The sequence below is a fragment of the Accumulibacter sp. genome (genome assembly GCF_029255285.1).
GTDB lineage: Bacteria > Pseudomonadota > Gammaproteobacteria > Burkholderiales > Rhodocyclaceae > Accumulibacter.
This window is the reverse complement of the sequence record NZ_JAPUVI010000021.1, coordinates 1-57,671: the sequence shown is the minus strand read 5'-3', so window position 1 is coordinate 57,671 and position 57,671 is coordinate 1. Positions and strand designations below refer to the sequence as shown.

General features: G+C 65.3%; 46 protein-coding genes (1 of these 46 running past the window's edge). 34 read left to right on the top strand and 12 right to left on the bottom strand.

The features are described 5' to 3' along the window. The 5 genes in view from Q1M07_RS01370 to Q1M07_RS01350 are tightly spaced (at most 60 nt apart) and all read left to right on the top strand, a layout consistent with a single transcriptional unit that may run on beyond the window. On the top strand, positions 1-1,043 hold the 3' portion of the coding sequence (locus Q1M07_RS01370) for a TrpB-like pyridoxal phosphate-dependent enzyme (protein WP_300449571.1). 322 nt of this gene lie to the left of the window's left edge; the window shows 1,043 of its 1,365 coding nt (coding positions 323-1,365); its start codon lies off the left edge, out of view; it ends in the stop codon at positions 1,041-1,043. Beyond that, positions 1,040-1,744 carry an SPOR domain-containing protein gene (locus Q1M07_RS01365; RefSeq protein WP_300449569.1) on the top strand — a complete coding sequence of 235 codons (705 nt, stop codon included), beginning with the start codon at positions 1,040-1,042 and terminating at the stop codon, positions 1,742-1,744. Before Q1M07_RS01370 ends, Q1M07_RS01365 begins: the two co-directional genes overlap by 4 nt. Then, positions 1,741-2,361, top strand: coding sequence for a dephospho-CoA kinase (gene coaE / locus Q1M07_RS01360; RefSeq protein ID WP_300449566.1), 621 nt, complete (start codon positions 1,741-1,743; stop codon positions 2,359-2,361). Before Q1M07_RS01365 ends, coaE begins: the two co-directional genes overlap by 4 nt. A 60-nt stretch (positions 2,362-2,421) precedes the next feature. Next, positions 2,422-3,177: a cell division protein ZapD gene (gene zapD, locus Q1M07_RS01355; RefSeq protein ID WP_300449564.1), complete on the top strand. Its 756-nt coding sequence runs from the start codon at positions 2,422-2,424 to the stop codon at positions 3,175-3,177. A 46-nt stretch (positions 3,178-3,223) separates the two neighbouring features. Next, entirely contained in the window at positions 3,224-4,147 is a 924-nt protein-coding gene (locus Q1M07_RS01350; RefSeq protein WP_300449562.1) for a DUF3616 domain-containing protein, read from the top strand. Between the two features lie 309 nt (positions 4,148-4,456). On the opposite strand, the gene Q1M07_RS01345 is transcribed toward Q1M07_RS01350, so the two are convergent. Further along, entirely contained in the window at positions 4,457-4,717 is a 261-nt protein-coding gene (locus Q1M07_RS01345) for a hypothetical protein (protein ID WP_300449560.1), read from the bottom strand. A gap of 8 nt (positions 4,718-4,725) precedes the next feature. Continuing rightward, entirely contained in the window at positions 4,726-6,810 is a 2,085-nt protein-coding gene (gene metG, locus Q1M07_RS01340; RefSeq protein ID WP_300449557.1) for a methionine--tRNA ligase, read from the bottom strand. A 175-nt stretch (positions 6,811-6,985) separates the two neighbouring features. On the opposite strand from metG, the gene Q1M07_RS01335 reads away from it, so the two are divergent. From Q1M07_RS01335 to Q1M07_RS01325, 3 genes are all read left to right on the top strand, one after another. Continuing rightward, complete coding sequence (locus Q1M07_RS01335; protein ID WP_300449554.1) at positions 6,986-8,623, top strand: methyl-accepting chemotaxis protein; 1,638 nt, start codon at positions 6,986-6,988, stop codon at positions 8,621-8,623. Positions 8,624-8,939: 316 nt separating this feature from the next. Next, on the top strand, positions 8,940-9,503 hold the full coding sequence (locus Q1M07_RS01330) for an acetate uptake transporter (RefSeq protein ID WP_300449551.1): 564 nt from the start codon (positions 8,940-8,942) through the stop codon (positions 9,501-9,503). A gap of 89 nt (positions 9,504-9,592) precedes the next feature. Further along, the gene (locus Q1M07_RS01325; protein WP_300449548.1) at positions 9,593-10,144 is read left to right on the top strand and encodes a cache domain-containing protein; all 552 of its coding nucleotides are present in this window, start codon (positions 9,593-9,595) and stop codon (positions 10,142-10,144) included. A 46-nt stretch (positions 10,145-10,190) separates the two neighbouring features. Here the strand turns inward: Q1M07_RS01325 and tkt are convergent, their stop codons facing one another. Genes tkt through Q1M07_RS01310 form a run of 3 tightly spaced genes read right to left on the bottom strand, consistent with a single transcriptional unit; the run spans position 10,191 to position 14,345 of the window. Beyond that, a complete protein-coding gene (gene tkt, locus Q1M07_RS01320) occupies positions 10,191-12,281 on the bottom strand; it encodes a transketolase (RefSeq protein ID WP_300449545.1) in 2,091 nt (696 codons plus the stop codon). Positions 12,282-12,341: 60 nt separating this feature from the next. Beyond that, on the bottom strand, positions 12,342-13,217 hold the full coding sequence (locus Q1M07_RS01315) for a phosphoribulokinase (protein WP_300449542.1): 876 nt from the start codon (positions 13,215-13,217) through the stop codon (positions 12,342-12,344). A 51-nt stretch (positions 13,218-13,268) separates the two neighbouring features. After that, complete coding sequence (locus Q1M07_RS01310) at positions 13,269-14,345, bottom strand: class 1 fructose-bisphosphatase (protein WP_300449539.1); 1,077 nt, start codon at positions 14,343-14,345, stop codon at positions 13,269-13,271. A gap of 120 nt (positions 14,346-14,465) precedes the next feature. On the opposite strand from Q1M07_RS01310, the gene Q1M07_RS01305 reads away from it, so the two are divergent. The 14 genes from Q1M07_RS01305 (at position 14,466) to Q1M07_RS01240 (ending at position 35,810) form a co-directional block, all read left to right on the top strand. Beyond that, entirely contained in the window at positions 14,466-15,377 is a 912-nt protein-coding gene (locus Q1M07_RS01305; protein WP_300449536.1) for a LysR family transcriptional regulator, read from the top strand. A 194-nt stretch (positions 15,378-15,571) separates the two neighbouring features. Beyond that, positions 15,572-17,026, top strand: a complete 1,455-nt coding sequence (locus tag Q1M07_RS01300) for a hypothetical protein (RefSeq protein WP_300449533.1) — start codon at positions 15,572-15,574, stop codon at positions 17,024-17,026. A 499-nt stretch (positions 17,027-17,525) separates the two neighbouring features. Next, positions 17,526-18,935, top strand: a complete 1,410-nt coding sequence (locus Q1M07_RS01295; RefSeq protein WP_300449530.1) for a DEAD/DEAH box helicase — start codon at positions 17,526-17,528, stop codon at positions 18,933-18,935. Between the two features lie 52 nt (positions 18,936-18,987). Further along, positions 18,988-19,251, top strand: a complete 264-nt coding sequence (locus Q1M07_RS01290; RefSeq protein WP_300449527.1) for an RNA-binding protein — start codon at positions 18,988-18,990, stop codon at positions 19,249-19,251. 118 nt (positions 19,252-19,369) lie between these two features. Next, a complete protein-coding gene (locus Q1M07_RS01285) occupies positions 19,370-20,095 on the top strand; it encodes an FkbM family methyltransferase (RefSeq protein WP_300449524.1) in 726 nt (241 codons plus the stop codon). A gap of 127 nt (positions 20,096-20,222) precedes the next feature. Then, positions 20,223-22,178 (top strand): acyltransferase family protein, encoded by a 1,956-nt coding sequence (locus Q1M07_RS01280; protein ID WP_300449521.1) that lies wholly within the window; start codon positions 20,223-20,225, stop codon positions 22,176-22,178. Between the two features lie 99 nt (positions 22,179-22,277). After that, a complete protein-coding gene (locus tag Q1M07_RS01275) occupies positions 22,278-23,282 on the top strand; it encodes a cytochrome c peroxidase (protein ID WP_300449518.1) in 1,005 nt (334 codons plus the stop codon). An 89-nt stretch (positions 23,283-23,371) separates the two neighbouring features. Further along, positions 23,372-25,558: a UvrD-helicase domain-containing protein gene (locus tag Q1M07_RS01270; RefSeq protein WP_300449515.1), complete on the top strand. Its 2,187-nt coding sequence runs from the start codon at positions 23,372-23,374 to the stop codon at positions 25,556-25,558. 168 nt (positions 25,559-25,726) lie between these two features. Beyond that, entirely contained in the window at positions 25,727-26,701 is a 975-nt protein-coding gene (locus Q1M07_RS01265; protein WP_300449512.1) for a quinone oxidoreductase, read from the top strand. Then, positions 26,701-28,065 (top strand): TAXI family TRAP transporter solute-binding subunit, encoded by a 1,365-nt coding sequence (locus Q1M07_RS01260; RefSeq protein WP_300449509.1) that lies wholly within the window; start codon positions 26,701-26,703, stop codon positions 28,063-28,065. Before Q1M07_RS01265 ends, Q1M07_RS01260 begins: the two co-directional genes overlap by 1 nt. Then, positions 28,062-28,685: a ParA family protein gene (locus Q1M07_RS01255; RefSeq protein WP_300449506.1), complete on the top strand. Its 624-nt coding sequence runs from the start codon at positions 28,062-28,064 to the stop codon at positions 28,683-28,685. Before Q1M07_RS01260 ends, Q1M07_RS01255 begins: the two co-directional genes overlap by 4 nt. Before the next feature lie 4 nt (positions 28,686-28,689). Beyond that, positions 28,690-32,157 (top strand): DNA polymerase III subunit alpha, encoded by a 3,468-nt coding sequence (gene dnaE / locus Q1M07_RS01250; protein ID WP_300449503.1) that lies wholly within the window; start codon positions 28,690-28,692, stop codon positions 32,155-32,157. 285 nt (positions 32,158-32,442) lie between these two features. After that, positions 32,443-35,616, top strand: a complete 3,174-nt coding sequence (locus tag Q1M07_RS01245; RefSeq protein WP_300449500.1) for a BTAD domain-containing putative transcriptional regulator — start codon at positions 32,443-32,445, stop codon at positions 35,614-35,616. Between the two features lie 17 nt (positions 35,617-35,633). Continuing rightward, a complete protein-coding gene (locus tag Q1M07_RS01240) occupies positions 35,634-35,810 on the top strand; it encodes a hypothetical protein (protein WP_300449497.1) in 177 nt (58 codons plus the stop codon). Between the two features lie 55 nt (positions 35,811-35,865). On the opposite strand, the gene Q1M07_RS01235 is transcribed toward Q1M07_RS01240, so the two are convergent. Beyond that, positions 35,866-36,126 carry a hypothetical protein gene (locus Q1M07_RS01235; protein ID WP_300449494.1) on the bottom strand — a complete coding sequence of 87 codons (261 nt, stop codon included), beginning with the start codon at positions 36,124-36,126 and terminating at the stop codon, positions 35,866-35,868. Positions 36,127-37,096: 970 nt separating this feature from the next. Here Q1M07_RS01235 and Q1M07_RS01230 point away from each other — a divergent pair. Both Q1M07_RS01230 and Q1M07_RS01225 read left to right on the top strand, forming a co-directional pair. Continuing rightward, positions 37,097-38,122, top strand: a complete 1,026-nt coding sequence (locus tag Q1M07_RS01230) for a PEP-CTERM sorting domain-containing protein (RefSeq protein ID WP_300449491.1) — start codon at positions 37,097-37,099, stop codon at positions 38,120-38,122. 879 nt (positions 38,123-39,001) lie between these two features. After that, complete coding sequence (locus Q1M07_RS01225) at positions 39,002-40,642, top strand: electron transfer flavoprotein-ubiquinone oxidoreductase (RefSeq protein ID WP_300449488.1); 1,641 nt, start codon at positions 39,002-39,004, stop codon at positions 40,640-40,642. A 21-nt stretch (positions 40,643-40,663) separates the two neighbouring features. Here Q1M07_RS01225 and queG read toward each other — a convergent pair whose 3' ends face one another. Beyond that, positions 40,664-41,773: a tRNA epoxyqueuosine(34) reductase QueG gene (gene queG / locus Q1M07_RS01220; protein WP_300449485.1), complete on the bottom strand. Its 1,110-nt coding sequence runs from the start codon at positions 41,771-41,773 to the stop codon at positions 40,664-40,666. Between the two features lie 108 nt (positions 41,774-41,881). Here queG and tsaE point away from each other — a divergent pair, with 108 nt between their 5' ends. Beyond that, complete coding sequence (tsaE, locus tag Q1M07_RS01215) at positions 41,882-42,304, top strand: tRNA (adenosine(37)-N6)-threonylcarbamoyltransferase complex ATPase subunit type 1 TsaE (RefSeq protein ID WP_300449621.1); 423 nt, start codon at positions 41,882-41,884, stop codon at positions 42,302-42,304. After that, complete coding sequence (locus Q1M07_RS01210; protein ID WP_300449482.1) at positions 42,259-43,605, top strand: N-acetylmuramoyl-L-alanine amidase; 1,347 nt, start codon at positions 42,259-42,261, stop codon at positions 43,603-43,605. Before tsaE ends, Q1M07_RS01210 begins: the two co-directional genes overlap by 46 nt. Before the next feature lie 37 nt (positions 43,606-43,642). On the opposite strand, the gene Q1M07_RS01205 is transcribed toward Q1M07_RS01210, so the two are convergent. After that, positions 43,643-46,168: an EAL domain-containing protein gene (locus tag Q1M07_RS01205; RefSeq protein ID WP_300449479.1), complete on the bottom strand. Its 2,526-nt coding sequence runs from the start codon at positions 46,166-46,168 to the stop codon at positions 43,643-43,645. A 294-nt stretch (positions 46,169-46,462) separates the two neighbouring features. On the opposite strand from Q1M07_RS01205, the gene leuS reads away from it, so the two are divergent. From leuS to holA, 3 genes are read left to right on the top strand one after another with little or no spacing between them, the layout of a single operon-like run. Continuing rightward, positions 46,463-49,078 (top strand): leucine--tRNA ligase, encoded by a 2,616-nt coding sequence (leuS, locus tag Q1M07_RS01200; protein ID WP_300449618.1) that lies wholly within the window; start codon positions 46,463-46,465, stop codon positions 49,076-49,078. 20 nt (positions 49,079-49,098) lie between these two features. Continuing rightward, on the top strand, positions 49,099-49,620 hold the full coding sequence (gene lptE / locus Q1M07_RS01195; protein WP_300449476.1) for an LPS assembly lipoprotein LptE: 522 nt from the start codon (positions 49,099-49,101) through the stop codon (positions 49,618-49,620). Between the two features lie 11 nt (positions 49,621-49,631). Continuing rightward, positions 49,632-50,636 carry a DNA polymerase III subunit delta gene (gene holA / locus Q1M07_RS01190; protein WP_300449473.1) on the top strand — a complete coding sequence of 335 codons (1,005 nt, stop codon included), beginning with the start codon at positions 49,632-49,634 and terminating at the stop codon, positions 50,634-50,636. Between the two features lie 15 nt (positions 50,637-50,651). Here the strand turns inward: holA and Q1M07_RS01185 are convergent, their stop codons facing one another. Next, entirely contained in the window at positions 50,652-50,897 is a 246-nt protein-coding gene (locus Q1M07_RS01185) for a hypothetical protein (protein ID WP_300449470.1), read from the bottom strand. A gap of 121 nt (positions 50,898-51,018) precedes the next feature. Between Q1M07_RS01185 and Q1M07_RS01180 the strand changes: the two genes are divergently transcribed. The 4 genes from Q1M07_RS01180 to xerD all read left to right on the top strand — a co-directional run bounded on the left by Q1M07_RS01180 (position 51,019) and on the right by xerD (position 54,358). Next, a complete protein-coding gene (locus Q1M07_RS01180) occupies positions 51,019-52,275 on the top strand; it encodes a glutamate-5-semialdehyde dehydrogenase (protein WP_300449467.1) in 1,257 nt (418 codons plus the stop codon). A gap of 120 nt (positions 52,276-52,395) precedes the next feature. Beyond that, positions 52,396-52,968 carry a chalcone isomerase family protein gene (locus Q1M07_RS01175; protein ID WP_300449464.1) on the top strand — a complete coding sequence of 191 codons (573 nt, stop codon included), beginning with the start codon at positions 52,396-52,398 and terminating at the stop codon, positions 52,966-52,968. Positions 52,969-52,977: 9 nt separating this feature from the next. Then, complete coding sequence (locus Q1M07_RS01170) at positions 52,978-53,457, top strand: methylated-DNA--[protein]-cysteine S-methyltransferase (RefSeq protein ID WP_300449461.1); 480 nt, start codon at positions 52,978-52,980, stop codon at positions 53,455-53,457. Next, entirely contained in the window at positions 53,444-54,358 is a 915-nt protein-coding gene (gene xerD, locus Q1M07_RS01165; protein WP_300449458.1) for a site-specific tyrosine recombinase XerD, read from the top strand. The genes Q1M07_RS01170 and xerD overlap by 14 nt, the downstream gene beginning before the upstream one ends. A gap of 11 nt (positions 54,359-54,369) precedes the next feature. Here the strand turns inward: xerD and Q1M07_RS01160 are convergent, their stop codons facing one another. Further along, positions 54,370-54,915 (bottom strand): histidine phosphatase family protein, encoded by a 546-nt coding sequence (locus Q1M07_RS01160; RefSeq protein WP_300449456.1) that lies wholly within the window; start codon positions 54,913-54,915, stop codon positions 54,370-54,372. Then, positions 54,900-55,655: an adenosylcobinamide-GDP ribazoletransferase gene (locus Q1M07_RS01155; RefSeq protein ID WP_300449453.1), complete on the bottom strand. Its 756-nt coding sequence runs from the start codon at positions 55,653-55,655 to the stop codon at positions 54,900-54,902. The genes Q1M07_RS01160 and Q1M07_RS01155 overlap by 16 nt, the downstream gene beginning before the upstream one ends. Before the next feature lie 267 nt (positions 55,656-55,922). Between Q1M07_RS01155 and Q1M07_RS01150 the strand changes: the two genes are divergently transcribed. Next, positions 55,923-56,537 (top strand): MT-A70 family methyltransferase, encoded by a 615-nt coding sequence (locus Q1M07_RS01150; RefSeq protein WP_300449450.1) that lies wholly within the window; start codon positions 55,923-55,925, stop codon positions 56,535-56,537. A gap of 309 nt (positions 56,538-56,846) precedes the next feature. Here the strand turns inward: Q1M07_RS01150 and Q1M07_RS01145 are convergent, their stop codons facing one another. After that, positions 56,847-57,296 carry a hypothetical protein gene (locus Q1M07_RS01145; RefSeq protein WP_366983868.1) on the bottom strand — a complete coding sequence of 150 codons (450 nt, stop codon included), beginning with the start codon at positions 57,294-57,296 and terminating at the stop codon, positions 56,847-56,849. Positions 57,297-57,671: the final 375 nt, after the last annotated feature.

Genomic DNA, 57,671 nt, shown 5'->3' with positions numbered 1-57,671 from the left:
GTTCGCACAAGCCGAATACCGCGGTACCTCAGGCTTACTACAACCAGCAGGCCGGGATCAAGCGCATCACGACGGAAACCGGAGCCGGGCAGTGGGGCTGTTCGATGGCCTTTGCCGGTCAGATGTTCGGCCTCGAGGTTCGCGTCTACATGGTCAAGATCAGCTACCAGCAGAAACCCTTCCGGCGCTCGATGATGCAGACTTGGGGGGCGGAGGTGTTTGCCAGTCCGTCGAACGTGACGCAGTGCGGCCGTGAGCTTCTGGCCAAGGATCCGGACAACCAGGGGTCGCTGGGAATCGCCATTTCGGAGGCGGTCGAGGAGGCGGCGTCGCGGGCCGATACGAGTTATGCCCTTGGTTCCGTGCTCAATCACGTCGCGTTGCATCAGACGATCATCGGGCAGGAAGCGAAGAAGCAGTTCGAGAAGGCAGGCGACTGGCCGGACGTGGTCTTTGCTCCCTGCGGCGGTGGCTCGTCGTTTGCCGGCGTGGCTTTTCCTTTCGTCGCCGACAACGCGGCCGGTGGACGAAACGGCCGACCGACACGGCTGGTCGCCGTCGAACCGACGTCCTGCCCGACGCTGACCAAGGGTGCGTACGCCTATGACTTCGGCGACGCCTCGGGCTTCACGCCGCTGATGAAAATGTATACCCTCGGACATGATTTCATGCCGCCGGGCATTCATGCCGGCGGTCTGCGTTACCACGGCGATTCGCCGCTCGTCTCGCAGCTTTACCACGAGGGACTGATCGAGGCGGTGGCGGTCACTCAGCTGGCGACCTTCGAAGCCGGCGTGACGTTCGCCCGCGCCGAGGGAGTCATTCCTGCTCCCGAGTCCAACCACGCGATCCGCGCCGCGATCGACGAGGCGCTGCGTTGCCGGCAGAGCGGTGAGGCACGAACGATCTTCTTCAACCTGACCGGTCACGGGCACTTCGACATGGCGGCCTACGACCGGTATTTCGCCGGTGAACTCGAGGATTTCGAGTATCCGGCAGAAGCGATACGGGCTTCGCTGGAGCATCTGCCGAAGATCGGATGACTGCCTTGCTACGTCCTGCCGTCTATCTTCTGCTGTTTGCCAATCTGCTGCTTTTCGCCTGGGCGCAGGGTTACCTCGGCAAGCCGGCCGATCCAGATGCGCAGCGTATTGCGCAGCAGTTGCTACCCGAGCAGTTGCGGGTCGTCTCGCACGGCGAGTCGCCGCGTGCGATGAGCCGCAAGAACGAGGCCGACGCGGCGATCGAGAAGAGAAATGGCAATGGCAACGGCGAGATCTGCCTGTCGCTGACCGATCTGGCCAATGCCGACGCCGACCAGGTCGAGCGGCTCTTGGGCGAACAGTTTGCCGCTTTCAAGGCGACTCGTCGCTCGACCGCCGAGGTTACCGGCTATTGGGTATACGTGCCGCCGCTGGCGAGCAAGGATGAGGCGTCTCGAAAAGCGGCCGAACTTGAGCAGTTGGGTGTGCAGGAATTCTTCGTCGTCACCGGTGGCGCCAACCAACTGGCCATTTCGCTCGGCACCTACCGTAGCGAGGCGGCCGCCAATACGCGACTCGAGGCGCTGCGCGCCAAGGGAGTGAAGTCCGCCCGCGTCGGCGAGCGCAAGGGCAAGCCGGTCAACACCTTCGAAATCCGCGCTCCCGAAGCCGACGCCGAAGCGCTGCGCCAGGCGCTGGGCACGCTCTTGCCGAAGGCCAGCCCGACCGCCTGCAAAGTAAAAAACGAGCCCACGCCATGAACTTCATCGTTGGTCTGACCGGCGGCATCGGCAGTGGCAAGAGCACGGTCGCCGAGCTGTTTTCCCGGCGCGGTGCCGCACTGGTCGATACCGACGCGATTGCCCACGAGCTCACTGCGCCGCAAGGTGTCGCCATGCCCCCGATCGTGGCGGCGTTTGGCGATGCCGTCCGGCGGGCCGACGGCGGCCTGGATCGGATCGCCATGCGCCGTCTTGTTTTTGCCGATCCATCGGCGAAGGCGGTCCTGGAGGCCATCCTCCATCCGCTCATAAGGCAGCAGAGCGCGGCCCGGTGTGCGGCGGCCGTCGCGCCCTACGTGCTGTTGGTCGTCCCCTTGCTGATCGAATCGACTGGCTATCGTCGGCGTACCGATCGGGTGCTGGTCGTCGATTGCGACGAGGATGTACAAATCGCCCGCGTCATGGCGCGCAGTCAACTTGCCGCCGAGGAGGTGCGGGCGATCATGGCGACGCAGGCGTCACGGGCGGAGCGGCGGGCAGCGGCCGACGACCTTGTGTTAAACGACGGCGAATTGGCCGCGCTGACGCCACAGGTCGATCACCTGCACCGGAAGTATCTCGAACTGGCGAGTAGCCAACTTCATGCTGGCCGTTGAGGTTTTACTGCAAATGATTCAGAATTATCGAAAACCCCCGTTCCTCACGCTGGCGGCCGTGTGATCACCTACGAATATCCTTTCAACGAACGCATTCGCACGCTGTTGCGTCTCGAGGATCTATTCCAGAAGGCCGGCGGTTTCATGGAGCGGGACGGATCGCAGGAGCATCATGTGGTGCTTCTGACCTTGTTCGAGATCCTCGACGTGGCGGGGCGGGCCGATCTGAAAATGGATCTGATCCAGGAACTCGAACGTCAGCGCCAAAGCTTGTTGGTTTTCCGCAACAATCCGGACATCTCCGAAGAAGCTCTTTCCGGCGCTCTGTACGAGATCGAACACGCTTCCGCCGCTTTGCTTGGCATGACCGGCAAGATCGGCCAGCATCTGCGTGACAACGATTGGCTGATGAGCATAAAGAGCCGCGCCGGCATTCCCGGTGGGGTTTGCGAGTTCGATTTGCCGTCCTACCACTACTGGCGACATCAGTCTCCCGAACTGCGGCGCGACGCGCTGCTCGGCTGGCTGCAGCCCCTCCTTCCACTGCGCGACGCGTTGACCATCGTACTTCGCCTGTTGCGTGCCAGCGGGCGTCCGGAACACCACGTGGCGAGCGGTGGCGCCTTCCAGTTGATGCTGGGCGCCAGCAGTTCGCAGATGGTACGCATTTCGCTGAAGCTGCACGACCCGTACATCCCCGAAATCAGCGCCAACAAGTACGCACTGAATATCCGCTTCACCCGTCCCGACAGCGATCACCGGCCGCGTCATTGTGACAACGATGTCGAGTTCGACATGCTGTTCTGCAACCTGTAGGCACTTAGACGTTGCTGAACGTCGTCATGTATCGGAGAACGCCGACGTGGTGCAACCTGGGACTACTGGTTTTCGGCCGCTGACCGGCGTATGCGAGCCGTCGGGCATACACCAGCTCGCCGACGGCCGCTTCATCGTGGTCGAAGACGAAGTACAGCACGCGCTGAGTTTGCTGCGCATCACGGCGGGCGGGGTCAGTCGCCGGGAGCTCCAAGCTCCGTTCTGGTCATGGGGCGACGACGGCTTCTGGAAACTCGATGACCTCGAAGGCGTCACCGGTGACCAGGCCGGCCACATTTACGCCATCACCTCGCATTCACGCGACAGCGACGGCGAGGAGCACAAATCGAGGGAGCGACTGGTACGCTTTCGCATCAAAGGCGACAGCGTTCACCAGCCGAAGGTCGTCGGCAGTCTGAAGCGCGCCTTGACCGCCGCGCATCCGCTGCTGGCGATTGCCGCCGAGAAGCGCCAAGTCAAGAAGGACGGCGGTTTGAACATTGAGGGGCTGGCCATGAGCGCTGACCAGCGCCGCCTGCTGATCGGCTTGCGCAGCCCCTTGCTCGGCGGCCAGGCGATCGTCGCCAGCCTCGACAATCCGTGCGCTGTGTTCGACGACGATGCCGAGCCCCGCATCGCCAGCGAGTTGGTGGCGCTCGATCTCGGTGGCAACGGTATTCGTGGCATGTCCTACGTGCCCTTCCTCGCCGGCTACCTGCTGATCGGTGGCCCAGTGGCGCGCCAGCCACGGCCCTTCGAACTGTGGTTCTGGAATGGCGACCCGGAGTGGCGCCCGCGTCGCGTCAGCGTCGCCGGTCTGGCCGGTTTCGGACGCGCCGAGGGGATCACTGCGGCGCTCATCGAGGGCCGACAACGCATTGTGATGGTCAGCGACGACGGCAGTCGAGCAGAAGGTCGGGACGCACACTACCTGATCTTGCGGCCGGATGAACTGCTGATCGAGGACTGACGGAATCACGTCAGGCCAGGACTTGCCGAATGACCCTCGCCATTATCGCCAACATCGTCCGCTGTTGGCCGACGTGCTGATGTCGCTCGTCGCTGTGTTTCGCTGTGCGGCGCGGCTTGGATGCTCCTGCGTTGCCGGCGTCCGGGTCTATGGCTGCAGACGCGATTCGACTACCTGCGTTTCGCCATGCTTGGCCTGTACGCACCGGGCAATGCCGGGGCGCGATAACTCTACGCCGCGATGGAACTGCGGTGACTACGGGAAGCCGGGCGGGAACGTCGCCCGCCGACCTGCGGTCAGGCGGCCGCTTCAGGGATGCTCGGTGTCGGCGTTCGCCGGGCGCTGGATCAACTCGCGCAGAATGCCGGCTACCGCCCAAACCATCAGCGCGATTCCGGCGACGACGGTGAGCACGGCGCTCGCCGCGCCGGTCGGGAAGCCGGGAATGAAGAGCGTTTTTCCGCGCGCCAGCCACATCGCGCCGCTGGCCAGGATGAGCATGCCGGCGACGTCGCACAGCGCATAGAACATCACGCGCGGCGTAACGCGTGGACGCGAGCGTTGACCCATGTCGTCCCTTACTTGACACGCATTCCTGGCTGGGCGCCGGTATCGGGCGCGAGCAGGAAGATCCCCGGCACCTCGCCGTCGGCATCCGATGCCGCCAGCACCATGCCCTCGGACAGGCCGAACTTCATCTTGCGCGGCGCGAGGTTGGCGACCAGCACCGTGAGCCGGCCGACCAACGTTGCCGGATCGTAGGCTGCCTTGAGGCCGGCAAAAACCTGCCGGCTGCCCAAGGGACCGACATCGAGCGACAGGCGAAGCAGCTTGTCGGCACCATCGACCGGAGCCGCGTCGCTGATACGGGCGATCCGCAGATCGACCGTCATGAAGTCCTGAAGGCTGACCTGCGGCCCGCTGGCGGTTCCCGCTGCCGCTGTCTCCGGCGGCTCGGCGGTCGTCTTCTGCGGCCCTGCCTGCGGGACGGCGGCCAGCGACTCGCGGTTAGCCTCGATCAGGGCCGTCACCAGCTTGCGGTCGACGCGCGTCATCAAGTGCTGGTAGGTGTTGATCGCGTGTCCGGCTGCGAGAACCGTCGCCGAGTCGTCCCAGACCAGCGGCGCGACGTTGAGGAAGGCTTCTGCCCGTGCGCTGAGCGCCGGCAGGACGGGTTTGAGCAGAATGGCAAACAGTCGGAACAGGTTGAGCGCGTTGGTGCATGCCACTTGCAAATCGCCGGTGCGCTCCGGCTGCCGCGCCAGGTCCCAGGGCTTGACGCTGTCGACGTACTGGTTTGCGAGATCGGTCAGCGCCATGATCTCGCGTATCGCCTTGCCGAAGTCGCGTGCTTCGTAATGTTCGGCGATCAGCCCGCGCCGCTCGCGAATGGCCTGGATGGCGGGCAACGAGTCGTCGCAGGTACAAAGCTGACCGGCGAAACGCTGATGGATGAAGCCCGCCGAACGACTGGCGATGTTCACGAACTTGCCGACCATGTCCGAATTGACTCGCGCGATGAAGTCCTCGAGATTGAGGTCGATGTCTTCCATCGAGCTCGACAGCTTGGCGGCGTAGTAATAGCGCAGCCATTCGGGGTCGAGACCCTGTGCAAGGTAGCTTTCGGCAGTGATGAAAGTGCCGCGCGACTTGGACATCTTGGCGCCGTCGACGGTCAGGAATCCATGGGCAAATATCTTGCTCGGCGTGCGATAACCGGCATGTTCGAGTTCCGCCGGCCAGAACAGGGCGTGAAAGTAGAGTATGTCCTTGCCGATGAAGTGGTAGAGCTCGGTCGCCGAGTTCGGCCGCCAGTACTCGTCGAAATCCAGTCCCTTCCTGAGACACAGGTTGCGGAAGGCGCCCATGTAGCCGATTGGCGCGTCCAGCCAGACGTAGAAGTACTTGCCGGGAGCCCCCGGAATTTCGAAGCCGAAGTACGGTGCGTCACGCGAAATATCCCAGTCGGTCAGGCGATTCTCGCCCTCGCCGCCGAGCCACTCTTGAAGCTTGTTGGCGGCTTCGGTTTGCAGGCGGCCTTCGGCCTGCGTCCAGTCACGCAGAAAACTCTGGCACCGCGGATCCGAGAGCCGAAAGAAATAGTGTTCGGATTGACGCAGCTCCGGTCGGGCGCCGGAAACCGCCGAATAGGGGTTCTTCAGTTCGTTCGCCGTGTAGGCCGAGCCGCAGTTTTCACAATTGTCGCCATACTGGTCGGCGGCACTGCACTTCGGACACTCCCCCTTGATGAAGCGATCGGGCAGGAACATCTGCTTCACCGGGTCGTAATACTGCTCGATGACCCGCGTCTCGATCAGCCCGGCGGCCTGTAGCCGGGAATAAATCTCGTTGGCACAATCGCGAGTCTCGTCGGAATGGGTGGTGTAGTAATTGTCGAACCCGACGTGGAAACCGGCGAAGTCGCGCGCGTGCTCACGATGAACCCGTTCGATCAGCACCTCCGGGGAAATACCTTCCTTTTCGGCACGCAACATGACGGGCGTGCCGTGGGTGTCGTCGGCGCAGACGTACCAGCAGGTATGGCCACGCATCTTCTGGAAACGCACCCAGATGTCCGTCTGAATGTACTCGACCAGGTGACCGAGATGGATTGCACCGTTGGCATACGGCAGGGCAGAGGTGACCAGGATCTTGCGTGTCATTGGGCGTGGCGCTACCGGGGCAAAGGCGCATTCTACCAAAGCAGGGGTGGGCTGAGCCAGGAATGGGGCGCTACCTGCTTCTCGCATTTCGCCCGGCAGGGTACGGAAAGGTCGCCTAAGAAGCACCGATTGGCTATGATTGGCGCCGTCATCATTCCACGCCGAGGACAAGATCATGCGCCAGAACCTTCCGGTGAACCAGGTCGAAACCGTTCTGCCGGACAACGAGTTCATCTATTCGCGAACCGACCTCAAAGGAATCATCGTCGAGGCCAACGAGGCTTTCGCCAAGGTCAGTGGGTTTACACGCGAGGAAATGATTGGCCAGCCGCACAATCTGGTGCGGCATCCGGACATGCCGGAAGAAGCGTTTGCCGACCTCTGGCGCGACCTGAAAGCGGGTCGCCCGTGGTGCGGCGTCGTCAAGAACCGACGCCAGGACGGCGGCTTCTACTGGGTTCTCGCCAATGTCTCACCGGTACGTGAGCGCGGTCAGGTGGTCGGCTACCAATCGGTGCGCAGCCGGCCGAGCCGCGAAGAGATCGAGGCCGCCGCCGCCGCTTACAAGAGGATCCGTAGTGGTGACAAGAGCCTGGGCATCGATCATGGCCGAATCGCCGATCGTCGTGCCGTGGCGATGATCGACCGGCTGTTCGCACTCCCCGTCCAGCTTACCGGCATCGGCGTCGCGGCACTTGCCGGTGCCGCCCTGCGTCTGGCGGTCAGCCCCTTTGCGGGTGGTGGATTCGAGATGGCGCTCGACATCCTGGCCATCGTCATCGTCCTCTACGGCCTGTTTTTCGTCCTTTACTACGCGCCGCGCGTCAATCGTGACCTGGGTGCTTTCGCCAGCTGGGTTGATGGCCTCCTAACGACGGGCAATCTCAAGCAGCGCATCCAGTCGCCGCGTGGCGACATCGTCGGCGGGGTGATCCGTAAAACCGACAGCTTCGTCTCTTCCGTCCGGGCGACGGTGCAGGGGATGGCCGATATCGCGACGCAGGTCGGTAGTTCGACGCTGCAGGTCGGCGACGGTGTCCGGCAGGTGCACCAGGCGGCGCGCAAGCAAAGCGAGGCGACCGCTTCGGCTGCGGCGGCGGTCGAACAGGTTACGGCGTCGATCGGCGAAGTTGCCGAGAACGCGCGCTCGACGCGCGAAGTCGCGCGTCAGACCGGCAAGGTCTCGCGCGAGGGCTTCGAACGCTCCGAGCAGGCTTGCGAAGCGATCCTGTCGCTTTCGGAGACGGTCAAGGTATCGGCGGAACAGGTCGAGACGCTTGGCCAACGCTCCGCCGAGATCAGCCAGATCGCGGCGGTCATCAAGGAGATCGCCGACCAGACCAACCTGCTGGCGCTCAACGCCGCCATCGAGGCGGCGCGCGCGGGCGAACAGGGACGCGGATTTGCGGTGGTGGCCGATGAGGTGCGCAAGCTGGCAGAACGTACCGGGAAAGCTACCCAGGAGATCAGCAGCATGATCGGCATCATTCAGAACGAAACGAAACTCGCCGTCGGCGGCATGCGGGCCGGCGCCGCCCAGGTCGGCGAAGGTGTGGACCTGGTCCATTCCTCGCAGGAAGCGTTGCAAAGAATCCGGAACGAAATGGACGACACCATTCAGCGCGTCGATGAGATCTCGCACGCCTCGATGGAGCAGCAGGCAGCGATGACGCAACTTGCGCAGAACGTCGAGCAGGTGGCAGCAATGACCGAACAAAACGTTTCGGTGGTCGCCGAAACCGACGTCCTGGTCGATCGCTTGCGTGCGATTGTCGAGCGCATGGAAAAATCGGTCAATCAGTTCGCCGTCTGACGAGGTGGCTCCCGCCCTCTCCGGAAGGTTCCCGACGGAATTGCTGAAAGTTGATGCGAATGACAAGTTAAGTATATTTGTGTATTTTTCAATATATTGTATAAAAAGATGATTTCTTGGTATTGATGATTTATTGATGGACAATCTCCAGGCAGTGGTTTTGCTCGTCGGCCAGGGCAATGGTATAATGGCTGACCAAAGCGCGTCGTGACAAAGCGCGTCGTGACAAAGCGCGTCGTGACGTTGACAGACGGAGAAGTTTTTTCCGCGGATGGGCTTGCCTCCCACCCGCTCATATAGTCCATAGGGGGTAATGATGGCGGAGCAAAAGCTGGGTAACCCGGCGGTTGTCGGTCTGGCCGGTTTTGGCCTGACGACGATGGTCTTGCAGTTTCATAACGTCGGGTGGATGGGAATGGGACCGGTAATCTGGCTGGGGCTGATTTTTGGCGGTTTGGCCCAGATGATCGCCGGATTGCAGGAAATGAAAACGGGGAACAACTTCGGATATTGCGCCTTCACTGCCTACGGTTGCTTTTGGATCGCCTTGGCCCTGCTCCTGATTGGCAACCATTACAACCTCTACACGTCGAGCAAGACGGACGTCGGCTGGTTCCTGGTTGCCTGGACCCTATTCACGGTCATCCTCTGGATCGGCTCGTTGCGCGTCCACGGTGCTTTGGCGCTGACTTTCACCTTGCTCCTGATCGGCTTCGTCTTGCTTGATCTGGCGCATTTCGGCTATCCGGATCTGACCGTCGTCGCCGGCTACGAGCTGATGCTTACCGCAGCGATGGCCTGGTACATCATGGCACATATCATATATGCGGACGTTTTCGGTCGGGACATTCTGCCAGTCGGCAAACCCTGGATCGCCTAGCGTCCGTCCCACCCGGCATGCCAACAAGTCTGACCGGCAGCGCGGCGGGGGCGTACATCTGTCAGCAAGTTCTGAAGGAGTATGATTCCATGAAACAACGGAAAGCGAGTGCATTGATCGCGACACTGGCCGTTTGCGGCCTGATCGGCCCGGCAGTGGCGGCGGAAGAGGCGGCGAATGCCGAAGAGGCGGTCAATAATGTGCGTGCTGCGGCCAGGTTTCTGCACGAAAAAGGGTCGGCCGGCTATGCCGAATTCAACAACAAAGATGGCAAGTGGGTGTGGAAGGATAGCTACGTATTCGTTTACGACTGCCGCCGGAACCGGATGATGGCCCACCCCTTGCGCCCCGATCTGGTCGGTCAGCCGATCATGCAGATCACCGACAACTCGGGAAAGTACATCTTCAGGGAACTCTGCAAGGTCGGCAATGAAGCGGGCGGTGGCTGGGTGGAATACATGTGGCAGAAACCGGGGGCAGGAAAGCTGTCGCGTAAGCTTTCGTACGCCCTGGCGGCCGACATTTCCTTTACCACCGGTATTCAGGTCAGTGCCGGCATTTACGATGAGAAGTTGACCATCCCGGAACTCGCCAAAGCACTCGAGAAACTGTCCGACCCGGCCAAACTGCCAGCTCTGTAGAGCGCCCGCGGCGTGCCGGCTGGCCGGTCGAAAAACGGTTCGGCATTCATGGCCGGGGAGCCGACACGGCACTGGCCACCGGCGGCTGGTCCTTGGCGTGCGCCAGCCCGCCCGGTTCCGGCGGTGCCGAAGCCAACAGCCGCCGGGCCTGCGCCACGATGCTCGCCACATCGATAGCGAAGAATTCGTAGAGTGTGCTCGCCGGAGCGGATTCTCCGAAGCGGTCGATACCCACCACTGCCCCGCGGCTGCCGACATACTTCCACCAAAGGTCCGGATGTCCTGCTTCGATGGCGACGATCGGCAGTGCGGTCGGCAGGATCTGCTGTCGGTAAGCCGGTGGCTGCCGGTCGAAGCCGCAGGGGCAGGGCATCGACACCACCCGGGCGGCGATGCCCTGCTGCTGGAGAAGGGTTTGCGCGTCCAGTGCCAGGCTGACTTCCGATCCGGTGGCGAGCAGCACGACGTCCGGCGCCTTCCCCTCGGCTTCGCGCAGGACGTAGCCACCGAGCCGGACGCTGGCAATCTGTTCGCGCGTCCTGGCCAGCGCTGGCAGGTTCTGGCGCGACAGCAGGAAGCAGGAGGGGCCGTCCTGCCGTTCCAGCGCCGCTACCCAGGCGACGGCCGTCTCGAGCGCATCGGCCGGACGCCAAACGTCCAGACCGGGAATCAGGCGCAGCGACGCCGCGTGCTCGATCGGCTGGTGCGTCGGGCCATCTTCGCCAAGACCGATCGAGTCATGCGTATAGACCATCAATTGCCGCAGCTTCATCAGCGCAGCCATTCGAATGGCACTGCGCGCGTAGTCGGAGAAGACCAGAAAAGTTCCGCCATAGGGAATGAAACCGCCGTGCAAGGCAATTCCGTTGGCGATAGCCGTCATGCCGAATTCGCGTACCCCATAGTGAACGTAGTTGCCGCCCGGTTCGCGGTTGGCCGGTCGGCTGCCGCTCCAGTCGGTGAGATTCGACCCGGTGAGGTCGGCTGAGCCACCGAGCAGTTCGGGCAGTACAGGCGCCACCGCTTCGATGACATTCTGCGACGCCTTGCGTGTCGCTAGCGCGTTGCCTTGGGTCAGCACGTTTTCCAGCAGATCCGCCGCACGCGACGTCCAGTCGGTCGGTAGATCGCCACGCGTGCGGCGCTCGAATTCGGCCGCCAGTTCGGGGTAAGCGGCACGATAGGCGGCGAAACCGTTCGTCCAGGCTTCCTCGGCGGCAGCGCCGCGGGCTCTCGCGTCCCACGCGCCACGGACCTCGGCCGGGATCTCGAAAGCGGCGAACGGCCACTCGAGCTGGCGACGGGTGTTGGCGATCTCGCCGGCCCCGAGCGGCGCACCGTGGACCTCATGCGTCCCACCTTTGTTCGGCGAACCAAAGCCGATCATCGTTTTGCAGCAGATCAGCGTTGGCCGCCCGGTCGGCGTCCTGGCCAGGCGGATTGCCGCCTCGATCGAATCGGCGTCGTGACCGTCGCAGTGTGGCACGACACGCCAGCCGTAGGCCTCGAAGCGCTTCGCCGTGTTGTCAGCGAACCACGGTTGCACATGCCCGTCGATCGAGATGTCGTTGTCGTCGTAGAAGACGATCAGCTTGGACAGCGACAGGCGGCCGGCCAGCGAACAGGCCTCGTGCGAAATCCCTTCCATCAGGCAGCCATCGCCGACGAAGGCATAAGTGTAGTGGTCGACGATCCGGTGCCCGGGCCGGTTGAAGGTTTCGCCAAGCAGGCGTTCGGCAAGAGCCATTCCGACCGCATTGGCGAGACCCTGGCCGAGCGGACCGGTGGTCGTCTCGATGCCCGGCGTTACTCCCAGCTCGGGGTGCCCCGGTGTCTTCGAGTGAAGCTGGCGGAAACGTTTGAGTTCCTCGATCGGCAGATCGTAGCCGGAGAGGTTCAGCAGGGCGTAGATCAGCATCGACCCGTGGCCGTTGGAGAGCACAAATCGGTCTCGGTCAACCCAGCCGGGATTGGCCGGATTGTGCTTCAGATGATGGCGCCAGAGAACCTCGGCAATATCCGCCATGCCCATCGGCATTCCCGGGTGGCCGGAGCGAGCGGCTTCGACCGCGTCGATGGCGAGAAAACGCAGCGCGTTGGCGCAGCGGCGGCGGAATTTGCGGGACTCGGTTGGCACTTAGCTCTCCTTCGTGGTGTGGCGGAACGCTTCTCTGGCAGGCGAGGGCGACGGAGGTCTTCAGCGCGCGCGCCGTTTTCTGTCCATCAACTGCATGATCATCGGCGTGAAGATGATCTGCATGGCCAGACCCATCTTGCCGCCAGGACAGACGATAATGTTCGGTCGCGACATGAAAGAGTCGTGCAGCATGCTCAGCAAGTAAGGGAAGTCGATCCCGCGCGGGTTGGCGAAACGGATCACCAGCATGCTTTCGTCCTGCGACGGAATGTCGTCGGCGACGAATGGGTTGGAGGTGTCGACCGTCGGCACGCGCTGGAAATTGACATGCGTGCGGGAAAACTGCGGGCAGATGTAGTGGATGTAGTCGGGCATCCGACGCAGGATCGTGTCCATCACCGCTTCCGTCGAGTAGCCCCGTTGCGCCTTGTCGCGATGCAGCTTCTGGATCCACTCCAGATTGATGATCGGTACGACGCCGACGCACAGATCGACGTGGCGACCGATGTCGACCGATTCGGTTTTCAATCCGCCGTGCAGACCTTCGTAGAACAGCAGGTCGGTGTCCGCCGGCAGATCGGCCCACTCGGTGAAGGTGCCCGGCGGCGCGCCATATTTCTCCGCTTCGAGATCATCGTGCACATAATGGCGGCTGCGGCCGCGGCCGGTTTCGCCATACTCGCGAAACAAGGCTTCGAGTTCGGCCAGGAGGTTGGCTTCGGGACCGAAGTGGCTGAAATGGTGGTCACCGGCGAGGCTCTGCTCGGCCATGCGGTCACGCATCGCGAGGCGATCGTAGCGGTGAAAGCTGTCGCCTTCGATGATCGCCGCGTTGAGTTGCTCGCGCCGGAAGATGTGTTGAAAAGCACGCGTCACCGATGTCGTTCCGGCGCCCGACGAGCCGGTGATCGCGATGACGGGATTCTTGATCGACATGCTGTGTTCTCCGTGGCTAAGGAAAATGATCGTTCGTTCGTATGGTGCTACTCAATCGTCGCGAAACAGGGTGCGGGTCGAGAAAAGCGGCGACCGGAACGGCTGATCTTCACCGTTTTCGTATTCCCGGTGGTAGCGCTCGATGCGCTCGACTTCGGCGTGCGACCCGAGAATCACCGGTACCCGCTGGTGGAGGCCGGTCGGTTGCACGTCGAGAATGCGTTCGCGACCGGTAGACGCCAAGCCGCCGGCTTGCTCGACGATCATCGCCATCGGGTTGGCTTCGTACATCAAGCGCAAACGCCCGGGTTTGCCCAGATCCTTGCTGTCGCGCGGATAGAGGAAGACGCCGCCACGCATCAAAATTCGGTGCACCTCGGCGACCATGGACGCTACCCAGCGCATATTGAAGTCCTTCTCGCGAACGCCGGTCCTGCCGGCCAGGCACTCGGCGACGTAGCGCTGCACCGGCTTTTCCCAGAAGCGCTCGTTTGAGGCGTTGATGGCAAATTCGCGAGTTTCCGGCGCAATGACCAGATTCGGATGCGTCAGCAGAAATTCGCCGATATTTCGATCAAGGGTGAAACCGTGGGTACCGTTGCCCACCGTCAACACGAGCATCGCCGACGGCCCGTAGAGAGCATAGCCGGCGGCCACCTGGCACTTGCCGGGCTGCAGAAAATCCGCCGCTGTCGGCGTCTTGCCGTCGCCGTTGTCCGGGCAGCGCAAGACGGAAAAGATGCTGCCTACCGACAGGTTGACGTCGATGTTCGACGAACCGTCGAGCGGGTCGAAGACCAGCAGGTATTTGCCGCGCGGGTTGCTGGCCGGAATCGGATAGATGTCGTCCATTTCTTCGGAGGCCATCGCGGCCAGATGGCCACCCCACTCGCAATGGTGAATGAATGCCTGATTGGCCAGCACGTCGAGCTTCTTCTGAGCTTCGCCCTGCACGTTCTCGCTGCCCTGATCGCCCAGCACACCGGCCAGCGAACCGCGTGAAACGCCTTGGGCAATCGCCTTGCAGGAGCGTACGACGTCGCTGATGAGCATCGAGAAATCGCCGGCCAGGGCCGGATTCCGACGCTGTTCTTCGATCAGGAACTTGTTAAATTGGTACGTCCGCATAGCATGACGAGACTCCGGAAAAGGAAATAACGTGCGTCAGGTAACGGATCAGATTCTAGCGGCCAGATACAAAAGGTATAGTTAAACATGCTATATTTATTGTTTAGTAAAAATTAACTGATGAGAAACGCTACCATCCGTCAGCTGCAAATCTTTTCGGTTGCCGCAAGCCATCTCTCGTTTGCGCGCGCAGCCGAGAAGCTTCATCTGACGCACGCCGCCATTTCGCTGCAGATCAAGCAGCTTGAAGAGGTGTCGGGTAGCCTGCTGTTCGAGCGGATCGGCAAACGAGTCTTCTTGACCGAGGCGGGTGAAATCCTTCTCGAGCACGCCCGCCAGATCCTGCGCTCGTTGAAGGAAGCAGACGAAGCTCTGCTTGCCCTCAAGGGCTTGCGCGGCGGCCGCCTGGCCGTGGCTGTGGCAAGCACCGCCGAGTATTTCGCCCCTGGGTTGCTGGCCGAGTTTCGCAAAGTCCAGGCCGACGTTCGTATCCGACTCCTGATCGACAACCGCGACACGGTAACCCGCCTACTGGTCGGTAACGAGGTCGACCTGGCGATCATGGGTCGCCCGCCTGCCGAACTCGATGCCACTGCCGTCGCCTTTGCCCCTCACCCGCTGGTCATCATCGCCAGCGCCGGGCATCCACTCAGTCGGCAGCCTAGTGTCGCGGTCGAAGAACTGGCCGGGGAGACGCTGATCGTCCGCGAAACCGGTTCGGGAACGCGCTCGGCCATGGAGGAGTTCTTCCTCGAACAGCCACTCAAACCAACGGTCGGCATGGAGATGGGAAGCAACGAAGCGATCAAGCAGGCGGTCATCGCCGGCCTGGGAATCAGCTTCATCTCGCAACACACGCTCGGGCTCGAGCTCCGCGCCGGGCGCCTCGCCATTTTGAGCGTCGAAGGAACGCCGGTCATCCGGCGCTGGCACATCGTTCGCCACCGGGCCAAGCATCAGACACCGGCCCTCGCCGCGTTCTGGGACTTCGTCGTCGAATTCGCTCCCGCCTATCTGAGAAAGCTCGCCTGAACTCCAGACCGGCTTGCGAAAGCGTGTACTTGCCAACTCCGGTGTGAAGCGCAAGCGATGACGACGGCGGAGAAACAAGGAGCGCGCTGAGCGGTCAAGCTCCTGGCAGTCGCTCAACTTCTATACGATGTGTTATGGATGCGCTGCTACAATCCGCACGCAAACCTGTGAAACCACGATAGAGGAGGCCAACCATGACCAAGACCGCAGAAATGGCACTTCCGAAGGATGCGCCGCCCGAGACCGTCCCGGCCATGCTGTCAAGCGAGCCGCTGGACACGCTGGAGACCTTGACTCCCGACATCGAACCGGTGATGGCCGGGCTGCTGGAACTCTCGCGGGCGCATGATTCACGTTTCACGCCAAAGGAGATCAACGCGCAGCTTGACCGTGTGTTGCGCGACTACGACGAACTGACGGCTCGATACGCCGAGAACAATCGCCGTATCGACGGCGCGCTGGCCGAGCTTCGCCAGTCCGGCGGCGAGATCTCGAGCGAGCTGCATCGGCTGGGCGGTGATTTGCAGCAACAGAGCCAGTCATTGGCTGAACAGGCCACCGCCGCGGAACAAAAAGTGAATGCGCTCCGGGGAGAAACTCACGCCTGGCTGGTCGACACGGAGCAGCGCTGGGACACCCGACTCGCCAACGACAGCGCACGCGTCAATGCCGACCTGGCGCGGCTCGATGCCGGCATCGGTGCGCTGGACCGTCTCTTCAAGGCGCAGGAGCGAATCATCGCCGAGCAACGCTTGCGTCTCGACCAGTTTGACGTCACTTACGAGTTGCTGGATACCGCGACACGCGGCAACAAGAGCCGCATCGAAGCGGTTCGTGAGCAGACCGAGAAGCAACACGCGATCGTCGAGGCGCGGGTCGAGGGTTTGAGTGCCTTGCAGCGCGAGCACTATGCCGAGTTTCAGACCTTGCAGAGTCTGGTCAGTGTCTTGCGGTCGGAGACGCAACGCTTGGACACGGCCATCGCCGAGCTCGCCGCCGTGCTGGTGACCCATCAGGCGGCCACCCGCGAAAGATTCAAGTGGACCCATCTGGCCATCGCCAGCTTGCTGCTGATGACCCTGGCGGGCTTCGCCTTGGTCAAGTGGGTGCCGGCCTTCGCTCCCGCGAACAATGAATCGGCGATTGCCCAGAACGAGGCTCGAATCGCCGAAGTGAGTGGACAGATAGCCGCTCTTTCGGCGGGCGACGCGGCTCGGCGGGAAGCCGATGCGCGGCAGCAAACACGCGTTGAGCAGGTCTCGGACAAGCTTTCCGAGCTGGAGAAAAGCCTCGGCGAACTGCGCGCCGCTATGCTCCGGATGCGGGGGGGCAGCGCGGGAGCGGCAGTAATCCATGACAGCCAGTGGTTACGGCAGCAAAACCCCAGGGCTTTCACCGTGCAGTTGGTGATGTCCCCAAGCCAGGCCGACATGGCGCGCTTCATCGAGCGCAACATGGAACATCTGAAGCGGCACTCGCTGGCCTTCTCCGTTACCCGGCACGACCAGCGCGAGCACTACAACCTGTTCTTCGGTGAGTTCAATACCGTCGCCCAAGCGCGCGCCGCCATTGTCGCACTGCCGGCTGAACTGCGTGTAGACCAACCGTGGGTGCGTCAGTTCAAGTCGATACAGGACGCTCTTCACTGAAGTCGCCGCAAATGACTGTTAGCCGCCGTGCGGCGGCCAACGGTTTTCAGTCGCATAGGGAGAACGATCAGGTGTTGTCACCTGCTCCTTCTCCCCGTGCTCGGTGAAGTGGCAAGCGCCGCAGGTGCGGGAAGGCCTTTCCTCAGCCGAGAACGTCAGGCGCTAGCCCCGAACCTCTGGCGGGGAAGTCCTTGCCGCCGGACGGGTTCGAGAGCGGGCCGCAAGACCACGCTTCCGTTGCGGCTGACAAGGCGGTCGTTGGTTGGGACAGGGCCGCCGCTTGTCCTAGTGTCCGAAATTCCGGGGCCTGCTCTTGCGAAAGCGTGTATAGTCCCCTGCGGAATCGAACCGTAGTTCATCCGGCCTTCAGTTCGATCTCACCGTGTGCTCGTATTCTCTCCGGTAGCGGCGCGCCGCAGCCTCCTTCCCAATCGCCGTACCCGCCTGAACCGGCTCTGACGGCGTCACGCCGCAGCAGGTCGTTCACAGGAGATTCATCTTGTCCCATCCGTTTGCCCTGCTCGGCCTGTCGGCCGAGCTGACCCGCGCCGTCGACGATCAAGGCTACAGCCAGCCCACCCCTGTGCAAACACAAGCCATTCCAGCCATCCTCGCCGGCCGCGACGTCCTCGCCGGCGCGCAAACCGGCACCGGCAAGACCGCTGGCTTCACGCTGCCGCTGCTGCAACGCCTGATGGCAGGCGCCGCGCCGGCGCCGCGCCGGCCGGTGCGGGCGCTGATCCTCACGCCGACGCGCGAACTCGCGGCGCAGATCGAAGAGAGCGTGCGCACCTACGGCAAGTATCTGCCGCTCAAATCGACGCTGGTTTACGGCGGCGTCAATATCAATCCACAGATCGACGCGCTGCGGCGTGGCGTCGATATCCTGGTGGCGACTCCTGGCCGCCTGCTCGATCACCTGCAGCAGAAGACGGTGAGCCTGGCGGAGGTGGAGATTCTCGTCCTCGACGAGGCCGACCGCATGCTCGACATGGGCTTCATCCGCGACATCCGCCGCATCCTCGCGCTATTGCCGGCGAAGCGCCAGAACCTGCTGTTCTCGGCAACCTTCTCGAACGAGATTCGCCAACTCGCCGACGGTCTGCTGCACGCACCGGCAATGGTCGAGGTGGCGCGTCGCAACGCCGAATCCGACCTCGTCGCGCAGCGCGTGCACCCGGTCGATGGCTGGCGCAAACGCGATCTGCTGACACACCTCGTGGCGTCCGGCGACTGGCGGCAAGTTCTTGTATTCACGCGCATGAAGAGCGGCGCCAACCGCCTGGCGGAACAGTTGTGCAAGGCCGGCATCGAAGCCACCGCGATCCACGGCAACAAGAGCCAGCCGGCGCGCACGTGCGCCCTCGCCGGCTTCAAGGCCGGCACGATACGCGTCCTCGTGGCTACCGACCTCGCAGCGCGCGGTCTCGACATCGAGGAATTGCCGCACGTCGTCAACTTCGAGCTGCCGCAGGTGGCGGAAGACTATGTGCACCGCATCGGGCGCACCGGCCGTGCCGGCAGTACCGGCGAAGCGATTTCTCTGGTTTCGGCCGAAGAAAGACCGCTCCTGGCGGCCATCGAAAGACTGCTCACGCGCCGCATCGACAGCCAGATCGTGCCCGGTTTCGAGCCCGGCCAGCCGGTACCGGCGGCCGTTGCCGCAGCGGCGCAGGCCGCGGCTCGCGGCGCCCCGGGCCGGCGCGGCGGCGGCGCCCACTCCGGCACGGCTCACGACGGCACGACGCGCAGCGCGGCAAACGCGGCGGCGCGCTCGGGCACAGTGGCCGCGCCGCGTGCCAAACCCGTAGCGCCGCCGACCGGCCCACGCCCGCCGCAACGCAGCCGGACGGACAGCGCCGCGCCGCTACCGGCACTCTTTCGCAGCCCGGCGCGGCGCGGCGGTTGAACCTCTCCGGCCATCCCCTTTCTTCTTCACAACCTTTGATCAGGAGTCGGCAATGAATATCTTCGTGGGCAATCTGGCGTCGGAAACGACCGAAACAGAACTCGGCGACCTGTTCAAGGCCTTCGGCCAGGTGAAATCGGTGCAGGTGATGCGCGAGATGTTCAGCGGCGTCTCGAAGGGCTTCGGCTTCGTCGAAATGCCCGGCAAAGCGCATTCGCTGGCCGCCATCGCCGCTCTCGACGGCAAGGATTTGCACGGCAAGCCGCTGCGCGTCAACGAAGCGATGGCGCGCGGCAGCGGCATGCGACACCGCTAGCCGCCGGGCGGACCGGGACCGAGACGCCCGGTCGGGGGCCGAATCTTTGCGCGCGGCGCATCGTGCGCCGCGCGCCATCCAGTATCATACCGGGCACCGCGATCTGGAGCCTTTCGGCATGAAGTTGATCTACTCGCTCGCCCGGTCACTGGGTTACGAACTCGTCAGGCGAAAACGGCACCCGTCCCTTGGCGCGCACCTCAGGAACCTCGTCCGCCGGCACGCGATCGACGCGATCATCGATGTGGGCGCCAACGACGGGCAGTTTGCCCTTCTCATGCGGAAGGAAGGATTCGCCGGCAAGATCTATTCCTTCGAACCGGTGAGCACGACTTACCAACACCTGCGCCAGGTGTCGCAAGGCGATCCTGACTGGGCGGTGTTCAACACGGCGCTCGGCAACAAGGTCGGTGAGGAGACTATCAACATCACGCGATCGTCGGATCTCTGCTCGCTGCTCAGCCCGAACGAGTTTGGCAAGGCGGCCTTTCCGAACATCGAAGTCAGCCATCGCGAAACCATTGTCATGGATACCCTCGACAATTTCCTGGCGCGCGGCGATCTCGCTCGGCAGGCGAGATTTCTTCTGAAAATGGACACCCAGGGCTACGATCTCCAGGTGTTCGAAGGCGCGCAAAACTCCCTCGACCGCATCGTCGGCCTGCTTTCCGAGCTGTCCTTGCTGCCGATCTACGCCCAGGCGCCGCATTATCTCGACGTGCTGCGCCTCTACGAGGCCAAGGGATTCGTTCCCAGCGGTCTCTATCCGGTGAGCCGGAACGAAGACCTCTCGGTCATCGAGATGGACTGCGTGCTGATCAATCGAACCTTGATCCGGCAATGAAGCGCTGGTCGCGCTTGCGCCGCGCGCCCGGCGCCTGAAACCTGCCCGAGGCGACAGAGCGAACGCTGCGACAGCCGCCGGTCCTGCCGTCCTTCACGACCCGTCACTTGTTCCACGGTCTTGACAAATGCCCACTGCCCAAGCGAGCCAAACCATCAACGAGCCCGCGTCGCTGCACCTGGTTCACCCACGTTATCGTCCCGACATCGACGGACTACGCGCCCTGGGAGTGCTCCTGGTGGTGGCCTTTCACGCCTTTCCGAAAGCCCTGCCCGGCGGTTTCGTCGGCGTCGACATTTTTTTCGTGGTTTCCGGCTTTCTCATCAGCACGATCATTTTCGGTAGCCTGGAAAACAACAGTTTCAGCTTTCAGGAGTTTTACGCCAGGCGGGTACGCCGGATTTTCCCGGCTCTCGCCATCGTATTGGCGACCGGCTGGGCGATCGGCTGGTACATGCTTCTGGTGGACGAACAGCAGCAACTGGGACTACACATTGCTGCCGGGGCCGGTTTCGTGGCCAACTTCGTCCTCTGGAGCGAGGCCGGCTACTTCGACAGCGATGCCTACACCAAACCCTTGCTCCATTTATGGTCGCTGGGAATCGAGGAGCAGTTCTACATCGTCTGGCCGCTCCTGCTGGCTCTGGTGTGGCGTCGGCGAACCGGTTTCCTGGCGATCACCATCGCGATCGCGATCGCCTCCTTCGCGGCGAACATCCTGACCGTGGGCGCCGACGCGGTAGCCGCTTTCTACGCTCCCTGGTCGCGCTTCTGGGAACTGATGACGGGCGGCATTCTCGCCTACCTCAGCCTGCACCCGCCCGCCCACCCCACTCGACGCGCCGACTGGCGATCGGCGGCCGGCCTGATCATGATTCTGGTGGCGGTCGCACTGCTCGACAAGAAGTCCGCTTTTCCCGGCTGGTGGGCCTTGTTGCCGACGCTCGGAACCTTCCTGATCATTGGCGCCGGGCCGAACGCCTGGTTGAACCGCAAGTTCCTGAGCAGTCGAGGAATGGTCTGGGTCGGGCTGATCAGTTACCCGCTCTATCTCTGGCACTGGCTGCTCCTGTCGTTCGCCTGGATCGCCCGCGGCAAGATGCCGCCGAGCAGCAGCCGGGCGATTCTGGTCGCCGCCTCCTTCGTGCTCGCCTATCTGACCTACCTCTACGTCGAGAAGCCGATCCGGACGGGCGGAAGACGAAGTGCCGTCGTTCTCGCGGCGACGATGGGCTTTCTCCTGCTAGCGGGTTTGGCGACTTACGCGGAGTGGGTGCGGCCCAGAAACGACGACCGGAACATCGGACTCATCCTCGAAGCGATTCAGGACTGGGAGTATCCGGCCGGCTTCGACAAGAGCTCGTTCAATGGCGTGTCGGTCAGATCCCGAAAAGCGGGCGAACGGAACGTCCTGTTCATCGGCGACTCGCATCTGCAGCAATACTCGCCGCGCGTCGTCGCGCTGCTCGAGCGAGACCCCACCCGCTACCCAACCGTGCTCTTTCTCACCAGCCCTGGATGTTCGCCGATTCCCGGCAGCGCCCAGGTGAACGTCTACCACGTCGAAAGATGCACCGCTTTCCGGCAGGAGGTCGAACGGCTGGCGGCCGATCCGGCGATCGACCGCGTCGTCGTCGGCGGCGCCTGGAACCTCTATTTCCTTGGAGCGAACCCGCAGTATGGCGGCGATATCGACCTCGAGAGCGAAATCGGCCGCATCTCGGCATTTCTGAAAACGCTCACGCGCGACAAGAAGGTGTTTTTCGTCCTCGACAATCCCAGCGGTCGGCCGTTCGAACCGAGGAACTTCTTTACCGGCAGCCGCTTGACGAGCTTGACGGTGAAGCCGTTTCAGGAGCGCATCCCGTGGGACCAAGGACAGGCGGCGTTGCACGCTCGCCTGGCCGCGGTTGCCACGGCGGCGGGAGCCGTGCTGATCGATCCGGCGGCGCACCTGTGCCCGGAAAACCGGTGCCGAGCCTTTACGCCGGACGCCAAACCGGTCTACAAGGACGACAATCACTACCGGGCATCCTACGTCCGCGAACAGGCGGTCTTCGTCGATGGCGTGCTGGCGCCTTGACCCCGCCTGGCGGCCGCGCGCTTGACGGCGGGCCGATTTCCCTCGCCGAAGTGATCGCTGTTACCCTATGGCGTCGCTGACAACCGAGGAGCAAACGAGATGAAATGGAGATCCAGACGCTGGCTCGTCGTGGCCGGCCTTTCCGCCGGGCTGATCGCGTGCATGACGATACCGCACGACGGCGCCGGATATGCGCGCTCGTCGGCACTCCCGGCGCCGCCCGACCCGGTGGACAATCCGACGACACCGGCCAAAGCGGCGCTCGGCAAGCAGCTCTTCTTCGACCCGCGGCTGTCGGGCGACGGCAGCATGGCCTGCCAGAGCTGCCACTTCCGCCACCTCGGCTGGGCCGACGCGCAGCCGCTGTCGCGCAAGGCTGGCGGCGGCATGAATACGCGCCATACGCCGACCGTCTATAACACCGGCTATTACAACGCCTGGTACTGGGACGGCCGGGCGAAGACGCTCGAAGGCCAGATCACCGCCGCCTGGAAGGCGCAGATCGGCGCCGACCAGGTCAAGGCGGCTGCCGTCATCGCTGCCGTTCCGGGCTACCAGGCCGGTTTCCGGCAGGTTTTCGGCGCCGCACCCAGCGCCGAAAACATTGCCCAGGCGCTGGCCGCTTTCCTGCGCACCTTGAACAGCGGGGAGTCGCCATGGGATCGTTACATGGCCGGCGATCCGGCGGCCGTTTCGGCCGACGCGCTGGCCGGCTCCGAACTGTTTTCCGGCAAGGCCGGCTGCGCCGCCTGCCACAAACCGCCGCTCTACAGCGACGGCCTGTTCCACAACGTCGGCCTCGAGGCCGGCAAGGCCTCGCCCGATCCCGGGCGCTACACGGTGACCCAGGAGGCCGCCGACCGGTCGGCATTCAAGACGCCGACGCTGCGCTCGGTCGCCATCTCCGGTCCGTACTTCCACGACGGCAGCGTCGCCAGCCTCGACGACGCGGTGCGCTACATGGCGAGCGGCGGCAAGGCGGATCCGCACAAGAGTCCGCTGCTCATCGACCGCCGGCTTTCGGAAAAGGAAATTGCTCAGCTCGTCGCTTTTCTCACTGCGCTGACCAGTGACGAACGCTTCGCAAGTCCGCGACTGCCCTGAGCCGACGATTGACGCCTGCCGCGCGCGGGTCAGACGGACCAGGGCGCCGGCTATAATCGTGCGCCGCCTCTCACCGGGAATCCTGTTCGATGTCCGATCTGCTCGCCCATCTCAATCCGCCGCAATACGCCGCCGTGACGCTTCCGGCGCAGCACGCGCTGATCCTGGCCGGCGCCGGCAGCGGCAAGACGCGCGTGTTGACGACGCGCATCGCCTGGCTGATGTCGACCGGACAGGCGGCTCCGTCGGCCATTCTGGCGGTGACCTTCACCAACAAGGCGGCAAAGGAGATGCAGACGCGCTTGGCGGCGATGCTGCCGATCAACACGCGCGGCATGTGGATCGGTACCTTCCACGGCCTCTGCAACCGCCTGCTGCGCGCGCACCATGGCGCCGCCGGCTTGCCGGAGACCTTCCAGATCCTCGATTCGGCCGACCAGTTGTCGGCCATCAAGCGCCTGCTGAAGAAGCTCGCCATCGACGATCAGAAGTTTCCGCCGCGCGAGCTCATGCATTTCATCAACGCGCATAAGGAGCAGGGAATTCGCGCCGCGCAGGCCGAGGCTTACGACTACTTCACCAGCCGTCGCGTCGAGCTGTACACCGAGTACGAAGCGCAATGCCAGCGTGAAGGCGTGGTCGATTTCGCCGAGCTGCTGCTGCGCTCCTACGAGTTGCTGCAGCGCAACGAGCCGCTGTGCCGGCACTACCAGGCGCGTTTCCGGCACATCCTGGTCGACGAGTTCCAGGACACCAACCGGCTGCAATACAGCTGGCTGAAGCTGCTCGCCGGGCACGGTGCCGTATCTCCGGAAGTTCCGGGCGCCTGTGTTTTCGCCGTCGGCGACGACGACCAGTCGATCTACGCCTTCCGTGGCGCCGAGATCGGCAACATGGCCGACCTGCAACGCGAGTTCGAGCTGGCGAACGTGATTCGCCTCGAACAGAACTATCGCTCGCACGGCAACATCCTCGACGCGGCGAATGCGCTGATCAAGCAGAACGTCGGTCGTCTCGGCAAGCAGCTATGGACCGAGGCCGGCGCTGGCGAACCGATCCGTGTCTTCGAAGGACTGTCCGACTTCGACGAAGCGCGTTTCATCGTGGACGAGATCGCGGCGCTGCTGCGGGACGGAATGGAGCGTGAGCAGATCGCGCTGCTCTATCGTTCGAACGCCCAGTCGCGCGTCCTCGAACACCAGTTATTCACTGCCGGCCTGCCTTATCGCGTACACGGCGGCCTGCGCTTCTTCGACCGGCAGGAGATCAAGCATGCCCTGGCCTACCTGCGCCTGATCGCCAACCCGGACGACGACACGGCGTTCGCCCGCGTCGTCAACTTCCCGACGCGCGGGATCGGGACGCGCAGTCTCGAAGCCTTGCAGGATGCCGCGCAACGGGCCAACTCGAGCCTCTACAACGCGGCCGCCAGCCTGGCCGGCAAGGCCGGCGCGTCGGTCGCCCGCTTCGTCGCGCTGATCGAGACGCTGCGCGCCGAAACGCGCGATCTGCCGCTGCCCGAAGTGGTCGACTACCTGCTTGAGCAGAGCGGACTGCGCCGCCACTACCTGGCCGAGAAGGAAGGCCAGGAACGGCTCGAGAACCTCGACGAGCTGATCAATGCGGCGACCACCTTCCTCGCCGAAGACGGTGCGCCGAGCGGCGACGACGAAGCGCGGCGCGGTGGGCCGCTCGCCTCGTTTCTGGCGCACGCCTCGCTCGAGGCTGGCGAGCATCAGGCCGGCGAAGGCGAAGCCGCGGTGCAGTTGATGACCGTGCACGCCGCCAAGGGACTCGAGTTCGACGTCGTCTTCATCACCGGCCTCGAACAGGGGCTCTTTCCACACGAGAACTCGGCCCAGGAGCGGGCCGGCCTGGAGGAGGAGCGCCGGTTGATGTACGTCGCCGTGACGCGCGCGCGCCGCCGGCTCTATCTGACATATGCGCAGACCCGCCTGCTGCATGGCCAGACCCGCTATTGCCTGCCGTCGAGCTTCCTCGACGAACTGCCGGCCGAACTGCTGCGCCGGATCAAGCCCCGCACCGTCGGCGGCCGGTGGTCGGCCGCCGCCGCCGCCAGTTCCAGCCCCAGCTGGCCGGCCCCGGCGGCGAACCCTGGCCTGCGCATCGGTCAGAACGTACGGCACGCCCGCTTCGGCCTCGGCGTCATCGTCGCCAGCGAGGGACTGGGTCCGCAAGCCAGGGTGCAGGTGAACTTCGGCCCGGCCGGTGTGAAGTGGCTGGCACTCGACCTTGCGCGCCTGCTTCCCGCCTGACCGCGGCCCGCGGCGGCCATCCCGGAAACCCACCGATTGTGTGGATAAGCCTGTGGACGAGGCCCGGAGTAATGGCCCGCACGGCCGCCGGCAAGGACTTTTTTTCCACTTGCTCAAAAAGCGGGCGGAATACTAGACTGTACGACCCCATCAACCGAGGAGATCGCCATGCCATTCGCCATTCGTATGCACCGCACCGGGGGGCCCGAAGTCCTGTCCTGGGAGGAAGTCGAGGTCGCCGATCCGGCGCCGGGCGAAGTCCGCGTCCGCCACGCCGCGGTCGGCCTCAACTACATCGACGTCTACCACCGCACTGGCCTCTATCCGCTGCCGCTGCCGAGCGGTCTCGGCCTCGAAGCGGCCGGCGTCGTCGAGGCGGTGGGCAGTGCGGTCAGCGAATTCCATCCCGGCGATCGCGTTGCCTATGCTGGCGGTCCGGTCGGTGCCTACAGCCAGGTGCGCTGCCTGCCTGCCGATCGCCTGCTGAAACTGCCGCCGGCGATCGATTTTCAGACGGCGGCGGCGATGATGCTGCAAGGTCTGACCAGTGCCTACCTGTTGCGCCGTACCTGTCACGTGCAGACCGGCGACGCGGTGCTGATCCACGCCGCGGCCGGCGGCGTCGGTCTGATCGCCTGCCAGTGGGCGAGGGCGCTCGGCGCGACGGTGATCGGCACGGTGTCGAACGAGGCCAAGGCCGCGCTCGCCATGGCGCATGGCTGTGACCATGTGATCGACTACACGCGCGAGGATTTCGCCCGGCGAGTGCGCGAAATCACCGGCGGCGCTGGCGTGCGCGTGGTCTACGACGGCGTCGGCAAGGATACCTTTGCCGGCTCGCTGGACAGTCTGCAAACCTGCGGCATGCTGGTCAGCTTCGGCAACGCCTCCGGGCCGGTGCCGCCCTTCGACCCGCTGCTGCTGTCGCAGAAGGGCTCGCTGTTCCTGACCCGGCCGACGCTCATGCACTACACCGCGAAGCGCTCGGATCTTCTGGCCCTGGGTACCGAACTGTTCGATGTCGTCGGCGCCGGCAAGGTAAGGATCGAGGTTCACCAGACCTACCCGCTGGCCGAAGTCGCCGGCGCGCACCGTGACCTGGAGGCGCGCAAGCATACCGGGTCGACCGTCCTCCTTCCCTGATGGATCGCCTGCGCGCCAGGCTGATCGCTCTCCGCTACCTGCTGGCGACGGCCTGGCCGATCGTCCTGATCAGCGCGCTCGGTCTGCTCGTCGCCTATCAGTTCGTCGAGCCGGCGCCACCGGGGCGGATGACCATCACCACCGGCAGCGAGACCGGCGCCTACTACGCCTACGCCAAACGCTACGCGACGTTGCTGGCCGCCAAGGGAATCACGCTCGACATCCGGACGTCGGCCGGTTCGCACCAGAACCTCGAACGCCTCGAGCGGGGCGAGGCCGATGTCGCGTTCGTGCAGGGCGGCATCCGTCCGTCGGCCGGTGCCCGGCAAGCCGACGATGAGGAGGAAGAGGAGGGCGACGCCGGCTTCCTGCGCTCGCTGGGCAGCGTCGCCTACGAGCCGGTCTGGGTGTTCTATCGCGGCGAGCAGCGCATCGACAAGCTGCACCAGCTCGACGGTCGGCGGATCGCCGTCGGCGAGGACGGCAGCGGCATCCGCGGGCTGGCGCTGCAACTGCTCGAGGCCAACGAGATCCGCGCCGACGACCCGAAACTTCTGCCGCTGGCCGGGCTGACCGCGGCCGAGGCCTTGCAGAAGGGCGAGATCGATGCGGCTTTCATCGTCGCCGCGCAGGAGGCGCCGGTCGTCCAGGTTCTGCTGCGTTCGCCGGGACTGCAGGTGCTGAGTTTCAGCCAGGCCGACGCCTACCTGCGGCTCTTCCCGTTTCTGTCCAAGGTGGTGCTGCCGCGCGGCGTGGTCAGTCTGGTGCGGCACGTGCCGCCGCGCGACGCCGTTCTGCTGGCGACGACGGCCAACGTGATCGTGCGCGACGACCTCCACCCGGCGCTGCTCAGCTTGCTGCTGCAGGCGATGACCGAAGTCAACGGCAAGGGCGGTTTCTTCCAGCGCGCCGGCGAGTTCCCGGCCTACAAGGACCAGAGCTTTCCGCTGTCCGGCGAAGCGGCGCGTTACTACCGCTCCGGACCGCCCTTCCTGCAACGCTATCTGCCTTTCTGGCTGGCGGTTCTCGTCGAGCGCCTGTTCGTCATGCTCGTGCCGCTTTTCATGTTGTCGCTGCCGCTCTTGAAGTTCGCGCCGACGATCTACAGTTGGCGTGTGCGGGCGAAGATATTCCGCTGTTACGGCGACCTCAAGTTCCTCGAGAACGAACTGCGCGACCGCTTCGACGCCACTCTCGCCGGACAGTACGCCGAGCGCCTCGACCGCATCGAGCACGCCGCCAGCACGCTCAAGATTCCACTGGCGTTCAGCGATCTGCTTTACACTCTGCGCGAACACATCAACCTGGTTCGCGCCGAGCTGCACCGGCTCGGCACGAACCCAGACCGGGGAAAACAAGAATGAAATCCTTTCTGATTGCCAATCCAAAGGGGGGTTCGGGGAAATCCACGCTGGCGATCAATCTCGCCGGCCATCTGGCTCGCAGCGGACATCGCGTGATGCTCGGCGACGTCGATCGCCAGCAGTCGTCGCGCGACTGGCTCAACCTGCGGCCGTCGATCCTGCCCAAGATCCGCAGTTGGGAAATCGAGCCGGGGAAAACCGCCAAGCCGCCGAAGGGGACGACGCATGTCGTTCTCGACACACCGGCCGCCCTGCATGGAAAGGCGCTCGATACGGTCGTCAAGCAGGTCAATCGCGTCCTCGTCCCGGTTCAGCCGTCGCTCTTCGATATGCTGGCCACCCGCCATTTCCTCGAGGTTTTGCTGGCCGAGAAAGCCGTGCGCAACGAACACGCCTTCGTCGCCGTGGTCGGCATGCGCGTCGACCCGCGCACGCGCTCGGCGGCCGAACTCGAGCGGTTTCTCGAGAAATTCGACCTGCCGGTACTCACCTACCTGCGCAACACTCAGCTCTACGTGCAGACGGCGATGCACGGGATGACGATGTTCGACCTCTCCGCCTCGCGTGCGGCGAGAGATCTCGAACAGTGGCAGCCGATCATCGACTGGGTAGACAGCTAGCCGGATGCCCGAAGCGTCGTTCATTCATCTTCGTCTGCACAGCGAGTACTCGGTCACCGACGGCATCGTCCGCCTCGACGATGCGCTCGCCCGCGCCGCCGACTGCGGCATGCCGGCGCTGGCGCTGGGCGATCTGGGCAACGTCTTCGGCCTGGTCAAGTTCTATTCGTCGGCTCGCGGCAAGGGAATCAAGCCGTTGCTCGGCAGCGACGTGTTCATCGCCAACGAGGCCGACCCGGATCGCCCGCACCGTCTGCTCCTGCTCTGCCGCTCGCGACCAGGCTATCTGCAACTCTGCGAACTGCTCTCGCGCGCCTATCTCGCGCCCCGCGTCCGTGGCCGCGCCGAAATCACGCGCCGGATGCTCGACGAGGTCGGCGTCGACGGCCTGCTCGCGCTCTCCGGAGCGGCCGCCGGCGACGTCGGCGAAGCACTGCTGCAAGGCCACCGCGAGCAGGCGGTGAGGCGGGCGCTGGACTGGGAGCGGCGTTTTCCCGGCGCCTTCTACCTCGAGGTGCAGCGCTACGGGCAACCGCAGCAGGAGGCGCTGGTCGACGCGACCGTCGATCTGGCGGCCGAACTCGGCCTGCCGCTGGTCGCCACGCACCCCATCCAGTTTCTCGAGCGCGACGATTTCAAGGCGCACGAGGCGCGCGTCTGCATTGCCGAAGGCTACATGCTCGGCGACCCGCGGCGCCCCCGCCTGTACACCGAGGAACAGTACTTCAAGTCGGCCGACGAAATGCTCGCCCTGTTTGCCGATCTGCCGGTCGCGCTGGCCAATTCGGTCGACATCGCCAAGCGCTGCAATCTCCAGATCACGCTAGGCCAGAGCTACCTGCCGGACTTCCCGACGCCGCCCGGCGTGACGCTCGACGACTTTCTTCGTCAGCAGGCGGCGGCCGGCCTCGAAGTCCGCCTGCAGCAGCTTTTTCCCGACCCCGCCCGGCGCGCCGCTGAGCGCCCGCCCTACGACGCCCGCTTGCGGCTCGAGACCGACACCATCGTCGCCATGGGCTTTCCCGGCTACTTCCTGATCGTCGCCGACTTCATCAACTGGGCCAAGCACAACGGCTGCCCGGTCGGCCCGGGGCGCGGCTCGGGCGCCGGTTCGCTCGTCGCCTACGCGCTCGGCATCACCGACCTCGATCCCCTGCGCTACGCGCTGCTCTTCGAGCGTTTCCTGAACCCCGAGCGGGTGTCGATGCCCGACTTCGACATCGACTTCTGCCAGGACAACCGCTGGCGGGTCATCGAGTACGTTCGCCAGAAGTACGGCGCGGCGGCGGTCTCGCAAATCGTCACCTTCGGCACCATGTCGTCGAAAGCGGTCATTCGCGATGTCGGACGGGTTCTCGACCTGCCCTACAATTTCTGCGACCAGCTTTCCAAACTGATTCCGGTCGAGACCAACAAGCCGCTGTCGCTCGCCAAGGCGATCGCCGCCGAACCGCAACTCAAGGCGAGGCTGGACGAAGAGGAAGAAGTGAGAGACCTCTTCGCGCTCGCTGTCCGCCTCGAGGATCTGACGCGCAACGTCGGCATGCACGCTGGCGGCGTGCTGATCGCTCCCGGCAAGCTGACCGACTTCTGCCCGGTCTATTCCGCCGACGGCGGCGCGGTCGTGTCGCAGTTCGACAAGGACGACGTCGAGAAGATCGGGCTCGTCAAGTTCGATTTTCTCGGCCTGCGCAACCTGACGATCATCGAACTGGCGCTGGCCTATGTCGAACGACTGAGCGGTACGCGCCCCGACCTGGCGACCATGGACTTCGACGATCCGCAGGCCTACCAAATTCTCAAGGACGGCAACACGACGGCGATCTTCCAGGTCGAATCGGAAGGCATGAAGAAGCTGGTCCGTAAGCTGGCCCCCGACCGCTTCGAGGACATCATCGCCGTGCTCGCGCTCTACCGGCCGGGGCCGCTCGGTTCGGGAATGGTCGACGATTTCATCCTGCGCAAGAAGGGGCAGCAGAAGATCGACTACTACATCGACGATCTGAAAGCCTGCCTCGAGCCGACCTACGGCGTCATCGTCTATCAGGAACAGGTGATGCAGATCGCGCAGATCATCGGCGGCTACACGCTTGGGGGGGCGGACCTCCTGCGCCGCGCGATGGGCAAGAAGAAGGCCGAGGAAATGGCGCTGCATCGCGACCTGATGCGCGACGGCGCCCGGAAGAAGGGCTACGACGAAAAGCTGGCGATGCAGCTCTTCGACCTCATGGAGAAGTTCGCCGAGTACGGCTTCAACAAGTCGCATACCGCCGCCTACGCCGTCGTCACCTATCACACCGCCTGGTTGAAGGCGCATCATTGCGCCGCCTTCATGGCGGCGACGCTGTCGTCGGACATGGACAACACCGACGCGGTCAAGATCTTCCACGACGATGCGATCGCCAACGGCCTGCGCCTCCTCGCTCCCGACGTCAATGCTTCCGACTACCGCTTCACGCCGGTCGACCGCGGCACCGTGCGTTACGGCCTGGGTGCCGTCAAGGGCACCGGTGAGCAGGCGGTCGCCGCGATCCTCAAGGCACGTCGGGCGGCGGGCGCTTTCCGGGATCTGTTCGACTTCTGCCGGCGGGTCGACAAGCGGCTGGTCAATCGGCGGACGATCGAAGCGCTGATCCGCGCCGGCGCCTTCGACTCGCTCGACGACCATCGCGCGCGCTTGCTCGCCTCGGTCGGCATCGCCATCGAGGCGGCCGAACAAGCCGAGCGCAACGCCAGGCAGGTCAGCTTGTTCGACGTCTTCGAAAGCGGCGGCGACGAGGCGAGCGGGCACGCTCCGTCCTACGTCGAGGCCGTCCGCTGGAGCGAACGGCAGAAGCTCAACGAAGAGAAGCTGGCGCTCGGTTTCTACTTCTCCGGCCATCCCTTCCATGGCGTACGGGCCGAGGTGTCGCATTTCGTGCGCGGCAGTCTGGCCACTCTCGAAGCCCGCAAGGAGACGCAGTGGCTGGCCGGCCTGGTGGTCGGCCTGCGCAGCAAGCTCACGGCGCGCGGCAAGATGCTCTTCGTTCAGCTCGACGACGGCAGCCGCTCGCTCGAGGTTTCGGTGTTCAACGAGCTGCTGGAAAGCGAACGGGCCAAGATCAAGATCGACGAGGTACTGATCGTCGAAGGCCGCGTCCAGCGCGACGACTTTGCCGGCGAGGGGCGCGTGCGCGTCATCGCCGAACACTTGCTGACGCTGGCCGAGGCGCGCGGCCGCTTTGCCCGCCATCTGCGCCTGTCGCTCAACGGCCAGGCCAGCGGCGGCGCGCGCGCCGTCGCGCAACGCCTGCGCACGCTGCTCGCGCCCTACACGCCGGGCGATTGCCTGGTGCGCATCGCGTATTGCAACGGCGACGCCACCTGCGAACTGGCCCTCGGCGACGCCAACCGGGTGCGCGCCGAAGACGAGTTGCTGCTGGCGCTGCGCCAATGGTTGAGCAGCGACGGCGTCAGCGTCGACTACCCCTGACGCGATTCCGCCGGTCCGTAGCCGCCGCCGCGCGGCGGGCGGGCCGGACGCTCGTGGCGCTTGCCAAACCGGGTGCTCCGGGTAGAATCCCGAAGGGGAGCCGCAGGGGGATCGAAGGCTCCGTTTCCACCGGCGCTGGGGGAGGGATTGCGCGTGGCCAAACTGAGTCCCCCGCGGCTACCGCGGGTAGTGCATCGCGGCCGGTTATAAGAACGTCTCGACCGGGCGCTCGACTCATCCGCCGCCTGGATCACCGGCTGCGCCAGGGCGGGCAAGACGACGCTGATGGCCAACTACCTCGCGCGCCGGGAGATCACGCCCATCTGGTATCAGATCGAACGCGCCGACGCCGATGCCGCCGTTTTCTGCCACGCCTTGGCCTCGCGAGCGGGAGCCGCGGCGGGGAGTCTGCGCTCGGCGATGCTCGGCGTCGGTTCGCTCAACGGACTTCCGGTGGCCGATCTCGAAGGTTTGCTCCACCGCTATCTGGCGGATTTTTATTGCGAGATTTCGGGACCGCTCACGCTGGTCGTCGACAACGCCCAGGAAGCGCTCGCCGCGGAGCCTTTCCGTCAGCTGCTCCTGGCCGCCATCGACGAACTGCCGCGCGGCTCGCGACTCCTCGTCGCCAGCCGCCGTCCGCCGCCGGCCGAGTTTTCGCGCCTGGTGGCCAATGGCGGACTGGCCTTGCTGCACCCCGACGAGTTGCCGTTCACCGAAGACGAGTCCCTGGCCGTGCAGCGACTGGCCAGACCGGCGGCGCAAACGCGCTCGCTGGCCGAGATGCAGGCCCTGCACCGGATCACCGCCGGCTGGCCGGCCGCCCTTCGCCTGCTGCTCCAACTGGAAACGCCGAACGCGCCGGCGCGGCCGGAACTCGCGCCGACCGAGCAGGCGCCGCTGTTCGACTACCTGGCGAGCGAAGTATTCGCCCGTCAGCCGCCCGCCGCCCGCCGCCTGCTGCTCGCCCTGGCCCATCTGCCACGCATGCGGGTGGCGATACTGCCGGCGCTCTGCGGCGACTCGGCCGCCTTGCCGCTGCTCGAAGCCCTGCATCAGGACGGCAACCTGACCACGCGACATGGCAGCGGCGCCGACAGGTATTACCAGTTCCACCCCCTGCTGCGCCAGTTCCTGCAGCATCGGACGAAAAGCGAGCTGACGGCCGCCGAACTGGCCGCGCTCCGGCGCCGCGCCGCCGCCTTGCTGGCCGCCGACGACGACCCCGACGCCGCGGCGCAACTGCTGATCGCCGGTCAGCACTGGGACGAGTTGCAAGGACTGGTGCTCGACCAGGCCGAAGCGCTGGTCGGACGCGGCTGGCAACGCACCCTGGCCGACTGGCTGCAGGCGTTGCCGGCCACGCGGTGCGACGCCGACCCGTGGCTTGGCTACTGGCAGGGCGAAGCCGAGCTTCACTTCTCCCCGCCCAAGGCGCAAGCGAGCTTTGAGCGAGCGTATCGGCGTTTTCGCGAACGGCGGCTGGCCGACGGCGCCTATCGCGCCTGGTCGGCCTGCGTGGACCTGATCTGCTTCGAATGGGCCGACTTCCGCCCGCTGGATGCCTGGCTGGACGAAGCCGATACCTTGCAGCGGGATTTCGGCGCGCCGCCCCCGGCACTCGCCAGCCGCTTCGCCGCCAGCCTGTTCGGCGCGCTGATGTTCCGCCGTCCGCAGGACCCGGCGATACACCGCTGGGCCGACCGTTTGCTGGACATCATCGAAAACTCTGCCGACCCGATCGAGCGCCTCGTCCTCGGCGGCAACCTGCAGATTCATCACACCGTCTGCGTGCGCCGCAAGAGCGCGCTCGATCGCCTGAAGCGAGCGCTCGAGCCCCCGGCCGGCACCGCCCTGCCGCCGGTTTATGGTGCATTGTGGCAGGCGATCCAGTCCATGCAGCTTTGGAGCGAGGGGCGCGGCGACGAGTGTGCGGCCGCCGCGTTGCGCGGCAGCCAACTGGCGCGCGACCACGGCTTGCGGATGTGGGATTTTTTCCTCGGCGCGCTCGAGGTCTATGGCTGGCTCAACGATGGCGAACTGCCGCGTGCCCGACTGGCGCTCGAACGGCTCGAGAAGGTCGTCGATCCGCGGCGCCGCGTGGACGTTGCGCACTTCTATTTTCTCACCGCGATGAGCGAACACTTTTCCGGCGACGCGGCGGCGGCATTGATTGCCGTCGACCAGTCGCTGGCGATGGCCGACCGCTATGCCGGCCCTCACCAGCACGTTCTGGGCCGACTGACGCGCGCCGAGGCCTTGCACGCCCTGGGCCGGACGGGCGAAGCCTGGCCGCTGCTGGAAGCGGTCCGCGCCTATGGCCGGGCGACGGACAGCCCGATCTTCGCCTACCAGGTGGATCTCGCCGAAGCCGTGTTCGTACTCGATACGGGCGACGAAGCCCGGTGCGCCGCCGCGCTGCGGCGCGCCTTCACGGTCGGCCTGGCGGAGGACTATCTGACGCACCATTACTTTCGCCCCGGCGTGATGTCGCGGCTGTGCGCTTTCGCTCTCCAGCACGGCATCGTGACCGACTTCGCCCGCCGCCTGATTCGTTGTCGCAGGCTGAAAGCACCGAAGGACGAGACCGAATTGAATGCGCCGGGACTCGACATCGAATGCTGGCCGTGGCCGATCCGGATCCACACGCTGGGCCGCTTCGGTCTGCAGGTCGACGATCGCCCGGTCGCCGGAGCGGGCCAGGCGAAACCGCTCGAACTGCTGCGCGCGCTGATCGCTCGCGGTGGGCGCGACGTTCCGATCGTCGATCTGATCGGCGATCTGTGGGGTAAGCGGGAAGAAGACGGCAGTGTCGAGGGAAACGGCGCTGGCGCCGGCCAGCCGGGCAAGGACAAGAGCGAAGGAGGTCGCGCCGCTTTCGACATCAACCTCTCCCGCCTGCGCCGCCTGCTCGGGCAAGCGGACGCGCTACAGGTCACGGACCGCTGCCTGACCCTGGACAACGCCCAATGCTGGGTCGATCTCTGGTCTTGCCAGCGTCTGCTGCACCACATTCGCCAGTTGCTCGACGGGGCCGACGCGCCGCCGGTGGCGCTCGTAGTTGCCCGCGGCCGCGACCTCCTCGCGTGCTACCGCGGCCACTTCCTGGCACGGGAACGCGCCGCCTGGACGAGCGAGACGCGCGACGACTTGCGCGAGCGCGTGGCGACGACGATTGCCGGGCTCGCGTCGCGACTCGAGAGCGCCGGCGCCGTCGTCGAGGCGAGCCAATTCTACGAGCGGGCGATCGTCGACATCGACCGGCGCCGCGAGGCGCTCTATCTCGGCTTGATGTACTGCCTGTACCGCCAAGGCAAGGTGGCCGAAGCGCTGCGCGTCTACCACCGCTGCCGCGTCGCCCTCGCTCGTTACTTCGGCGTCCGGCCGTCGGCCGAGACCGAAGCGCTGCGCGCGCTGCTGGAATACCGGCCACCAGCGGTGGCGGCGCCCGATTCCTGAAGGGCGGAGTCTCCCGTTTGTCTTTCAAAGTTTTTATCAGCTCGATACGCAGCCTTCCTCCCAGCCGGTCTGACGCCGCCCTGCGGCTGATTCGCATCCGCGCGATTGCGGCGCGCCGCGCTCGCCTGCCGGTGCTCGATGAGCGTCCCGAGGCCGAGATTCTCGGGCTTGGAGCGGACGGACTGCCGCGCTGACGATGGTCGTCGACAGCTCGGCGCTGCCAACGGGCTGGAGGCGATGATCGTGATCTCAGCCCCGCTCGGCCGCCCGGGTGTGCAGGTCTTGGGCGAGCTGCCCGACGCCGCCGGGGTGCAGGTCGAGCCCGCTGACGCCGAATTGGCGCACGCCGACTTCGACGCCTGGCAACGCTTCGGCAAAGCGCGCCATCCGGCCGGATTGGCCTTCGGCGATTGGTAGGCCTAGGCTTTGGCGAGCCGCCGGGGTGATGGGCGGCTTTTCAAGGGCCGTGATTTTTTGCAAAGCGATGTCCTGCCGGCTGCTGGTCAGCAATGAAGCCCAGCCTCCCGAATCGGGCGCTGGCGCCGTGGCGGACCGACGCCGCCGCCAGCAGTAATTTCATCCCGGCGTGATGTCGCGCCTGGGCGCTTTCGCTCTCGGGCGCGGCACGGTTACCGACTTCGCCGACCCGGTCATCGCCAGCTGATGCCGCCGCCGGTCGACGTCGACGACTCCTTCCGACCACCCGGAACGGGCCGCTTCGCTCTGCGGGCCGGTGATCGCCCGGCCGCCGAAGCGGTCCAGGCCAAGCCGCTGGAACTGCCTGCGTGCGCCGCGATGTCTCGCTGCCCGGTTGACCTTGAGCAGTGTACCCGGTAAGGCTCGGCAATCTCCCGCATGGCGTACGCTCGGTCAGAAAAGCGTGCGCTATCGCTTCGCGGCGCAGCGGGCGCGCCAGCGGACGGAGTTCCTGTCGATACCGGAACGGAGCCGAGCGCCGCAGCAGCAGGCGGCTCAGACTGTCGAGCCGCCCGTATGCTGCATGTAGGATGACAGCCGTCCGCCTCGGCCAGCCATGGCTTGCTAAATTCACCCTGCTGCGCGGCCGTGTTTCCAGGCAGTACCTCCTTCCCTGTGCTCCTTTGGCCAGCACCCGATCCGCGCTTCTTATGGCCGTTTGTTAATATATTCAATCAATTAGGAGAAACGTATGAAAGACCGTAGGCTGGTTCTTCGCTTACCCTTCCTTGGCGGTGTCGCGTCCGTGTTGGCGCTCAGCTCGGCTCCGGTCCTTGCATTGCCTTTCGTTGCCCAAACGACGTTTGGTGGCGCCGGCGACGAAGGTGGTGCCGGTGTGGTTGCAAGCGGCAGCGACGTATATTTCACTGGGTCAACCGCCGCTGGGCAGAGTGTCGTGGGGCAATTCGGTTCGAGTCTCGCACCGTCACCTGTCTGGAGCCGTTCTTGGCCTGGCCCGAGTGACGCTGCTTTCTTTAGTGGCGTTGCCCTGACGAGCACCGGAGTGATCGCTGCTGGACGGAGCTATATCAACACTGTCGACACCGTCGGTGGCAAGGAGGGCAAAGGCGTCACTGTCAAGTTCAATGCAGATGGCTCTGCAGGCGGTGGCGTTGGCGGTGCAGTGTGGTCCCGGCAAACCCCTGCTGCTCCAGGCGGCTTTCCGTATGGTGGCCACGAGTGGCTTACGGGTGTTACGACGGCGTTCGAGGGCGGCCAAACGAGGCTCTATACGGCGGGGGTTGGCGAGCGCGTGGGATTTACTTCTGAGTGGGGTCTCTTTGTGACCAAGCTCGACGACTCTGGAAACATCCTTTGGTCCCGCAATGACTTCTCTCCGACGAACGCACACAACAGGCCGTCCATTACCGCGATTGACAACGGGGTTTATGTCGCCAGCCGCAACGACACCAGCGGCATCCATCCCTACCTCAAGAAATACAATCAAGACGGCAATCTCGTATGGTCCAAGACTTCAGCGGCCTCGGGGGAATACCTTGGGGTGGCTTCGGCTGGGGGCAACGTCTACGCCGTCGGCCAGACCAACCCCGAGACGGCGAACCCGGACTTCCTCATCGAAAGCTGGGATGGCGCTGGAAACCTGTTGTGGTCTAAGACCTACGACCGCGGCTCGGCCGAGGACATTCTGAATGGCGTTGTCTATCGGGGCGGTCGCTTGTTTGCGGTAGGCTCCACCAAAGGGGGCTCAGCCGGCGGAACCGACGGCATTCTTCTTGAAATCGATGCGCTCACCGGGAACTTGATCGATTCCTCGCTCTGGGGCGGCGCGGCCGACGACTCGTTCAGCGGCCTTGCCATCGCGGGGGCGAGGCTATACGCCGTTGGAGCGACGCGAAGCTTCGGGGCAGGAGGCAGCGATATCGCTCTGACCAGCTTCGCGTTGCCGTCGGCCAGCGTGCCGGAGCCGGCGACACTGCTCTTGACCTCGCTTGGCATGGCAGGCTTGCTTGCCGCCCGTCGACGCGATGATTTGCAGCGAGGTGTCGAAGTCGACCTGCAGAGCGCCTGAGATCAAGGTGGCACTGGCAGACCTCGATTTCCGACACGAGAAACACGTGGCGCGTACAGCTGCGGGCAGGCTTTTGCCTGCCTCGTCGGCCGTGCATCGTTCCGTCAGCTTGGCACCGTCCTCCGCTGCACAGCCAGCTGAGGGAGCTTGGGGTCAGAAGGCGATTGGGGTCAACTCCTGCAATCAGGCCTTTATGTCCAATTCTTCGTCCCGGGACGCTGCGTGAAGAACCACGCAGCGTCGCTTTCACTGCCGCATCCGAGTTACAGCGACTCGCCCCTTGTGTCGGCGGCGAGCAACGGTGCCCGCTCTTCGTCGCTTTGGATGCGCATGGTACGACTCGGGCGGAACGGCGGTAGCATGAACGGGTTGTCCCTGTCTTCGAGGTTACAATGGACTGGAAGCCCCACATCATTACCAATCCGCAAGTGAGGCACGGAGGTGTGTTTTGCCGGCACACGCGTGCCAGTCTCCGTAGTTCTCGACAACCTTGTCAACCTTGCCGATGGGGAGCCGGTAGAGGTCATCCATGGTCAGTCCTGGTTGCGCTTCCTCGTTGCCAGCCGCCGAATCTCTCCAAACGAGTCATCGCTGGCCGGCTCCACGCCGTTTCGTCTTCCTCTCCGCTGGCGCTCGACGAAGCCTGCGGCCGCGTCGAAGATCCGGCACAAGCCGATACGCCGAGGCTGGTTTTTGCCCCATAGACCGTTGCCCGCCCGCCTTCGCCAGCCGGGCCAGGGGCTTCGAGCTTGACCGGGGTGCCCGACTGCGGTATATGCCACTAGGGAAATGGGCTTGTCGGCCAGGCGCCAGAACGTTTGCTCTCGTTCGTTGGCGCGGGGCGGCGCCGGATCGATCGAGAAACCTAGAGGAGCGGTAATGGAACGTGAAGCGATGGAGTATGACGTAGTGATTGTCGGCGCGGGGCCGGCGGGCTTGAGCGCGGCGATTCGCGTCAAGCAGCTCAATCCCGAGTTGGGCGTGATGGTGCTCGAGAAAGGCTCCGAAGTCGGCGCCCACATTCTTTCCGGCGCGCTGTTCGAGAGCCGGGCGCTCGACGAGTTGCTGCCCGACTGGCAGGCGCGCGGTGCGCCCTTGAATACGCCGGTCAGCGAAGACCGGGTTTACCTCTATCGCAGCCAGACTTCGGCGACCCGCCTGCCGGGCTTTGCCGTTCCCTCGCCGATGCACAATACCGGCACCTACGTCATCAGCCTGGGCAGCCTCTGCCGCTGGCTGGCCGAGCAGGCCGAAGCGGTCGGCGTCGAGATTTTTCCGGGTTTCGCGGCGTCGGAAGTGCTCTACCACGACGACGGTTCGGTCAAGGGCGTGGCGACCGGCGATCTGGGGCGCGACAAGGCGGGCGAGCCGAAGGACAGCTTCCAGCCCGGTATCGAGTTGCACGCCAAGTACACGCTGTTTGCCGAAGGCGCGCGCGGCCAGCTCGGCAAGGAACTGATCGCGCGCTACGACCTGGCGGCCGGCGCGACCGCCCAGCATTACGGAATCGGGATCAAGGAACTGTGGCAGATCGATCCGGCGAAGCACCAGCCGGGGTTGGTGGTGCACGGGGCCGGGTGGCCGCTCAGCGAACACGGGGCGACCGGCGGTTCCTTCCTCTATCACATGGCGGACAACCAGGTCGCGGTCGGCCTGATCGCCGACCTCAACTACGCCAATCCTTATCTGTCGCCTTTCGAGGAGTTCCAGCGCTTCAAGTCGCAGGCCGAAATCCGCTCCCACCTGGAAGGCGGCCAACGTTTGTGCTACGGCGCGCGGGCGATCACCAAGGGAGGGCTCAACAGCCTGCCGAAGCAGACCTTTCCGGGCGGGCTGCTGCTCGGCTGCGACGCCGGGACGCTCAATTTCGCCAAGATCAAGGGCATCCACACGGCGATGAAGTCGGGAATGCTGGCCGCCGAGACGGTCCATGCGGCCTTGCAGGCGGGCGACCAGGGACGCGGCGATCTGGTGGCGTATCAGCAGGCGTTCCGCGATTCGTGGCTGTACGCCGAACTGTACCAGGCGCGCAACTTCGGGCCGGCGCTGCACAAATTCGGCACCTTCCTCGGCGGCGCGTTCAACTGGCTGCAGATGAACCTGTTCGGCGGCTGGATGCCGTTCACGCTGCGCGACCGGACGAGCGACCACGAGCAGTTGCGGGCGGCGGCGCAGTTTCAGCCGATCCAGTATCCGAAACCGGACGGCGAGCTGACCTTCGATCGCCTGTCGTCGGTTTTCATGTCCAATACGGCGCACGAGGAAGACCAGCCGGTGCATCTGCAACTGCTCGACAGCAGCAAGGCCCTGACGGTCAATTACAAGGAATACGCTTCGCCGGAGCAACGTTACTGCCCGGCCGGGGTGTATGAAATCGTCGAGGAAGCCGGCGGCCCGCGGCTGCAGATCAATGCCTCGAACTGCGTGCACTGCAAGACCTGCGACATCAAGGACCCGACGCAGAACATCCGCTGGGTGGCACCCGAGGGCGGTGGCGGACCGAACTATCCGAACATGTGACGCCGCCCGGCGGTAGCCGGCTCAGGCGTCGTCTGGCGTGGCGCGCGGCGATTTGGCGGCCTGCTGCGCGAGCGCCCAGGCGATATGCTCGCGCAGTAGCGGCGAGGGGTCGTCGCGGCGTGCGGTGAGCGCGGCGACGACGACCGGCGAGTAGTCGGCGTTGCCGAGCGCGACGGCGATGTTGCGCAGCCAGCGCGTGTGTCCGATGCGGCGTATCGGGCTGCCCGCCAGCCGCTGCGCGAACTCGTCGGCATTCCAGGCGAAAAGCGCCGTCAGCGGTGCCGCATCGAGGCCGTGGCGCGGCGCGAAGTCGGGGTCGCCGAGGCGCGCAAAGCGGTTCCACGGGCAGCACAACTGGCAGTCGTCGCAACCGTAGATGCGGTTGCCGATCAGCGGGCGCAGAGCGACCGGGATGGCGCCGTGCAGTTCGATCGTCAGGTAGGAGATGCAGCGGCGTGCGTCCACTTCGTAGGGTGCGACGATCGCCGCGGTCGGGCAGACATCGAGGCAGCGCCGGCAGTCGCCGCAATGCTCGTCGATCGGCCTGTCCGGCGGCAACGGCAGGGTGGTGTAGATTTCGCCGAGAAAATGCCACGAACCGCTGCGCGTCAGCGACAGGGTGTGCTTGCCGCGCCACGCGATGCCCGACTGGCGGGCGAACTCGGTTTCCAGTACCGGTGCCGAATCGGCAAACACGCGGCAGGCGAAACCACCGGGCAGGGGCAAGGCATCGGCTTCCTGACGCAGCCGGTCGACCAGGCGCTGGAGTCGCTGGCGGACCGTCTTGTGGTAGTCTCGGCCGAGTGCGTAGCGCGAAACATAGGCCAGGCGGCCGTCGGCGAGCACCTGCTCGGCGTCGGTGGCGTCCGGCCAGTAGGGCAGGCGGACCGAAATGACCGACAGCGTGCCGGCCAGCAAGCGCTCCGGCGCGACGCGCAGCGACGCCTGTTTGGCCATATAATCCATTTCGCCGTGGCGGCCCAGTGCCAGCCAGCGCAATAGCCACGGCGCCGCCGCGGTAACGTCGGCGGAGGCAATGCCGATCGCCGCAAAGCCGAGTTCCCGCCCCCATTCCCTGATCTTGCCCGCCAATTCGGCGTACCCGGCGTGGCCATCGGCTTGGCCGAGCATTTCGCCGCCTGTTTCGGAGCCCCGTTCGTGCATAGCCCGGATCATAACCAGTCCACGCTGACCCTGCATCTGCCCGACGAGGCGGCGACCGCAGATCTCGGCCGCCGTATGGCGCCCTTGCTGGCGCCTGGCATGGTCGTCTGGCTCGATGGCGACCTTGGGGCGGGAAAGACCAGCCTCGTGCGCTCGCTGTTGCGCGCGCGCGACCATGCCGGCGCGGTGAAAAGCCCTACCTACACCTTGGTTGAAATTTATGTGATTTCGAGGATATACTGGTATCACTTTGATTTCTATCGTTTCAACTTTCCAGAAGAGTTTTTGGATGCCGGGCTTGGCGAATATTTCCGCGCCGATTCGGTTTGCCTGGTCGAGTGGCCCGAGAAGGCCGCCGGCTATGTGCCGGCGCCGGATTTGGTGGTGCACTTCCGTTTTGCCGAACCGGGCCGGAAACTGGATCTCGCCGCGTACAGCAAGGAGGGGCGTGAATGTCTGAACACGTTGAGAAGCGGCTTGCCGGACGCCGCCGACTGATCAAGCTGGCCGGCGCTTCGTTGTTTCTGACCGTCAGTCCGCTGTCGCAAGCCGCGGCGACCCGCAGTGCCGGCGTCCTGGCCGTCCGCATCTGGCCGGCCGCCGACTATACGCGGGTGGCCATCGAACACTCCGCCGCGCTCAAGTACACGCACTTCATGGTCAAGGATCCCGAGCGCCTGGTCGTCGACCTCGAAGGCATCGAGTTCACCAGCGTGCTCGAAGGGCTGGCCGGCAAGGTGGCACCCAACGATCCCAACATCAAATTGTTGCGCGCCGGGCGTTACAAGCCGGGAGTCGTGCGCCTGGTGATGGAACTCAAGGGCGAAGCGAACCCGCAGGTTTTCGTCCTGCCGCCGGTCGGTGGCTACGGGCATCGCCTGGTTCTCGACGTCTATCCCCTCAATCCGCCCGATCCGCTGCTCTCCGTGCTCGATGGCCGGGAAGCGCCGCTGCCCGCCGTCGAGACCCGGCCGCTTGCCAAGGTCGACAGTCGGGCGGAAGTGGCGGAAGCCAAACCGGCGCCCAAGACCGAAGCGGCTGCCGAGCCGAAGTCGCCACCCGCCAAGCGGCAGGGTCGGCCGGTGGTCGATCGCCTGGTGACGATCACCCTCGATCCCGGGCACGGCGGCGAGGATCCGGGAGCCATCGGCAGTGGCGGCAGCTACGAAAAGCACGTCACCCTGGCGGTCGCCAAGCGTTTGCGGGCCAAGATCGAGGCCGAGCCGAACATGCGCGCCGTGCTGACGCGCGACGCCGATTTCTTCGTCCCCCTGCACGCCCGGGTGCAGAAGGCGCGGCGAATCCAGTCCGACCTCTTCGTTTCGATACACGCTGATGCGTTCGTCCGGCCGGATGCCAACGGGTCGTCGGTCTTCGTACTGTCCGAGAGTGGCGCCTCGAGTTCCGCCGCGCGCTATCTCGCGCAAAAGGAGAACGCGGCCGATCTGATCGGCGGCGTCAATCTCGACGTCAAGGATCCCATTCTCGCGAGGACGCTGCTCGATCTGTCGCAAACCGCGACCATCAACGACAGTCTCAAGTTGGGCAAGGCGGTTCTCGGTGAACTCGGAGGCATCAACCGCTTGCACAAGGCCAGCGTCGAGCAGGCCGGTTTCGCCGTGCTGAAAGCTCCCGACATTCCGTCGATTCTCGTCGAGACGGCCTTCATCTCGAATCCCGAGGAGGAAAAGCGGCTCAACGACGAAGCCTACCAGGACAAGATGGCCGAGGCGATCTTCTCCGGGATCCGGAAGTATCTGGCCAAGAACCCGCCGCTCGCCAAGTCTACGCTGGCCTGAACCTGCCTCTCTTCTCTATTTGTCTTTCCCGGCGGGGTCAGTTGCGCCGTGCGAAGTTCTCGAAGTCCTCGACCGGCAGCGGGCGGCTGAAAAGATAGCCCTGATAGGCACGGCAGCCCTGGCCGGCGAGGTAATCCCGTTGCGCCGCCGTTTCCACACCCTCGGCGATGACCGCCAGTCCGAGACTTTCCGCCAGGACGACGACCATCCTGGCGATCGCCGCGTCGTTGGCGTCGTCGAGGATGTTACGGATGAAGCCCTGGTCGATCTTCAACTGGTCGAGCGGCAGACGCTTGAGGTAGGAGAGCGACGAATAGCCGGTCCCGAAGTCGTCCAGCGAGAAATGGACTCCTGTCGCCTTGAGGGCGCTCATCTTGGCGATGACCGCTTCGACGTCGTCTACCAGCAGGCTTTCCGTCAGCTCGAGCTTGAGCTGTTGCGGCCGCGCGCCGCTGCTCGCCAGCGCCGCCAGCACCCGGTCGACGAAGCTTTCGTCGTGAAACTGACGGGCGCTGACATTCACCGCGATGCTCAGATGGGTCAGTTCCGCCTGTGCGGCCCAGGCCGCGAGTCGCGCACAAGCGGTCTCCAGAACCCACTGACCGACGGAAATGATCTGCCGGCTTTCTTCAAGCAAAGGAATGAACTCGGCCGGCGAGACCAGCCCGCGCTTCGGGTTTTGCCAGCGCAGCAAGGCTTCGGCGCCGATGGTGCGGCCCGCGGCGTCGACTTGCGCTTGGTAATAGACCAGAAACTCCCGCTTCTTGCCGGCGTCGCGCAGCGCGGCAGCCAGCGCCGCGCGCGCCGTGACCGCTTCCTGCATCGCCGGGTCGAAGAAGCGCAGCGCATTGCCGCCCACCCGTTTGGCCTGATGCATGGCGGATTCGGCGCGCTGCAGCAATTCGTCCACCATCTCGTGCTGATCGGTGAACAGGGCGATGCCGATGCTGACCGTGTTGTGATGCGCATAGTCGGCGAGCAGGTAGGGCTGACTGAGCGTCGTCAGTACCTTGCCGCCCACGGCTTCGGCCTGGTTCGCCGCATCCTGGGCGTCGTCGCTCAGATCCTCGAGCATGACGACGAACTCGTCGCTACCTGGGCGTGCCACGGTGTCGCTGGCGCGCACGCAGGCGCTCAGGCGTTGGGCCGCCTTTTGCAACACGAGGTCGGCGCGTTCTCGGCCGACGATGTCGTTTAAGTTCTTGAAGTTGTCGAGGTCGACGAAGAGCAGCGCACCGCAGCGTGCGGTGCGTGCGCTGGTGACCAGTGCGTGCTGCAGTCGGTCGAGCAGCAGTCGGCGGTTGGGCAGGTCGGTGAGCGGATCGTAGAAGGCGAGGTGATCGATTTTTCGTTCTGCCGCCTTGCGCTGGGTCAGGTCGGAGAATACCGCGACGTAGTGCGAAACGGCGCCCTGTTCGTCGAAAACGGCGGTGATGCTCAGCCACTCGGGAAAGACGTCGCCATTCTTGCGGCGATTCCACATTTCGCCCTGCCAGTGCGTCTCCGTTTGCAACGAAGACCACAGCGCGGCGTAGAAGGCGCGGTCCTGACGCCCCGACTTGAGAATTCTCGGCGTCTGGCCGATCACCTCGTCGGCAGCATAGCCGGTGACCCGGGTGAAGGCGCCGTTAACCGCCAGAATCCGCTGATCGGCATCGGTAATCAGGATGCCTTCCATCGCGTTGTCGAAGACTTCCGCCGCCAGCTTGAGCTGTGCCTCGGCGGCTCGGCGAACGTCGATTTCCCGGCTCAGATTGCGGTTCGTTTCGTTCAGCGCCTCGGTACGCTCCTGAACCCGGCGGTCGAGTTCCCGATTGACCCGTTCGACGTCTTGCAGCGATTCCTCGAGCTCGCCGGCCTGCCGGTCGATGATCCCCTGGGCGCGGGCGACGAGCAGGAAAAGCAGCCCGTAGAGTATCGCCAACAGGCCGGCGACGAGAGCGATGACCAACTGTCGAGTCTCGTTCAGATGGGCGACGAAGGCGGTGACGTCGCTGTACAGTTCGATCACCGCGACCACCTCCTTGGCCTCGCCGCGCATCGGCAGGTAGGAGGAAAAAACGTCGAGGTCGTTGATCGTCCCCTCGAAGGTGTCCATCTTGTCGCGGTGATTCAGGACGTTTGTCACCCGGCCGGCGCGTGCGGCCAGAAAGCCGGCGTTGTTGCTCTTGTCTTCGCCGGTCTGTTGTCTATCGGTCGAGAACACCGTCACGCCGTTGAGTGCATAGACCTTGACCTTGACGACGCCCGTCCCCTTCATGTGCTGGATGACGGTTGCCGGCAACCCGGCGGCGTCGGCGCGCTGGCGCAGCACGTCGGCCGTGGCGCCGGCGCTGGCTTCGACGAGCGGGGCGAATTTTGCCCACAGGGCATTGGCAAAGGCGTTCGTCAGTGCGACGTTGCGGCTTTCGGCGAGGTGCTCGAGATCATCCAGCGCCAGACGCTGGTAGCTCCAGCCCAGCAGCACCGCAATAAGTGCGGTGCACAGCAGGCTGGTCAGCGAAAAATAGCGCTTCAGCGCAAAACGCCGCTGTCTATGCCTGTCGCCGCCCCTCTGTTTCACCTCGTTCCTCTCGCCTCCACTCCTTTCCGAAACCCGATCCGGAAAACCAGGATTCGAAGTGAGAGCATAACAGGATGAACGGCTGGTCCACAATGCGATGCCGGGCGTTACGGCAAAGTGGGTGGGCGAGCGGGTCGTCGGCGGCGCCCGGAGGGCAGGCGCCGCGCCAGGAAGCCGGTCCGTCAGCGGAGGAGGGGACGAATGCGTATAATTCGCCGCTCTGCCCTTTCTCGCCAGCCATCGACCATGCCGCACCAGAACTCATCCACCGGACAGGAAAACCTGCCGTCCACGCTGCCGGAGAAATATCGGCCGGCCGCCATCGAAACCGCTGCGCAGGCGCTTTGGGACAGCACCGGCGCGGCGCGCGCCGACGAAGACCCGGATCGCGCCAAGTACTATTGCCTGTCGATGTTCCCCTATCCGTCCGGCAAGCTGCACATGGGGCATGTGCGCAACTACACGATCGGCGACGTCCTGGCGCGTTTCCATCGCATGCTCGGCTACAACGTCCTGCAGCCGATGGGTTGGGACGCTTTCGGCATGCCGGCGGAGAACGCCGCGCTGCAGAATAAGGTGCCGCCAGCGCAGTGGACGCATGCCAACATCGCCTACATGAAAACCCAGCTCCGGCGGCTCGGTTTCGCCATCGACTGGGAGCGTGAAATCGCCACCTGCCGGCCGGACTACTACCGCTGGGAACAGTGGCTGTTCACCCGCCTTTACGAGAAGGGCCTGATCTACAAGCGGCTGGGAAGCGTCAACTGGGATCCGGTCGACCAGACCGTTCTCGCCAACGAGCAGGTGATCGACGGCCGTGGCTGGCGTTCGGGCGCGCTCGTCGAGAAGCGCGAGATCCCGATGTACTACATGAAGATCACCGCCTACGCCGAAGAACTGCTGGCCGACCTCGAGGCGCTCGACGGCTGGCCGGAGCAGGTCAGGCTGATGCAGAAGAACTGGATCGGCAAGAGTAGCGGCGTGCGCTTCGCCTTTCCCTACGAACTCGATGGCGAGCCGGGTCGGCTGTGGGTATTCACCACGCGCGCCGACACGATCATGGGCGTCACCTTCTGCGCCGTGGCGGCCGAACATCCGCTGGCCAGCTACGCGGCCGCGCGCGACCCGCAGATCGCGGCCTTCGTCGAGGAGTGCAAGCGCGGCGGCGTCGCCGAAGCGGACTTGGCGACGATGGAGAAGAAGGGCGTGCCGACCGGCATCTTCGTCACCCACCCGCTGAGCGGCGAGCCGGTCGAAGTGTGGATAGGCAATTACGTGCTGATGGGCTACGGCGACGGCGCGGTGATGGCCGTGCCGGCGCACGACGAGCGCGATTTCGTCTTCGCCACCAAGTACGGCTTGCCGATCCGGCAGGTGATCGCGGTCGATGGCGAAGACTTCTCGCTCGACGGCTGGCAGGACTGGTACGCCGACAAGCAGCGCGGCGTCTGCATCCACTCGGGCAAGTACGACGGTCTCGCGCACGCCGCGGCGGTGGACGCCATCGCCGCCGACCTCGCCGCTCTGGGCCTGGGCGAACAGAAGGTCCAGTTCCGTTTGCGTGACTGGGGGATTTCCCGCCAGCGCTACTGGGGCTGCCCGATCCCTATCATCCACTGCGCCGCCTGCGGCGACGTGCCGGTGCCCGACGCCGACCTGCCGGTCGTTCTGCCCGAGGAGGTGACGATCACCGGTGCCGGTTCGCCGCTCGCCCGCCTGCCCGAGTTTTACGAGTGCCGCTGCCCGAAGTGCGGCCAGCCGGCGCGGCGCGAGACCGACACGCTCGACACCTTCGTCGAGTCGTCGTGGTATTTCCTTCGTTACTGCTGTCCGGACAACGCGCAAGCCATGGTCGACGAGCGCGTCGCCTACTGGTGCCGAGGCGGCATCGACCAGTACATCGGTGGTATCGAGCACGCCATCCTGCACCTGCTCTACGCCCGCTTCTGGACCAAGCTGATGCGCGATCTCGGGCTGTTCGGCGATCTTTCGCTCGGCGAACCCTTCGCCCGGCTGCTGACGCAGGGCATGGTCGTCGCGCCGACCTTCTATCGCGAAGACGGCCACGGACAGAAGCAGTGGATCAATCCCTCCGAAGTCGACGTCGTGCACGACGAACGCGGCCGGGTGGTCGGCGCCAGTCGGCGTTCCGACGGCCTGCCGGTGGTCGTCGGCGGCCTGGAGAAGATGGCCAAGTCGAAGAACAACGGCGTCGACCCGCAGGCGCTGATCGACCAGTACGGCGCCGACACGGCGCGTCTGTTCATCATGTTCGCCAGTCCGCCAGACCAGTCGCTCGAATGGTCCGACGCCGGTGTCGAAGGCGCCTTCCGTTTTCTCAAGCGGCTGTGGCGCATCGTTTTCGAGCATCTCTCAGCGGGTCCCGCCGGGCCGCTCGACGACACGGCGCTGACGCCGGAACTTGCCGACCTGCGCCGCCAGTTGCACCAGACGATCGGCAAGGTGGCCGACGACTACGGCCGGCGCAAGCAGTTCAACACCGCCATCGCGGCGCTGATGGAGCTGCTCAATGCCTATGTCCGTGTGAGCGGCGATTCGCCGGCCGTGCGCGCCGTCCGACAGGAAACGCTGGAAGCCGTGACGCTGATGCTCAGCCCCATCGTGCCGCATGTCTGCGAAGCGCTTTACGCCGCGCTCAAGCCCGGGCACACGGCGAGCGGCGCGAGCTTTCCGAAACAGGACGCGCGGGCACTGCGCCAGGACGAGATCGAACTCGTCCTGCAAGTCAATGGACGCTTGCGCGGCAGCCTGCGGGTGCCGGCCGGCGCTAGCCGGGAGAGCGTCGAAGCGGCCGCGCTGGCCAGCGACGCGGCCCGCAAGCACCTCGTCGGTGCGGCGCCGAAAAAGGTGGTGGTCGTCCCCGGCCGCCTGGTGAACATCGTCGTCTGAGACGCCGAGGAGGATTTCCGATGCGTTTCGCGTTCGTGTCGCCGCCCGGTTTCTGGTGGGCTCTCGTCCTCGCGCTGCTCGCCGGTTGCGGCTTCCAGTTGCGCGGTTCCTACGCGCTGCCCTACGAGAGCCTGTATCTGTCGATGCCCGACTACTCGGTGATCGGCGCCACGTTGAAGCGCGCCATCCGTTCGTCGGCGACGACTCGCCTGGCGCTGACGGCGAGCGACGCGCAGGCGACCTTGCTGCCGGGCGCCGAGTATCGCGACCGGGTGATCCTCTCGGTTTCCGGCACCGGCCGGGTCAGCGAGTTGCGCCTGCGCTACCTTTATCCCTATCGCGTGGTCGATGTCAAGGGGCGCGACCTGGTACCGCCGGCGACCATCGAACTCGTGCGCGATCTGACCTACGACGACTCCAACATCCTCGCCAAGCAGCAGGAGGAAGCCCTGCTCTGGCGGGACATGGAAAACGATCTGGTGCAACAGTTGATGCGCAAGCTGGTGGCCGTCAAGCCGGTTTTCCCGGACGCGGCCGAGTAGCGACGGCGGGCATGCAGCTCAAGGGCGAACAACTCGCGGCGCATCTGGAACGTGCGCTGGCGCCGCTCTATCTGGTGCACGGAGACGAAGCCCTGCTGGTCATCGAAGCTTCCGACGCGATTCGCGCCGCGGCGCGCGGCAAAGGATTCGACGAGCGCCAGGTGCTCACCGCCGGCGCCGGTTTCCAGTGGAACGATCTGTATCACGCGGCCGGCAGCCTGTCGCTGTTCGGCGGACGAAAACTTTTGGACTTGCGCATCCCCGCCGCGCGGCCGGGGCGCGACGGCGCGGCGGCCTTGCAGGAATACTGCGCGCGCCCGTCGCCCGACTCGCTGTTGCTCGTCACCATGATCCAGGTCGACTGGCGCGAGGAGAAGTCGACCTGGATGGCCGCCATGGCGGCCGCCGGTGTGGTCGTCAAGCTGGTGGCACCGGGACTCGCGGAACTACCGGCCTGGATCGCCGGCCGCCTGCGCCGCCAGGGGCAAAGCGCCGACGCCGAGAGTTTGCGCTTCATCGCCGAGCGCGTCGAAGGCAATCTCCTGGCCGCGCATCAGGAGATCCTCAAACTCGGCATCCTCTACCCGGCCGGCGCGCTGAACCTGGAGCAGGTACGCGACGCCGTGCTCAATGTCGCGCGCTACGATCTCGACGGCCTGCGCGAAGCGCTGTTGGCCGGCGACGTGGCGCGCCTGACGCGCACCCTCGACGGCTTGCAGCAGGAGGGCGAGGCGCCCTTGCTGGTGCTCTGGGCGATGACCGAGGAAGTGCGGGCGCTGGCGCAGATTCAGGTCGGGTTGGCCGGGCGCCAGCCGCTCGACCGGCTGCTCAAGGAAACGCGCGTCTGGGGAGCGCGCCAGCCGCTGGTCCGGCGCGCGCTGCAGAGAACCGACGGTTCCCATGCCCTGGCCGCACTGACCCACGCCGCGCGTATCGACCGCATGATCAAGGGGCTGGCAGCCGGCGACGTATGGGACGAGTTCCGCCAGCTTGGCCTGCGCCTCGCCGCCGGCTGAACTTCCGCCGCGCGCTCAGGAGGAGGAACCCGGACCGCTGTCCGGCAAGTCGGGCGCCAGGTGTTCCCAGGCGCAATTGGCGCCTTCTCCCCGCACATCGGTGAGACCCGGGCGGTTTCTGGCTTGCGCCAGGCATTCGCCGACGCAAGCCTGGTCGACGACGACGAGACGCAGTTCGCGATCGATCGCACGCTCGCCATCCCAGTAACTGCAGGTGGCGCAGACTTTCACTTCGGCAGGCAGAATCAGCTTTTTCTTCATGGTCTTGATCGGCGCGGGAAGGTGGTGATTGGTCTATGAGTCCATTTCCCGCTCAGGGTTCCCTTGACGCGGGCGCGACGTCGGTGGCTATAATCGGCCTGTCTGGAGTAGAGGAAAGCGCATGGACATCGAGCAGTACATGCAGACGGTCGGCCGGCAGGCACGCGCGGCGTCGCGCCTCGTCGCGCGTGCCGACAGCAATACCAAGAACGCTGCGCTGCGCGCTGTCGCCGCTGCTATCCGGCGCGACAGCGACGCCCTGCTGGCCGCCAACCTCGACGATCTCGCCGCGGCCCGTGCGGCCGGTCTCGAGCCGGCGCTGCTCGACCGTCTGACGCTGACCGCGAAGAGCGTCGCGGCGATGGCCGAAGGCGTCGAGCAGGTCGCCGCGCTGGCCGATCCGGTCGGCGAAATCAGCGATCTCAGGTACCGCCCGAGCGGCATCCAGGTCGGCCGCATGCGCGTGCCGCTCGGCGTCATCGGCATCATCTACGAAGCGCGTCCGAACGTCACGGCCGATGCCGCCGCGCTCTGCCTCAAGTCCGGCAATGCGTCCATCCTGCGCGGCGGTTCCGAGGCGATCCGCAGCAACCGGGCGATCGCCGCCCTGGTCCACGAAGGGCTGGCCAGTGCCGGCCTGCCGGCGAACGCCGTGCAGATCGTCGACACCACCGACCGGGCCGCCGTCGGCCACCTGATCCGCCTGCGCGAGTACATCGACGTGATCGTCCCGCGCGGTGGCAAGGGACTGATCGCGCGCCTGCTGGCCGAGTGTCGCGTACCGATGATCCAGCATCTCGACGGCAACTGCCATGTGTACATCGACGCCGACGCCGATCCCGAGAAGGCGCTGCAGATCGTCGAGAATGCCAAGACGCAGCGCTACGGAACCTGCAACACCGCCGAGTCGCTGCTCCTCGCGCGGCCGCTGGTGGCTACCCTGCTGCCGCCCTTGGCGGCGATGTTGACGCAGAAAGGGGTCGAGATTCGCGGCTGCCCGGAAACGCTCGCCAGCGTCCCGCAGGCGCGGGCGGCGAGCGAGGAAGACTACGCCAGCGAGTTTCTGGCGCCCATCGTTTCGCTCAAGGTCGTCGCCGGATTGGACGAGGCGATGGAACACATCAACCGTTACGGTTCGCACCACACCGACGCCATCGTGACCGAGAACTACACGTCGGCCATGCGCTTCCTGCGCGAAGTCGATTCGGCGTCGGTGATGGTCAACGCCTCGACGCGTTTTGCCGACGGTTTCGAGTACGGTCTTGGGGCCGAGATCGGCATTTCGACCGACAAGATTCACGCGCGCGGCCCGGTCGGCCTGGAAGGGCTGACCAGCCAGAAGTGGGTCGTGCTCGGTAACGGCGAGGTACGCCGCTAATCCGGCCCGCACGTGGCTGGCGGCGCGAGTCGTTTCCGTTTTCGCAACTGGCGCGGCAGGCGGATGCCGCGGCAGGCTTCGCCCGCTCCGCCGGAAGTTTCAACCCTTCGAGGAAACGCTATGAAACACCTGCTGCTGGCGGCCGTGACCGCTTTCTCCTTCAACCTGGCGGCGGCGGTCGAGGTGGCCGGCGTCAAGTTCGACGACAAGAGCCGCGTCGGCAACAGCGAACTGGTCGTCAATGGCGCCGGCCTGCGCAAGAAACTGGTCATCAAGGTCTATGCGATGGCCCTCTACCTGCCCGAGAAGCGCGGCGACGCCGAGGCCGTGCTGGCCGCCAAGGGGCCGAAGCGGATTTCGCTCAGCCTGCTGCGCGACCTGAGCGCCAAGCAGTTCGTCGAGGCGCTCGAGGAGGGAGTGACCAACAACCACACGGAAGCCGAAATGGCCGCCCTCAAGGACCGCCTGAAGCAGTTCTCCGATACCCTGCTGGCACTCGGTGAAGCCAAGTCGGGTACGGTGGTGATCATCGACTGGCTGCCCGAGAGCGGCACGCGCTTGACCGTCAACGGGCAGGTCAAGGGCAAGGACATCGCTGGCGACGATTTCTACAAGGCGCTGCTCAGGATCTGGCTGGGCAACAAAGCGGTGCAGGACGACCTGAAACAAGCGCTGCTCGGCAAGTCGTCCTGAACGGTACCGATGCCCGCGCTCGTCGCACCCGCCTACCAGGCCGTGCTCGCCGCGCCGGGCTTCTGCGTCGGCCTGCGTTGCAATGCGCAGCAGATCTACGGCCTTAGTTTTCTCCCGGCCGGCGTCGAAATGGCGCCCGAGAATGCCCTGGCCGAAGAAGCGATGCGCCAGCTCGCCGCCTATCTGGCCGATCCCGAAATGCCTTTCGAGCTGCCGCTGCGCCCCGCCGGTACGCCGTTCCAGCGCCGCGTCTGGCAGCAGATCGCGGCTATCCCGACACACCGGACGCGCAGCTACGGCGACATCGCGCGCGTCCTGCACAGTGCGCCGCGCGCCGTCGGCCAGGCCTGCGGCGCCAATCCCTATCCGCTGGTCGTTCCCTGCCATCGCGTGCTGGCCGCCGGTGGCGGCCTGGGCGGCTTTGCCCGGCAGAACGGCGGCTTTCTGCTCGACGTCAAGCGCTGGTTGCTGGCGCATGAAAGCGTCTGACGTCGATCCGGCCGACGGCGCCGAAATCGACGCCTTTTGCGATGCGCTGTGGCTCGAGGATGGGCTGGCCAAGGCGTCGCTGGCGAGCTACCGCAGCGACCTGATGCAACTGGCGGGCTGGCTCGCCGAGCAGGGGCGCGGACCGCTGTGCAGCGTCGACGAAGCGACGCTGCGGCAGTTCGTCGCCACCCTGCCGGACACGCTGCGTGCTTCCTCGCAGGCTCGCTACCTGTCGACGCTGCGCCGTTTCTACCGCCAGCAACTGGCGCGTGGCCGGCGGAGCAGCGACCCGACGCTGAAGATCGCCATGCCGGTGCCGCCGTCTCGCCTGCCGAAGACGCTCAGCGAGTCGCAAGTCGAGCGTCTGCTCGCCGCGCCGCGCAGCGAAACGCCGCCCGGCCAGCGCGACCGGGCCATGCTCGAAACGCTTTACGCGACCGGCCTGCGTGTTTCCGAACTGGTCGCTCTCAAGCGGCACGAAGTCAGTCTCGACATGGGCGTCGTGCGCGTGTTCGGCAAGGGAGGGCGCGAGCGGTTGGTGCCGCTGGGCGAGGAGGCGTCCGACTGGCTGCGCCGTCATCTGGCCGACGGCCGGCCGTTGCTGCTCGCCGGTCGCCAGAGCGACGACGTCTTCGTCACCGCGCGCGGCTCGGCGATGACCCGGCAGGCCTTCTGGCAACTGATCAAGCGCTACGCCCGGCTGGCCGGGATGGATCCCGCGACCCTGTCGCCGCATGTGTTGCGGCACGCTTTTGCCACCCATCTGCTCAACCATGGCGCCGACCTGCGTGTCGTGCAACTCCTGCTCGGCCACGCGGACATCTCGACGACGCAGATCTACACCCACGTTGCACGCGAGCGTCTGAAAGCGCTGCACCAGCGACACCACCCGCGCGGCTGAGTGCCGCCGCTTCAGCGGTTGAGGTAGCGCAGCGCGGCGCCGGTGCCGGCTTCGACTTCGATCAGCGTCAGGCTGCCGAAGTCGATCGTCAGCCGGCTCCACTCCTCGACCGGCAGGCGCAGCCAGTGACCGAGCGCGGCGCGGATGGGACCGGCGTGCGTGACCAGTGCGACGCGCTTGAAGCGCAGTCCAGCGAGACAGTCGACGACGCGCGCCTGCAGCATGGCGGCCGATTCGCCACCCGGCGGGGCGAAGTGCCGCAGATCGGCTGCCCAGGCGTCGAGTGCGGCGCGGTCGATGTGCTCCCAGGCACGGCCTTCCCACTCGCCAAAGTCGATCTCCATCAGCCGCCGATCGAATTGCGGCCGGCGGTGCAGGGCTTCGGCCAGCTGGCGTGTGCGGCGCAGCGGGCTGGCGACGATCGGCGTCGCGTGCGGCAGCAGCGGGCGCAGGCGCTCGACAATCGGCAGCGCGTCGTCCGCGTCGACGTCGAGCTGGCCGTAGCACAGGCCGGCCGCCAGTCGCGGCGGCGGGTGGCGGATCAGGAAAACCTGCACAGCAGGCCGCCGTAGAAAGCGAGTTCCGCGAGCTGTTGCGTGGCGCCCAGGCAATCGCCGGTATAGCCGCCGATCCGGCGGCGGAACAGGCGCGCCAGCCAGAGCGTCGCCAGCCCGGCGAACAGGCTGCCGAGCAGCGCCGCGTACGGTGGCAGCAGGAGCAGCGGCAGCCCGGCGGTCAGCGCGCCGAAGAGCAGTTCGCCACCGCCGAGGCGGCGGGCCAGCGGCGTCGACTTGCCCTCGTCGCGCACGTAGTCCAGCCCGTAGAGCAAGGTCGTCGCGGCGAAGCGCGAGAGCGTGTGACCGGCGATCAGAGCGACCGGAACGAGCGCCGCATCGAGTTCGACCAGCGCGCAGAAGCGGGCGAGCAGCAGGACGACGAGCGCCAGTGCGCCAAAGCTGCCGATTCGCGAATCCTTCATGATGGCCAGAATCCGTGACTTCTCCCAGCCGCCGCCGAAGCCGTCGACCATGTCGCTCCAGCCGTCCTCGTGCAAGGCGCCGGTCGCATAGAGCGTCGCCGCGATCGCCGCCAGAACGGCCAGCGTGCGTGGCCAGACCTGCGCGGCGAGAACGAAGACCAGGGCGGCCAGGGTGCCGACCAGCAGCCCGACGGCCGGAAAGTAGCGCGCCGCCTGTTCGAGCCCCTGGCTGCCGTGACCGATGCGCGCCGGGACCGGCAAGCGCGTGAAGAAACGCAGCGCGCCAAGAAAATGGTCGAACTCCTGCCTGAGCGTCACGGCGCTTCCAGCCGTGGTCGGTCGAGGGTGGCGCGGGAGGAAAGCGGCGCCGGGCGCGTCCGTCGGGTGGCTGGCATCGATCGGCCTCTGGCGGGCGAAAGTCGCGATGGTAGCGCGAGATGTCGCCGCGCCGCCAGCGGCCGCGTTCGGCCTCGGCCGGTGTGGCTGGCAAAGGGTTGGCAAAGGGCTGGCGATCGGCCGCGCGAACGGTTAAGGTGCCAGCCACGGTGGCGGGCGCCGCCGAACGGACTTTCGAGAGCGAGCGCGATGAGCGAACATTTTTCCGCGGCGGGCGACGACCTCCTGCAGCGCGTCGGCGACCGCCGGTTCCATACCGTGCTGGCCGATCCGCCGTGGCAGTTCCAGAACCGCAGCGGCAAGATGGCTCCGGAGCACAAGCGCCTGAACCGCTACGCGACGATGACGCTGGACGACATTCTGGCGCTGCCCGTGGCGTCCATCGTCGACGAACCGGCGCACCTCTACCTGTGGGTGCCGAATGCGCTCCTGCCGGACGGACTGCGCGTCTTGTCCGACTGGGGCTTTGCCTACAAGAGCAACATCGTGTGGCACAAGATTCGCCGGGACGGCGGGCCGGACGGCCGCGGCGTCGGCTTCTACTTTCGCAACACGACCGAACTCCTCCTCTTCGGCGTGCGCGGCCGCCACGCCCGGACGCTGGCGGCCGGCCGGCGCCAGGTGAACATCATCAAGAGCCGCAAACGCGAGCATTCGCGCAAGCCGGAAGAGGCCTACGAGCTGATCGAATCCTGCTCACCCGGTCCGTTTCTGGAAATGTTCGCTCGCGGATCGCGTGCCGGCTGGACAAGCTGGGGCCAGCAGGCCGACGAGTATTCGCCGGTGGGACCGGGGCGGGGCTGAGCGCCTGCCCGCCGGCGCCTGGGTCGGCGGTGTACACCGGTCTCGCGGCGTGCTCGACACGGAAGGAACGCCGGAGCCGCCGAGTCGGGCGTTCCATGCGCCGGGTCCATCGTTCCCTCTCGACGGGGCAAAGCCTTGTGCCGAACGTCGATCAGCCGGCCGCCTTCCGGCAAGCCGGCATGTCCGTGAGGGAAATCTCCGCATCGGACATTGGCGCTCGCACCGCGCTCAGCGCGTCGGCCGCCGGAAAAAAGCAGGCCGGACGACTGACGCCGTCCGGCCTGCTTTGTCACACGTTTCGGAAACTGCTCAGGCGGCGGCGCCCGCCGGTCCCGCCGGTCCCGCCGGTCCCGCCGGTCCCGCCGGTCCTTGCGGGCCCGCCGGACCAGCGGCTCCTTTGGCGCCGGCCGCCCCCTTGGGTCCGGCTGGCCCGGCTGCCCCAGCCGGACCGGCAGGCCCCATCGCTCCCGCCGGACCGGCCGGGCCGGCGGGACCTGCCGGCCCGGCCGGCCCTGTGGCGCCGCTATCGCCCTTCTTGCCCTGCGGTCCGGCCGGTCCCGCCTCGCCTGGCGGCCCGGCCGGTCCCTCCTGCAGACTCAGCTGCGTCAGTTTCTCTTCCAGTGCGGCGATGCGCTCCTGCAGTGCCTCTAGCGCATCGACGGAGGGTGTCGGCGCCTTCTCCGCGGACTTCGTCTTCGACTTCTTCTTCGACAATGTCGGTCTCCTCTCGTAGTCAAGGTAAGTGGAGTCGTGATCCATGCACACTCCACTGCTGGCTAATACACGGTATGCCAATGCTAGTCAATGGGCATGCCGCCCACGGGCCGGAGTCGCGCAGCCAGGCGCGGCGCTCTGTCCGCCCGAATGATCGCCGGCGGTTGCCGCACGCCCGGCCTTGGCGTCCTGGCGTCTGCCTCGTATACAATTGGCGTACCGGTTACGACAGCCGGCGAAGCAAATCCTCCAGACCGCTCCCGGAGAACGCATGAAAAAGACACCCGGCGCCATTTTCCTGATCAGCTTTGCCGCTTCGGTACAGGCCGGCGATGTGCAGATCAACATCGACCAACTCAAGATCCAGAGTGGCGGCACGACGATCAACGTCGGCCAGCGCGACAAGCGGGGCTACTACTG

What these genes read in the sequence shown, in the direction of transcription:
- Q1M07_RS01325 (WP_300449548.1), top strand. Translation starts at nt 9,593, where the DNA reads ATGAAACAACGGAAAGCGAGTGCATTGATCGCGACACTGGCCGTTTGC.
- Q1M07_RS01175 (WP_300449464.1), top strand. Translation starts at nt 52,396, where the DNA reads ATGAAACACCTGCTGCTGGCGGCCGTGACCGCTTTCTCCTTCAACCTG.
- Q1M07_RS01290 (WP_300449527.1), top strand. Translation starts at nt 18,988, where the DNA reads ATGAATATCTTCGTGGGCAATCTGGCGTCGGAAACGACCGAAACAGAA.
- Q1M07_RS01300 (WP_300449533.1), top strand. Translation starts at nt 15,572, where the DNA reads ATGACCAAGACCGCAGAAATGGCACTTCCGAAGGATGCGCCGCCCGAG.
- Q1M07_RS01265 (WP_300449512.1), top strand. Translation starts at nt 25,727, where the DNA reads ATGCCATTCGCCATTCGTATGCACCGCACCGGGGGGCCCGAAGTCCTG.
- coaE (WP_300449566.1), top strand. Translation starts at nt 1,741, where the DNA reads ATGAACTTCATCGTTGGTCTGACCGGCGGCATCGGCAGTGGCAAGAGC.
- Q1M07_RS01210 (WP_300449482.1), top strand. Translation starts at nt 42,259, where the DNA reads ATGTCTGAACACGTTGAGAAGCGGCTTGCCGGACGCCGCCGACTGATC.
- Q1M07_RS01365 (WP_300449569.1), top strand. Translation starts at nt 1,040, where the DNA reads ATGACTGCCTTGCTACGTCCTGCCGTCTATCTTCTGCTGTTTGCCAAT.
- Q1M07_RS01305 (WP_300449536.1), top strand. Translation starts at nt 14,466, where the DNA reads ATGAGAAACGCTACCATCCGTCAGCTGCAAATCTTTTCGGTTGCCGCA.
- Q1M07_RS01185 (WP_300449470.1), bottom strand. Translation starts at nt 50,897, where the DNA reads ATGAAGAAAAAGCTGATTCTGCCTGCCGAAGTGAAAGTCTGCGCCACC.
- Q1M07_RS01145 (WP_366983868.1), bottom strand. Translation starts at nt 57,296, where the DNA reads ATGGATCACGACTCCACTTACCTTGACTACGAGAGGAGACCGACATTG.
- Q1M07_RS01345 (WP_300449560.1), bottom strand. Translation starts at nt 4,717, where the DNA reads ATGGGTCAACGCTCGCGTCCACGCGTTACGCCGCGCGTGATGTTCTAT.
- Q1M07_RS01170 (WP_300449461.1), top strand. Translation starts at nt 52,978, where the DNA reads ATGCCCGCGCTCGTCGCACCCGCCTACCAGGCCGTGCTCGCCGCGCCG.
- Q1M07_RS01180 (WP_300449467.1), top strand. Translation starts at nt 51,019, where the DNA reads ATGGACATCGAGCAGTACATGCAGACGGTCGGCCGGCAGGCACGCGCG.
- Q1M07_RS01225 (WP_300449488.1), top strand. Translation starts at nt 39,002, where the DNA reads ATGGAACGTGAAGCGATGGAGTATGACGTAGTGATTGTCGGCGCGGGG.
- tsaE (WP_300449621.1), top strand. Translation starts at nt 41,882, where the DNA reads ATGGCGCCCTTGCTGGCGCCTGGCATGGTCGTCTGGCTCGATGGCGAC.
- holA (WP_300449473.1), top strand. Translation starts at nt 49,632, where the DNA reads ATGCAGCTCAAGGGCGAACAACTCGCGGCGCATCTGGAACGTGCGCTG.
- Q1M07_RS01150 (WP_300449450.1), top strand. Translation starts at nt 55,923, where the DNA reads ATGAGCGAACATTTTTCCGCGGCGGGCGACGACCTCCTGCAGCGCGTC.
- Q1M07_RS01245 (WP_300449500.1), top strand. Translation starts at nt 32,443, where the DNA reads ATGGCCAACTACCTCGCGCGCCGGGAGATCACGCCCATCTGGTATCAG.
- Q1M07_RS01330 (WP_300449551.1), top strand. Translation starts at nt 8,940, where the DNA reads ATGGCGGAGCAAAAGCTGGGTAACCCGGCGGTTGTCGGTCTGGCCGGT.
- Q1M07_RS01255 (WP_300449506.1), top strand. Translation starts at nt 28,062, where the DNA reads ATGAAATCCTTTCTGATTGCCAATCCAAAGGGGGGTTCGGGGAAATCC.
- lptE (WP_300449476.1), top strand. Translation starts at nt 49,099, where the DNA reads ATGCGTTTCGCGTTCGTGTCGCCGCCCGGTTTCTGGTGGGCTCTCGTC.
- Q1M07_RS01275 (WP_300449518.1), top strand. Translation starts at nt 22,278, where the DNA reads ATGAAATGGAGATCCAGACGCTGGCTCGTCGTGGCCGGCCTTTCCGCC.
- xerD (WP_300449458.1), top strand. Translation starts at nt 53,444, where the DNA reads ATGAAAGCGTCTGACGTCGATCCGGCCGACGGCGCCGAAATCGACGCC.
- Q1M07_RS01270 (WP_300449515.1), top strand. Translation starts at nt 23,372, where the DNA reads ATGTCCGATCTGCTCGCCCATCTCAATCCGCCGCAATACGCCGCCGTG.
- metG (WP_300449557.1), bottom strand. Translation starts at nt 6,810, where the DNA reads ATGACACGCAAGATCCTGGTCACCTCTGCCCTGCCGTATGCCAACGGT.
- Q1M07_RS01280 (WP_300449521.1), top strand. Translation starts at nt 20,223, where the DNA reads ATGCCCACTGCCCAAGCGAGCCAAACCATCAACGAGCCCGCGTCGCTG.
- Q1M07_RS01285 (WP_300449524.1), top strand. Translation starts at nt 19,370, where the DNA reads ATGAAGTTGATCTACTCGCTCGCCCGGTCACTGGGTTACGAACTCGTC.
- queG (WP_300449485.1), bottom strand. Translation starts at nt 41,773, where the DNA reads ATGCTCGGCCAAGCCGATGGCCACGCCGGGTACGCCGAATTGGCGGGC.
- Q1M07_RS01260 (WP_300449509.1), top strand. Translation starts at nt 26,701, where the DNA reads ATGGATCGCCTGCGCGCCAGGCTGATCGCTCTCCGCTACCTGCTGGCG.
- Q1M07_RS01310 (WP_300449539.1), bottom strand. Translation starts at nt 14,345, where the DNA reads ATGCGGACGTACCAATTTAACAAGTTCCTGATCGAAGAACAGCGTCGG.
- dnaE (WP_300449503.1), top strand. Translation starts at nt 28,690, where the DNA reads ATGCCCGAAGCGTCGTTCATTCATCTTCGTCTGCACAGCGAGTACTCG.
- Q1M07_RS01315 (WP_300449542.1), bottom strand. Translation starts at nt 13,217, where the DNA reads ATGTCGATCAAGAATCCCGTCATCGCGATCACCGGCTCGTCGGGCGCC.
- Q1M07_RS01335 (WP_300449554.1), top strand. Translation starts at nt 6,986, where the DNA reads ATGCGCCAGAACCTTCCGGTGAACCAGGTCGAAACCGTTCTGCCGGAC.